This window comes from Peribacillus deserti (genome assembly GCF_002863585.1).
GTDB lineage: Bacteria > Bacillota > Bacilli > Bacillales > DSM-1321 > Paraperibacillus > Paraperibacillus deserti_A.
Map to the genome: position 1 here is coordinate 1 of NZ_PGUY01000063.1, position 57,671 is coordinate 57,671.

General features: G+C 34.6%; 61 protein-coding genes and 1 pseudogene (1 of these 62 running past the window's edge). 48 read left to right on the forward strand and 14 right to left on the reverse strand.

The genetic code is table 11. The features are described from left to right. The 9 genes from CUU66_RS24615 to CUU66_RS19625 form a co-directional block, all read left to right on the forward strand. On the forward strand, positions 1-196 hold a 196-nt coding region (locus CUU66_RS24615), incomplete at its 5' end, for a hypothetical protein (RefSeq protein ID WP_219622805.1). Between the two features lie 243 nt (positions 197-439). Then, the gene (locus tag CUU66_RS19585; protein WP_101645096.1) at positions 440-649 is read left to right on the forward strand and encodes a hypothetical protein; all 210 of its coding nucleotides are present in this window, start codon (positions 440-442) and stop codon (positions 647-649) included. Between the two features lie 767 nt (positions 650-1,416). Beyond that, positions 1,417-2,172 carry a hypothetical protein gene (locus tag CUU66_RS19590; protein ID WP_101645097.1) on the forward strand — a complete coding sequence of 252 codons (756 nt, stop codon included), beginning with the start codon at positions 1,417-1,419 and terminating at the stop codon, positions 2,170-2,172. Between the two features lie 772 nt (positions 2,173-2,944). Continuing rightward, positions 2,945-4,390, forward strand: coding sequence for a hypothetical protein (locus tag CUU66_RS19595; protein ID WP_101645098.1), 1,446 nt, complete (start codon positions 2,945-2,947; stop codon positions 4,388-4,390). Positions 4,391-4,511: 121 nt separating this feature from the next. Continuing rightward, positions 4,512-5,603, forward strand: coding sequence for a PD-(D/E)XK nuclease family protein (locus tag CUU66_RS19600; protein WP_101645099.1), 1,092 nt, complete (start codon positions 4,512-4,514; stop codon positions 5,601-5,603). A 690-nt stretch (positions 5,604-6,293) separates the two neighbouring features. After that, on the forward strand, positions 6,294-6,500 hold the full coding sequence (locus CUU66_RS19605; RefSeq protein ID WP_101645100.1) for a hypothetical protein: 207 nt from the start codon (positions 6,294-6,296) through the stop codon (positions 6,498-6,500). 177 nt (positions 6,501-6,677) lie between these two features. Further along, entirely contained in the window at positions 6,678-7,160 is a 483-nt protein-coding gene (locus tag CUU66_RS19610; protein WP_101645101.1) for a hypothetical protein, read from the forward strand. A gap of 86 nt (positions 7,161-7,246) precedes the next feature. Beyond that, positions 7,247-8,305 carry a PD-(D/E)XK nuclease family protein gene (locus CUU66_RS19615; RefSeq protein ID WP_180955364.1) on the forward strand — a complete coding sequence of 353 codons (1,059 nt, stop codon included), beginning with the start codon at positions 7,247-7,249 and terminating at the stop codon, positions 8,303-8,305. Between the two features lie 490 nt (positions 8,306-8,795). Beyond that, on the forward strand, positions 8,796-9,020 hold the full coding sequence (locus CUU66_RS19625; protein ID WP_101645103.1) for a DUF3006 domain-containing protein: 225 nt from the start codon (positions 8,796-8,798) through the stop codon (positions 9,018-9,020). Between the two features lie 674 nt (positions 9,021-9,694). Here CUU66_RS19625 and CUU66_RS25485 read toward each other — a convergent pair. Next, positions 9,695-9,973 (reverse strand): YolD-like family protein, encoded by a 279-nt coding sequence (locus CUU66_RS25485; protein ID WP_101645104.1) that lies wholly within the window; start codon positions 9,971-9,973, stop codon positions 9,695-9,697. Between CUU66_RS25485 and CUU66_RS23830 the strand changes: the two genes are divergently transcribed. The 6 genes from CUU66_RS23830 (at position 9,951) to CUU66_RS19660 (ending at position 16,660) form a co-directional block, all read left to right on the forward strand. After that, entirely contained in the window at positions 9,951-10,049 is a 99-nt protein-coding gene (locus CUU66_RS23830; RefSeq protein WP_142383755.1) for a YolD-like family protein, read from the forward strand. The two genes, CUU66_RS25485 and CUU66_RS23830, sit on opposite strands and share 23 nt — an antisense overlap. Positions 10,050-10,600: 551 nt before the next feature. Beyond that, on the forward strand, positions 10,601-12,061 hold the full coding sequence (locus CUU66_RS19635) for an aminotransferase class V-fold PLP-dependent enzyme (RefSeq protein WP_101645105.1): 1,461 nt from the start codon (positions 10,601-10,603) through the stop codon (positions 12,059-12,061). Positions 12,062-12,674: 613 nt separating this feature from the next. Further along, positions 12,675-14,597 carry a BglG family transcription antiterminator gene (locus tag CUU66_RS19645; RefSeq protein ID WP_101645107.1) on the forward strand — a complete coding sequence of 641 codons (1,923 nt, stop codon included), beginning with the start codon at positions 12,675-12,677 and terminating at the stop codon, positions 14,595-14,597. Between the two features lie 85 nt (positions 14,598-14,682). After that, the gene (locus tag CUU66_RS19650; RefSeq protein ID WP_101645108.1) at positions 14,683-15,111 is read left to right on the forward strand and encodes a PTS sugar transporter subunit IIA; all 429 of its coding nucleotides are present in this window, start codon (positions 14,683-14,685) and stop codon (positions 15,109-15,111) included. A 12-nt stretch (positions 15,112-15,123) separates the two neighbouring features. After that, positions 15,124-15,396, forward strand: a complete 273-nt coding sequence (locus tag CUU66_RS19655; protein ID WP_101645109.1) for a PTS sugar transporter subunit IIB — start codon at positions 15,124-15,126, stop codon at positions 15,394-15,396. Position 15,397: 1 nt separating this feature from the next. Further along, positions 15,398-16,660, forward strand: coding sequence for a PTS ascorbate transporter subunit IIC (locus CUU66_RS19660; RefSeq protein WP_101645110.1), 1,263 nt, complete (start codon positions 15,398-15,400; stop codon positions 16,658-16,660). 435 nt (positions 16,661-17,095) lie between these two features. Here the strand turns inward: CUU66_RS19660 and CUU66_RS19665 are convergent, their stop codons facing one another. Then, positions 17,096-18,382: an Ig-like domain-containing protein gene (locus CUU66_RS19665; protein WP_101645111.1), complete on the reverse strand. Its 1,287-nt coding sequence runs from the start codon at positions 18,380-18,382 to the stop codon at positions 17,096-17,098. Here CUU66_RS19665 and CUU66_RS25490 point away from each other — a divergent pair. Together CUU66_RS25490 and CUU66_RS24400 are read left to right on the forward strand one after the other, a co-directional pair. Then, positions 18,357-18,656 carry a nuclease-related domain-containing protein gene (locus CUU66_RS25490; RefSeq protein WP_101645112.1) on the forward strand — a complete coding sequence of 100 codons (300 nt, stop codon included), beginning with the start codon at positions 18,357-18,359 and terminating at the stop codon, positions 18,654-18,656. The genes CUU66_RS19665 and CUU66_RS25490 overlap by 26 nt on opposite strands. Before the next feature lie 582 nt (positions 18,657-19,238). Continuing rightward, complete coding sequence (locus tag CUU66_RS24400; protein ID WP_180955366.1) at positions 19,239-19,403, forward strand: hypothetical protein; 165 nt, start codon at positions 19,239-19,241, stop codon at positions 19,401-19,403. A gap of 107 nt (positions 19,404-19,510) precedes the next feature. Here the strand turns inward: CUU66_RS24400 and CUU66_RS19685 are convergent, their stop codons facing one another. The 3 genes and pseudogenes from CUU66_RS19685 to CUU66_RS19695 form a co-directional block, all read right to left on the reverse strand. Next, positions 19,511-19,912 carry a hypothetical protein gene (locus CUU66_RS19685; RefSeq protein WP_257968070.1) on the reverse strand — a complete coding sequence of 134 codons (402 nt, stop codon included), beginning with the start codon at positions 19,910-19,912 and terminating at the stop codon, positions 19,511-19,513. A 37-nt stretch (positions 19,913-19,949) separates the two neighbouring features. Next, positions 19,950-20,301, reverse strand: a pseudogene (locus tag CUU66_RS19690) (IS1595 family transposase); the annotation flags it as partial. Between the two features lie 83 nt (positions 20,302-20,384). Further along, the gene (locus CUU66_RS19695; protein ID WP_101645115.1) at positions 20,385-20,720 is read right to left on the reverse strand and encodes a YolD-like family protein; all 336 of its coding nucleotides are present in this window, start codon (positions 20,718-20,720) and stop codon (positions 20,385-20,387) included. 316 nt (positions 20,721-21,036) lie between these two features. Between CUU66_RS19695 and CUU66_RS19700 the strand changes: the two genes are divergently transcribed. From CUU66_RS19700 to CUU66_RS19755, 12 genes are all read left to right on the forward strand, one after another. Next, a complete protein-coding gene (locus CUU66_RS19700) occupies positions 21,037-21,345 on the forward strand; it encodes a hypothetical protein (RefSeq protein WP_101645116.1) in 309 nt (102 codons plus the stop codon). Between the two features lie 146 nt (positions 21,346-21,491). Beyond that, positions 21,492-21,923 (forward strand): MarR family transcriptional regulator, encoded by a 432-nt coding sequence (locus CUU66_RS19705; RefSeq protein ID WP_257968071.1) that lies wholly within the window; start codon positions 21,492-21,494, stop codon positions 21,921-21,923. 44 nt (positions 21,924-21,967) lie between these two features. Beyond that, entirely contained in the window at positions 21,968-22,390 is a 423-nt protein-coding gene (locus tag CUU66_RS19710) for a hypothetical protein (RefSeq protein WP_101645117.1), read from the forward strand. A gap of 499 nt (positions 22,391-22,889) precedes the next feature. Continuing rightward, positions 22,890-23,459, forward strand: a complete 570-nt coding sequence (locus CUU66_RS19715; protein WP_101645118.1) for a patatin-like phospholipase family protein — start codon at positions 22,890-22,892, stop codon at positions 23,457-23,459. Beyond that, positions 23,459-23,929 carry a hypothetical protein gene (locus CUU66_RS19720; protein ID WP_101645119.1) on the forward strand — a complete coding sequence of 157 codons (471 nt, stop codon included), beginning with the start codon at positions 23,459-23,461 and terminating at the stop codon, positions 23,927-23,929. Before CUU66_RS19715 ends, CUU66_RS19720 begins: the two co-directional genes overlap by 1 nt. Before the next feature lie 52 nt (positions 23,930-23,981). After that, complete coding sequence (locus tag CUU66_RS19725) at positions 23,982-24,308, forward strand: hypothetical protein (RefSeq protein ID WP_101645120.1); 327 nt, start codon at positions 23,982-23,984, stop codon at positions 24,306-24,308. A 194-nt stretch (positions 24,309-24,502) separates the two neighbouring features. Continuing rightward, complete coding sequence (locus tag CUU66_RS19730; protein ID WP_101645121.1) at positions 24,503-25,177, forward strand: hypothetical protein; 675 nt, start codon at positions 24,503-24,505, stop codon at positions 25,175-25,177. 194 nt (positions 25,178-25,371) lie between these two features. Continuing rightward, positions 25,372-25,557 (forward strand): hypothetical protein, encoded by a 186-nt coding sequence (locus CUU66_RS19735; protein WP_101645122.1) that lies wholly within the window; start codon positions 25,372-25,374, stop codon positions 25,555-25,557. 114 nt (positions 25,558-25,671) lie between these two features. Continuing rightward, positions 25,672-25,950, forward strand: a complete 279-nt coding sequence (locus CUU66_RS19740) for a hypothetical protein (RefSeq protein WP_101645123.1) — start codon at positions 25,672-25,674, stop codon at positions 25,948-25,950. A gap of 250 nt (positions 25,951-26,200) precedes the next feature. Next, a complete protein-coding gene (locus CUU66_RS19745; RefSeq protein ID WP_101645124.1) occupies positions 26,201-26,992 on the forward strand; it encodes a hypothetical protein in 792 nt (263 codons plus the stop codon). A gap of 136 nt (positions 26,993-27,128) precedes the next feature. Beyond that, complete coding sequence (locus CUU66_RS19750; RefSeq protein WP_101645125.1) at positions 27,129-27,560, forward strand: hypothetical protein; 432 nt, start codon at positions 27,129-27,131, stop codon at positions 27,558-27,560. Between the two features lie 311 nt (positions 27,561-27,871). Beyond that, positions 27,872-28,204, forward strand: a complete 333-nt coding sequence (locus tag CUU66_RS19755) for a hypothetical protein (protein ID WP_142383756.1) — start codon at positions 27,872-27,874, stop codon at positions 28,202-28,204. Positions 28,205-28,444: 240 nt separating this feature from the next. Here the strand turns inward: CUU66_RS19755 and CUU66_RS24405 are convergent, their stop codons facing one another. Next, entirely contained in the window at positions 28,445-28,606 is a 162-nt protein-coding gene (locus CUU66_RS24405) for a hypothetical protein (RefSeq protein ID WP_180955367.1), read from the reverse strand. Between the two features lie 257 nt (positions 28,607-28,863). On the opposite strand from CUU66_RS24405, the gene CUU66_RS19760 reads away from it, so the two are divergent. Beyond that, positions 28,864-29,673, forward strand: a complete 810-nt coding sequence (locus tag CUU66_RS19760) for an ATP-dependent DNA ligase (protein WP_257968075.1) — start codon at positions 28,864-28,866, stop codon at positions 29,671-29,673. A gap of 70 nt (positions 29,674-29,743) precedes the next feature. On the opposite strand, the gene CUU66_RS24410 is transcribed toward CUU66_RS19760, so the two are convergent. Both CUU66_RS24410 and CUU66_RS19765 read right to left on the reverse strand, forming a co-directional pair. Next, positions 29,744-29,902, reverse strand: coding sequence for a hypothetical protein (locus CUU66_RS24410; protein ID WP_180955368.1), 159 nt, complete (start codon positions 29,900-29,902; stop codon positions 29,744-29,746). A gap of 48 nt (positions 29,903-29,950) precedes the next feature. Further along, positions 29,951-30,277 (reverse strand): ArsR/SmtB family transcription factor, encoded by a 327-nt coding sequence (locus tag CUU66_RS19765; protein WP_101645128.1) that lies wholly within the window; start codon positions 30,275-30,277, stop codon positions 29,951-29,953. 301 nt (positions 30,278-30,578) lie between these two features. Here CUU66_RS19765 and CUU66_RS19770 point away from each other — a divergent pair, with 301 nt between their 5' ends. Both CUU66_RS19770 and CUU66_RS19775 read left to right on the forward strand, forming a co-directional pair. After that, complete coding sequence (locus tag CUU66_RS19770; protein WP_101645129.1) at positions 30,579-31,076, forward strand: arsinothricin resistance N-acetyltransferase ArsN1 family A; 498 nt, start codon at positions 30,579-30,581, stop codon at positions 31,074-31,076. Between the two features lie 12 nt (positions 31,077-31,088). Beyond that, on the forward strand, positions 31,089-32,450 hold the full coding sequence (locus CUU66_RS19775; protein WP_101645130.1) for an NAD(P)-binding domain-containing protein: 1,362 nt from the start codon (positions 31,089-31,091) through the stop codon (positions 32,448-32,450). Between the two features lie 153 nt (positions 32,451-32,603). On the opposite strand, the gene CUU66_RS19780 is transcribed toward CUU66_RS19775, so the two are convergent. Then, positions 32,604-33,638, reverse strand: coding sequence for a site-2 protease family protein (locus CUU66_RS19780; protein ID WP_101645131.1), 1,035 nt, complete (start codon positions 33,636-33,638; stop codon positions 32,604-32,606). A 275-nt stretch (positions 33,639-33,913) separates the two neighbouring features. On the opposite strand from CUU66_RS19780, the gene CUU66_RS19785 reads away from it, so the two are divergent. The 5 genes from CUU66_RS19785 (at position 33,914) to CUU66_RS19805 (ending at position 37,930) form a co-directional block, all read left to right on the forward strand. Then, positions 33,914-34,261, forward strand: a complete 348-nt coding sequence (locus tag CUU66_RS19785) for an ArsR/SmtB family transcription factor (RefSeq protein ID WP_101645132.1) — start codon at positions 33,914-33,916, stop codon at positions 34,259-34,261. Positions 34,262-34,279: 18 nt separating this feature from the next. Next, positions 34,280-35,578 carry an arsenic transporter gene (locus tag CUU66_RS19790; RefSeq protein WP_101645133.1) on the forward strand — a complete coding sequence of 433 codons (1,299 nt, stop codon included), beginning with the start codon at positions 34,280-34,282 and terminating at the stop codon, positions 35,576-35,578. A 29-nt stretch (positions 35,579-35,607) separates the two neighbouring features. Then, a complete protein-coding gene (gene arsC / locus CUU66_RS19795; protein WP_101645134.1) occupies positions 35,608-36,030 on the forward strand; it encodes an arsenate reductase (thioredoxin) in 423 nt (140 codons plus the stop codon). 233 nt (positions 36,031-36,263) lie between these two features. Then, positions 36,264-36,782 carry a hypothetical protein gene (locus CUU66_RS19800; RefSeq protein WP_101645135.1) on the forward strand — a complete coding sequence of 173 codons (519 nt, stop codon included), beginning with the start codon at positions 36,264-36,266 and terminating at the stop codon, positions 36,780-36,782. Between the two features lie 149 nt (positions 36,783-36,931). Beyond that, positions 36,932-37,930: a ParB/Srx family N-terminal domain-containing protein gene (locus CUU66_RS19805; protein ID WP_101645136.1), complete on the forward strand. Its 999-nt coding sequence runs from the start codon at positions 36,932-36,934 to the stop codon at positions 37,928-37,930. 889 nt (positions 37,931-38,819) lie between these two features. Here the strand turns inward: CUU66_RS19805 and CUU66_RS19810 are convergent. Beyond that, positions 38,820-39,158, reverse strand: coding sequence for a helix-turn-helix domain-containing protein (locus CUU66_RS19810; RefSeq protein ID WP_101645137.1), 339 nt, complete (start codon positions 39,156-39,158; stop codon positions 38,820-38,822). Between the two features lie 625 nt (positions 39,159-39,783). On the opposite strand from CUU66_RS19810, the gene CUU66_RS19815 reads away from it, so the two are divergent. The 10 genes from CUU66_RS19815 (at position 39,784) to CUU66_RS19860 (ending at position 54,176) form a co-directional block, all read left to right on the forward strand. Next, a complete protein-coding gene (locus tag CUU66_RS19815) occupies positions 39,784-42,210 on the forward strand; it encodes an ankyrin repeat domain-containing protein (RefSeq protein ID WP_101645138.1) in 2,427 nt (808 codons plus the stop codon). 500 nt (positions 42,211-42,710) lie between these two features. Then, positions 42,711-43,118, forward strand: coding sequence for a hypothetical protein (locus tag CUU66_RS19820; protein ID WP_101645139.1), 408 nt, complete (start codon positions 42,711-42,713; stop codon positions 43,116-43,118). A gap of 35 nt (positions 43,119-43,153) precedes the next feature. Further along, a complete protein-coding gene (locus CUU66_RS19825; protein WP_101645140.1) occupies positions 43,154-43,651 on the forward strand; it encodes an LAGLIDADG family homing endonuclease in 498 nt (165 codons plus the stop codon). A 617-nt stretch (positions 43,652-44,268) separates the two neighbouring features. Then, on the forward strand, positions 44,269-44,529 hold the full coding sequence (locus CUU66_RS19830; protein ID WP_101645141.1) for a helix-turn-helix domain-containing protein: 261 nt from the start codon (positions 44,269-44,271) through the stop codon (positions 44,527-44,529). 101 nt (positions 44,530-44,630) lie between these two features. Then, positions 44,631-44,891: a hypothetical protein gene (locus CUU66_RS19835; protein ID WP_142383757.1), complete on the forward strand. Its 261-nt coding sequence runs from the start codon at positions 44,631-44,633 to the stop codon at positions 44,889-44,891. 422 nt (positions 44,892-45,313) lie between these two features. Continuing rightward, positions 45,314-47,374, forward strand: a complete 2,061-nt coding sequence (locus tag CUU66_RS19840; RefSeq protein WP_101645143.1) for a hypothetical protein — start codon at positions 45,314-45,316, stop codon at positions 47,372-47,374. A 19-nt stretch (positions 47,375-47,393) separates the two neighbouring features. Beyond that, a complete protein-coding gene (locus CUU66_RS19845; RefSeq protein WP_101645144.1) occupies positions 47,394-47,693 on the forward strand; it encodes a hypothetical protein in 300 nt (99 codons plus the stop codon). Positions 47,694-47,972: 279 nt separating this feature from the next. Continuing rightward, complete coding sequence (locus tag CUU66_RS19850) at positions 47,973-49,076, forward strand: tyrosine-type recombinase/integrase (RefSeq protein ID WP_101645145.1); 1,104 nt, start codon at positions 47,973-47,975, stop codon at positions 49,074-49,076. Positions 49,077-49,242: 166 nt separating this feature from the next. Beyond that, on the forward strand, positions 49,243-52,815 hold the full coding sequence (locus CUU66_RS19855; RefSeq protein ID WP_101645146.1) for an ATP-binding protein: 3,573 nt from the start codon (positions 49,243-49,245) through the stop codon (positions 52,813-52,815). Positions 52,816-52,871: 56 nt separating this feature from the next. Continuing rightward, positions 52,872-54,176 (forward strand): hypothetical protein, encoded by a 1,305-nt coding sequence (locus CUU66_RS19860; RefSeq protein WP_101645147.1) that lies wholly within the window; start codon positions 52,872-52,874, stop codon positions 54,174-54,176. 95 nt (positions 54,177-54,271) lie between these two features. On the opposite strand, the gene CUU66_RS25055 is transcribed toward CUU66_RS19860, so the two are convergent. Both CUU66_RS25055 and CUU66_RS25060 read right to left on the reverse strand, forming a co-directional pair. Next, entirely contained in the window at positions 54,272-54,613 is a 342-nt protein-coding gene (locus tag CUU66_RS25055; protein ID WP_257968072.1) for a tyrosine-type recombinase/integrase, read from the reverse strand. Further along, a complete protein-coding gene (locus tag CUU66_RS25060) occupies positions 54,597-55,184 on the reverse strand; it encodes a site-specific integrase (protein ID WP_257968073.1) in 588 nt (195 codons plus the stop codon). Before CUU66_RS25060 ends, CUU66_RS25055 begins: the two co-directional genes overlap by 17 nt. A gap of 819 nt (positions 55,185-56,003) precedes the next feature. Here CUU66_RS25060 and CUU66_RS19870 point away from each other — a divergent pair. Further along, on the forward strand, positions 56,004-56,477 hold the full coding sequence (locus CUU66_RS19870; protein ID WP_101645148.1) for a hypothetical protein: 474 nt from the start codon (positions 56,004-56,006) through the stop codon (positions 56,475-56,477). A 61-nt stretch (positions 56,478-56,538) separates the two neighbouring features. Here CUU66_RS19870 and CUU66_RS19875 read toward each other — a convergent pair whose 3' ends face one another. Both CUU66_RS19875 and CUU66_RS19880 read right to left on the reverse strand, forming a co-directional pair. After that, the gene (locus CUU66_RS19875; RefSeq protein WP_101645149.1) at positions 56,539-56,985 is read right to left on the reverse strand and encodes a GyrI-like domain-containing protein; all 447 of its coding nucleotides are present in this window, start codon (positions 56,983-56,985) and stop codon (positions 56,539-56,541) included. A 57-nt stretch (positions 56,986-57,042) separates the two neighbouring features. Next, positions 57,043-57,671 carry the 3' portion of a phosphotransferase enzyme family protein gene (locus CUU66_RS19880; RefSeq protein WP_257968076.1) on the reverse strand. It continues 388 nt past the right edge of the window, so the window shows 629 of its 1,017 coding nt (coding positions 389-1,017); its start codon lies beyond the right edge, outside the window; its stop codon occupies positions 57,043-57,045.

The window sequence follows — 57,671 nt, forward strand, 5'->3', positions numbered from 1 at the left end:
GTTCTTATTGGATCATTTACGAAAAGCAGTTAGTCGGAGTGTAGGATTAAACAAAATACTAGACTTGCTTGGGATTCCAACTGGAATCTTGCTTGGAATATTATTTGCGGTCATTACTTTGGCGATTGTGAAACTTCTAAAAGGCTATTTCAGAATGGTCGCAAAAGGTTATCGAACAATTTTACCAGGCGAATAAAAAGATTGTGAAGGATTTTACTTAAACATACGGGTGCGTTAGTTGAAGAAGGGCTTAGCTGTTGCCGGACTCTTTTTTGTTCCGCTGATGTGGCAGATTAAGATAAAAAGCATTCCATCCATCTGTTTAATTGAGTGCCAGCTCATGTTATAATAAGGAACTTAGGATAATTACAACTTTTAATAAATAAACGGATGCCCAAGGAAAGCCTCCGCATAGCGAAAAATATGGAGGTGTAAGAGAATGAATAAACGATGGACAATTAGTAAAATTAAAGAATTTGTTGAGAATAATTCGGAAAGTAAGTTGCTAACAACGGAATATCACGGTTTTTCTCAAAAGTTACTATTTAAATGTACATGTGGCAGCAACTTTGAAAAAACATTTACTAAATTTAAAAATAATAACCAACGTAAATGTGACGTATGCCAACCGCCACAAGCGTCACGATAACATAATAGCGAAAATACAAAGTGCCGATTTCTATAAAAGAGAAGTTGGCACCATTTTTATTTATAGGAGATTTTAATAAATGGGAGGTTTATACGAATATTCTTGTACAAATACACTGAGTGTACCAGTAACATGGGAATAGCTTTTTAAAAACGAATATTCAATAATAGCTTTCAAATGGGCTTTTGTTTATTAAAATCATAAAGCAGCGGTGTTATAAGATGAATGATTTAATACATAAGTTTTCAAGTCTACGAACGGAATGCCGGACGATGGAAACCTGTCTCTGCTTAGGTATCAAATTTCTCGTCGCTGTACATATAGGAACTAGAGGGAATAAGTCCTTGTTGTTATTATGTTTTTTCTAGTCGACATAATATATATTCAAAGTCCTATTATGCTTAATTATTGGGATGTTCACATAATTATGTTTCGAAACCATCTATTATTCGGAAGGACCGCTAGAATTATAAGGAGCCTAGATTTAAAAACGGCTCATATTTAACAGTTAAATTATCATAAAAATATGCCATTAACAATGAAAATATTTGGAATTATAGAATACCAAACTGGAAAGAAAAACTTATGTAACCAGGAAATGAAGAAAATGCTGCAATTTAAAAAATTGCAGCCGACATATATTTCTGAAATTTGCTAGGGGTGACAAGGTTGTCTCATAAAGAATCCTGTTACTTATATAAAGGGAGCGTAAGGTGTTTACTCCCTTTTGTTTTATCTGAATACAAAAAAAGAAGTCATTGAACAAAATGCCAATTTCAAAAATTGCTTTTATTTTATTGGAACAAGAAACAAGAATAATACGTAATCACTTATCAAAATATAAAGAGTTATACGATAGAGAAAAAATAAACATTTCTGACAAATTAGAACCAGAATCGTACAAAATAAGGGGAATATTAGATCGAATTTTAAATGAACAAAAAGTGAATACAGAATTAGAATTAAGGAATAGTCAATTAAATGAGTTATTGATTGAACAACAGGAAATTGAATTAGGATTAGCAGCTAAGAATAAACAAAATTCTAGCGATGTTAAAACGACTGGTCTTTCCTTATACATAAAGGCATTTGTAAATATCATACAGTACCTACTTAAGGAGTGGAATTTTCCTGATTTAGGTAAGGTGCTTTTTGACGAAAAGGAATTAGATCTCAATATATCTGATAAATTCCGCAAGGATTACGGCAAGGGTTTTAGGGCAATTGGCTATACGGCATTTATTATTGGTTTAATGAGATATTGTATTCAGCAGCAATTGCCTCATCCAGGCTTTGTTGTACTTGATTCTCCCTTAACTACTTTTAGAGATAGGGATCAGAATGAAGAGGATATTAGTGAGCCAATGCAAGAAAACTTCTTTAACACTTTGAGAAAATCAAAAGAACAAATCATTATTTTAGAAAATAAAGAACCAAGTAATGAAATAAAGTATCTCATCAATTATATAGAGTTTACAAAAGACTCTAAGGGACGTTATGGTTTTTTAAAAAATAAGGGATAACTATATCCTTTACCGCATGAATAATAGTTATTAATGTTTGATTTTCTTAACTCCGACGAATCATTCGAAGCCAGGGGATTTATCCTGGCTTTTGTTGTTTAAAGAATATAACTATAAACATACATAGAATATGGCCCAAGAAAGCTTTAAAAAATGCTCACTTATCATTTATTAAGAATAGAATACAGACTGTGTTCTAACGAAACCAATGGAAACTCTTCGGCATTTAAGTACTAACTAAACCATTTTAGACACAAAATGCAACTTTGTAGCGTCCTTGGCTTGATTCCATGATTGATTACCTGATTTTACACAAAACGACGTACACTGGGTGAGGTGAGCTCATCTAAGACAATGATCGGTCGTAAGCTGTTAAAAACTCACCGTAAAGCTTTAAATCAAATGCGAAGATGTAGCAGCCCTGAATAACGAATTTTTTCATATTAAAGAAGATAAGTTTTTTCTTGTAAAACGTATTAGGATTCCTTGTGGTTTATACGCTAGCTAATCCAGTTCAGCTATAAGTGTATGAAATAATTCCTATTTACAAAATAAAACCGCGACAGTTTCTATTTATTTAATTCTAAATTTGATTTTTCAAAAATGAGACATTTTGGTAAAATTGTATAAGCTTCATTAAAAAAGGTGGTACCAGGAAAAAGAATGGAGGCATGAATTAATAGGATTAACTTACACACCAACATAGTCAACTTTATAAATTTTTAATTATAACCTTTCTGCATAAAGAGAGATATAAATTGGGGGAATTTAAGTGAAAGAAAGCCTTATAATTGAAAGAATTCAATGGAGACTACTGATGGAAACTCATGTTAATATGATTTCCGCAATGAAAAACTTCACTCTTTTAGTTTTTGCTCTATCAGTACCACTTTGGTATCTATCAGAAATTTTTATAAATACAAAGAAATTATCTATAATTTTATATTTTATACCAGCTGCACTCATACCAGCTCTAATATATGGGGTAATTAATTACTTCGATAAAACCTTGTTGAAATCTAGTAAAATAATATTATTTGTCATTTTGACTATGGTAATAGCCACTTTGTTGGTTGCATTAAAAAATTCATACTCACCGTTTAGTGAATCTGAAGAAATATCAATGATTTCAACAAATGGGTTAATTCTAATATTTCTGGCCTTAATATCCAATTACCTTTTAGCATACATAATACATTTCATTCCATTTAAATTAATATCAAGAACGACTAAAATACAAACTAATCTTCTATCTAGTTTCAATGTAAAACTAACATTATTGTTTTTCTTTAGTCCTGATTATGCCTTAGCAAAGATATACAAAAAGGTTATTAGTAGTATCGAAAAGAAATGTGAACACACATCTCCTAAGGATATGGATGGATATTGTGATCAATGCTTAGAAAATAGGCGATATCGACTAAAGTATTTTATTAAAATGTCAAATTGGATAAATGTAATATTTGCGACATACCTAATGATCTTCTTTTTATATAATGAAGTTGATAAGTTTGGCAATTATTTTATCGTATTCTTTTTAAGTTTTATTACTTTTCGCATATCATCTAGAGTCTTCGAGATTTCATATGCATTTTATAATGATGTTGTAAAGGTTAAATCTAAATACTTCATAAAATCTTTACCTGAAAAAATAACGGTTAATCGATTTGTAAATTACTGGAGATCCTCATCTATTCGAAGACCAGAAAGAATTTCATTAGCAATTCATAGCTATGTAGAAATTATTTTTATGTTTACCATTTTATATTTTTTAATTACCGTTTACTATGCGAATAATATGTGTGGACATTTCACCACCTTAGGAACTGTTTTTGATATGTGTAATAAAGATAGATTTACCTCTTATCCAGATTTATTTCATTTTTTGCTATATAGTGCTTCAGTCACTTTTTTTAATTTCTCCTTTCCAGTTGGAGGATTTCCTGCTGGTTGGCAGTTTGCACATGTTATCCAAGTTTTTATGAGTATAATTCTGATTGTTTTATCTTTAGCAATTTATATTAGCTGGCAAGACAAAATGACACCTGATGATATAAGAGAGTTTTTACTCTTTAAACAATCTGAACAGTTAGAGCCGCTCTTAAAAGATAAAAAAGCTCTTAAAGAAGCACATGAAAAAAATACAGAAACAATAGAAAAAATTGCAGAAGAGATTGAAAAAGTGAGAAATAAATATATAACAAAAGATTTCACGTAAATACGTATCTACTTAAAGTGTTTTAATGTTTTAGCTTAAAACAGTAAGGAGTTTTCTTATGTGTTAAAACATACAATGCACGTGTTAGTTAATTATTTTTTATCTTAAAGGAGGAGAATTAGTGTTTGAACTTATTAAAGAATCACCTTTATTTCAAATTTCATTAACTAACAAGGAGCTTTTTCACAGCAATTTCTTAAAATGGTTGTTTGAAAATTATCCTCAAATTGCTGAAACACTTTTTTGTAAAAATGATACAGAGTTTAAATTAAGTGAAGTAAAAAGAGAAAAAGAGTCAAGAAAAGATTTAATACTTATATTTACAAAAGGGAAACAAAAACAAAAAATTATTATTGAAAACAAATTTAAAAGTATTCCATATTTTGAACAGTTAGATCGATATAAAAAGGATATAAAAAAAAATACAACTTATGTACTTTTATCTTTATTAGAACATAATCCCGATAAAAGTTGGATTCTGCTCCCATACAAGCAACTAAGCCGTCATATTGAAAATTTTGTTCCCCAGATTGAAGAAACATCCTTGTATCACTCTACAATGGTAAAAGATTATCTAAATGTAGTAAATGAGTTAATAAAAATCCCCCTTGAAATCAATTGGAGTGAAGAACAATATTTTTATTATGCAGGTCATGTTGAATTTAAACCATACATAGATGTTAGAATGCATGACTTTTTAAGTAAGGCAAAGTTTTTACAGATGAAACATCGGCTAACTCTGATGATCAAAGAATTAGGCATTGATTATTCATATGTTAAAGAGTGGTATAATGGAAGGGCTGGAGATTTATATATAAATGAAGCATACACCACGAATGGCTTAATTGAATTTAAATATTTTTTAGACGATGCTTTAAGCATTGGGGTACAAGTTCAAGGACAAAAATTTTGTTTATTTGTTGAAGGGAAATATCAACTGAATAAAATGGAAGAGATAGCCTATTCCTTATTTGAAAAAGAATTATGGTTTAATTTCAATCTTTATGAAGAGATGGAACACGTAATATATCCGTTAAATGGTGAATGGAATACTTTTAAGCGTAAAACAGGCGGATCCATGAAATATCGGTATGTGAAAATCCATAACAAAAAAACAGAACAAATTCTATTCGGTATGGTAATTTACTTAAATAATATTATTCAGCATAAAGAAAAAATTTTAAGCACAATTAAAATAGTGGGAAATAAATAAAAGATGTAAAAGGCTGCGTTGCAGCCTTTTACATCTTTTATTTATTTTGATAAGTCAAGCAACTTCTTATCTTTAATTTAATATTTCCGTCCCAAAACCCTTCTCAATTAGTCGTAGCCAGGCTTTCGTTTCCTAATAATTCTAGCCTTATTCTAAGATTCACTTTTCTCTATTCATTAAGTAATAACGTACCAAAAGTATGCCTTAGATTATGTATGTGAATAGTGTTGAGGCGGCAAAAGACACGTTCTTATTGGTCCACGGGGGCTTAGTTTTTTATTTTTCTTCTCCTTCCTTCCGAGGATTGTACTCACTTACCTCTTTTTAACACCTCCAATACATTAGATTGGATGTCCATTTAGGACAGATAAAGGACACAGGCAGAAGGCACCGTTTACATAATTGCGTATGCATCATAGACCATCTTAAATATTGCCTTCCGATTAATGAAGAACTAATAAATGTGCAGTCACTTTCGCGCAACCTAATTTAGAAACAAATAAATTTTCTAGGGTTATGAAACTGCTAATGGAAAATAATGCTATAATTGTAGAGGAGGGTGAAGAAATTAGGATGTAATCAAGGATGGAATCAATGGTATTATCACTCAACCAGGAATTGAAGGTAGATTAGTTTAAGATTCAGGGCCTAAGCTCTTTAATAGAAGATTTACGGAAACTAAAGGACGAGGTGACCAATCCAGCCGTAAAGGAAGAATTGGCTTCCAATGTGGAGGAGTCTCAGCTTAAGTTTCCAAAGCCCAAAATGAGCATCATTAGGGAAGCTTTAAACTCTGTCATAAACATTGTAGAAGGCACGACCTGGAAGCCTTGTGGCTACTGGCATCCAGGAAAAGGTGACAATGTTACTGTCATCATTGGGATCCTGATCAGCTAAAACCATAGTTGTTATCCAATGTCCATGCCAGCATAATTTATGCTGGTTTTTTCATGCAATGAGTCGGTTAAAACAAGTTATGGTGAACTTATTCCTTTAACTGGAGAGTGTAGTCCAAGAAGGGTTTCAAGCAGAAGATTGTTAAATAATTAAAATAAAAAAAGGCGGTTAATTACAATGGTTTATCGTGAACTAATAAAAAGTAAATCGCAGGAATTTAGAAATGTATTATCAAGTTTTAAAAATTTGGGCCTAAAAGACACAGGAAGTGCAGGAAATTGCAGCTTCATTAAAACTTACAACAAAGTTACTTATAAAAAGACGGGACAGGGAAGGTTCAGGATTGGTAAAATTACTGATCGATTGGATAAAAACCATATGATTATCAGACTAGACCTCCCCAAAGATGAATTTTTCGATGAGTTTCTCATGAAATCAACTGGATTTATGGAAGTTATTCCACGAAAACAGAGAACTAATTTTACTTGCTTAAAAGTACATAGAGCCAGTTGGGATCAAACTGTTTTTGACACAATAGATATCAAATTATATGAAGAAGATATAGCAACATTTAATTTGACTTCTAGTTCATTCTTGAACTTTATGAGTTTATTGATTTTAAGAGCTACTGATGAAATAATTGAAATCCCTAAGAACTAAATATGGGCTTTTATATGAGGGATTTTTCAACTACAATTCTACTAATTTTTAAATATCAACCAGTTTGTTTTTCCAGGAGGAGAATAATGAAGACACTCTTTAAAAGAGTTTATGACTTGCTGAAAAATACTGAAACACACCGAATAGAGGATTACTTAACTGAAATTTTTAGTCCCATACTGAAATCTGAGGAGAAGCTAAAGTCTTTTCTTAATCGGTTTATTAACGATAATTATGAGGAAGTTTCTAATGTGCAAATTTTCACCCAACGTACCTATTCAAAATTGGAAGGGCACTCGGTTGATAGCCGACCCGATATGGTCATAAACTACACAGGGGGAACGAAAAAACATATATTATTTATTGAAAATAAGGTTGGCAGCCAAGAAGGTGAAAATCAGTTGTCCCGCTATGCGGACCATTTGAAAGTTCATCAGAGCAAGGGCTACAATGTCTATCTTCTTTACTTAACAAAATATTATGAGCCAAAAGAAGATGAATACATTTTAGATAATGGTAGCGGATTTACTCAAAAGCGTTGGTATGAAGTATACAACTGGTTAAGCCAGTATAAAAAGGATTTGTATTGTAGGCAAGTAATCGAGTATATGGAGGAATTGCAATTGAATAAAACGCGAAAATTCACACCTATTGACATTTATGCTATACAGAATGCACAGCGACTTCAGTCTATGCTGGATGAGTGTCTCGACGGACGAGTAATGGATAAATTTACTGAACTATTCGGTAAGCCTAAGCAGTGGTCCCATAGAACCACTCAACTAAGGGCTAATAATTTATACATACTTATAAATGATCAAACAGATTGGAAATTTGTTGGTTGTGGATTTGAGTTTACGGAAGAGGAATATCCATCACTCACCGTTTTCATAGAAGTCCACCCGAATTGCAATAAAAAAGATGCTACAATTGCGGCGTTGAATCTTTTTTGTGAGAACAAAGAAGAGTGGACATTTCAGCCACCATCGGACGATAACGAATACTTTTGGTGTTACACCGAAAAGAATTTAGTGCAGTTCTTACCAGAAGAAGATCATATCATGGGAATTCAAAATTATTTAATTGCTAGGCTACAAGAGGTCCATCAGATAAAGGTGGATAATCCGCAATTGGTATGGATATAAATGTATGCCTATTCTTCAACTGCCGAGAATTTTAAGATTAAGATAATGTAAAAATAGACCATTAAAGATAACATCATAAATAGTTATCAGAGTTTACATGATAAAACTTATAGTGCTTCCTCAAATTCATTGGCAATGATATCAGTAAGATTAACCAGCATATATTTGCTGGTTTTTTTATACTTTGGCGGTTAACACAATAATAAGGAGATTCTTCTTTAAATAACGGGCAGCATTCCTGTAATGAAGAAATATGAGGTTTGAACATAAAAAAGCCCCTTGGTAGAATATGAATGTCCAAAGCTCGGCGGCAAAAAGGACACAAACATAATCAGCGATAAGCGTAGGAAAGAATTCGTATGGCCATCCTACATCCCAAACGGTGGCACGGTTAAACGCGGTAAAAACGAAAATATACCGTACAGACAAGAGCGGGAATATCATCTTCTCTTCTACTGGCAAGTCAATTAGTGTAAAGACGGTGAAATAAATGGGTCAGGTTATTAAAGGGATCATTGATCGGTTTGAGGAAGGATTTGGAGTCGTAGAGATCAATGGAAAAACTAAAGACTATCCAAGGACCCTATTTCCAAAGGACGCGAAACCTGGTGATGCTGTGAAAAATGAAGGGACCCAAATAACAGTATTAAAAGAAGAAACAGCTAAGAGGCGAAAAGAAATCGAAAATCTAATGGAAGAACTATGGGAAGACTAAAGCTATTTCCGCTAATCTTTATCCGTAGATTTTTACAGAAATCCAAGCGACTAAAAGGAGCCAGTGTAATGGGCTCCTTTTTAGTTTCACTTAGGATAAGGGAAGGATATTCCGCCAGTTCATATGTAGGCATTTGTCAGGCGGAGGAGTATTCGTTCTAAGATAAAGATCTTTAGCTGAATAAAATAATTCTTCCTTTAGTAAAGGATTTACCTCATCCCTGGCTAAAAGTATTAGTTCACGAGCTCTTTCTAATTTAAGAAAATCGTTGCAATCATCTTTTGTTAAAGCCAATGAAAATGTAAAGACTTTTTGCATATGATTGTATGAATTGTATTTATCGTGAATGGACTTCACGATACAGGAGGACTCTCGGTACATTCCGTACTCAATTCTTTCAATAGTGCCGCCGCAGTCATAAATATCTATATCCTCAATAATTCAAACTCATCTAAATGTGATTTCTGACAATAGACTACTTTCCTAATAAAGCCAGTCTTTTTAGAAATCATTCGCCAATCATTACCCAAGTTCTGTGTCCAATCCAATTGGCAGTCCTCCAATAAACCAAGATTCAAAAAACTCTATACGATCTCAATGACTCAGAAAAAAAGGAGCTCGCACCTATTTTAGATTAGATTCTCCTTTTGGATTCATAGTTATGAACATAGTGTTCATTTAAGTAAATCGCTCGAATCTATTCTACTCTTGTTGCGTTTAATTGAGGAAAAGGATAATTTATGTATTTCTCCGTTCGCATCCAGGATACGAAGCTGCCTGTTAATATCGTCTACATAGTGCACAAACTCCTCCAAGGAATTCATACGTTTATTCTGATAATACTGAAAGTGCAAAGGATATGTGAATTCCATTGATTCGGCAATCAGGTTGTTTATACGTGACCGCGGTAACATAAAATGGACCAGTTTAATGCTCCCTGAACATGTAAGCATGTTGAGGAAGTATGCAAATGAAGAATATTATGATGAAAGGGAACCTATTATAGACGAGCAACAGCTGGAGGAATAAGGATAAGGGAACGTCCGTTCCTGTGTAAAAGGGGAACCATTTTTACACTTAAGATAAATCGCAAAGCAAACAAGAAAGCCACCTTCGTGGTAACTGGGGAATGCACTTGTTAATCACCTTCATTTTAGTGGCTATTAGTTTTTTCAATATTTGGCTTAACTTAAACGATACTAAAGTACTGTGTAATGCTAAAAAATGACAAATACCATTGCTTTGTTATGGTAAAATATTCCTATGAAGAGTGGTATCTTCACTGCAAATAGTTATTAACTACATCTAAGAGAAAGTATTACATATAAATTTAGCTGAATCATTATCATGGGCTCTCTGTCCATTTTACTAATTTGTAATTTTTTTAGTTTAGGATTAATGAAATGTAGCAGAAGAAGTCGCTTAATATAGTTGAGAACAATGAATTATGTAAGCACTTTATTCTTCTAGGATCGAAAATGAAGAAGTTTTTATGTGCATGAAGTATTGGAGTATCAATTGGAAAATTTTGATGCGTTTCTATTTAATCGCGTTGGAATAAGGTTTGCGGAGGGATAGACATGAATTTAGAAAAATATTTTTTTGAATTTAGAAAACACATTATTGGGAATGAATATACATTTGGAACGCCATACGGAATGAAGAAGATTCATTACTTTGATTGGACTGGAAGCGGTCGATTGTATGCTCCCATTGAAAAGAAAATAGCAAACGTATTTGGCCCGTTAGTGGGAAACACGCACACAGAATCAACCATAACTGGCTCAACCATGACAAGAGCCTATAAACACGCTCAATCCATCATAAAAAAACATGTAGGGGCAGACAAAAACGATGTGATCCTTACACAGGGAACGGGTGCGACAGGTGTTATCCACAAACTCCAGCGCATCCTTGGCTTGAAGGTTCCTGAAAAATTTCAAGAATTCATGACGGTTCCGATTGAAAAAAAGCCGATTGTATTCGTGACACACATGGAACACCATTCGAATCATACTTCTTGGCTTGAGGCTTTCTGCGATGTTGAAGTAATCGAACCTGATGAAAACGGAAATGTCTCTCTTGTTCATTTTCAGCATCTTCTTGAAGCGTACAAAGAAAGGGAATTCAAGATAGGGGCATTCACCGCCTGTTCGAACGTGACAGGCATACAAACTCCTTATCATTGTCTTGCAAAGATGATTCATGAGTACAACGGATTCTGTATGGTGGATTTTTCCGCTTGTGCGCCTTATGTGGAAATCAATATGCATCCTGCCGACCCTATTCAAAAGTTGGATGCCATTGTGTTTTCACCGCACAAATTTCTTGGTGGACCTGGAACAAGCGGGGTCTTGGTGTTTGATTCACGCTTTTACCAAAATGATATTCCCGAATCTCCAGGAGGAGGAACGGTTAAGTGGACAAATCCGTGGGGAGGAAGAAGGTATTACGATGACATCGAAGCAAGGGAAGACGGAGGGACTCCTGGATTTCTGCAAACAATCAGAACATCTCTTTCCATTCTTTTGAAGGAACAGATGGGAGTAAAACACATCCTCCAAAGAGAAAAAGAATTGCTTGATCTCTTATTTCAAGAATTGGACAACATTGAACATCTTCATATTTTGGGCGGGCATGTCAAAGAAAGAATGGGCATCGTTTCTTTCTATATAGAAGGTCTTCACTTTAATCTTCTTGTGAAAGCGATGAATGACAAATATGGCATTCAGCTGCGGGGCGGATGTTCTTGCGCAGGCACATACGGTCACTTCTTATTGAACATTAATCAGGAGGATTCGAAGAGAATTACCGATGAAATTGACAGCGGGAATTACGTGGTAAAACCAGGATGGGCAAGGATATCCCTTCATCCTACCATGACAAACAGTGATATACTCTATTTAACTCATGCATTAAAAGACATTGCCACGAATCGGACAGAGATTGAAAAAGAATATGAGTACTCGAAAAATACCAATGAGTTCACTCATACAGCGAGTCGTTCATCTGAAATTGAAAAATTATTCAATTTATCTTGAGCGCTTGGACGAACCAATCGCTTTTTTCTCAATAATGAAAAAAGGAACGGCTTTTCGGCCATTCTTTTATATTTAGAGTTTTATTTTATTATTGGGTGCGTCTCAATCATACTTTTTAACGTAAACTATGTAGTATAACAGTGCGGAAATACTTAAGAATATGACGCTTACTGCGTTTAGTACCTTGTCGCCTTTTATGAATGAAACAATTAATACTATGGTCATTAAAAGAGTCATAAGATCTAGATTCAGATGGCTATCATAATTTTCTTTGAATTCTTTCATGAAATTGCTCCTTCCCTTTTCATAATAATAAGTCAAATCTCCAATATATGTAATTATAATATTTTTCAGTTTTGATAGGTATATCGTCCCGAAGGAGATTAGTGATAATGATAAACTGATAGAACGAGCATCAAAAGAACTTCATGATTAGTTTGGCTTCAACATGCGACCATCCAAATCGAAAAAGGGACATTGGACTGTAAACTCGCACCCGAAGAACTGTATAGATTTTTAATGTGTTTTTTTAAAAGATTTCACTATAAAATGGAGAAAATACCCCTTGGCTTCCAAGAACCACAGGAGACAGAGAACAAAATTGAGGTGGCCGATGAATACGAGACAAAAACAGATTATGCATTTACTATCGGAAAAAAAAGATAAAGAGTTTATTACGATAAATGAAATCGCAAAAGTGCTAAATTGTTCGGAAAAAACGGTAAGAAATGATTTTAAACAAATTGATGACTGGTTAAAAAAAGACTTTCAAGCAACTATTATTAGAAAACCGAATGTCGGGGTCAGAATTGATATTCCTAAAGATGAGAAAAAGAGACTATTCTCCCTTATGCAAGATGGAAAGCGAAACAATGATGGTAATGACATAAATAGAAAGATAGAAATATTATCATGGTTATTAAAAGATGATAAAACTTTGTCTCTTCTTGATTTAAGCGAACGGTTTTTTGTCAGTAAGCACGTAATCAAACAGGATTTAGAAGAAATGGAATCCTGGCTGGAATTATTCGACCTGTCGATTGAATCCAGAAAAAAAGTAGGTATTCGGTTAATCGGTGATGAAAAGCATAAAAGAGCGGCTCTTTCGCGTATACACCACTTGGGAAAAGATGGAAAATTAACAAATTTGTATGAAAGTTGGTTTGTGAATTACGAAATAGACAACGTAAAGCAGCGAATAAAGAAGATAGAAAATGAATTAAACAAAGATTTTACTAAGGAATCTTTAAATAATTTAATTTTTCACCTTCTGATCATTGTAAAAAGAATCAAAGCAAAACAGATCATTAGCATGACAAAACATGATTTGGAAAACTTGAAAAGTAAAAAAGACTATGAGGTAGTAAAAAAACATTTAAACGAACTGGAAAGAACATTCGTTATGAGGTTTCCAGAAGAAGAAATAGGCTATTTCTTGTTGCATATATTGGGATCAAAGGAAAAAAATACTTCAATCCCGAAACATGGTGATTTACCACCAAAAATGATTTCTTTTTTAACCGCTCTCATTAAGAAAATGTCCTATCGCACAAATGTTGAGCATGAAAAAGATGAGCAGCTATTTCAAAACCTGGCCATTCACATGCAGTCGGCATTTGAGAGAATTGAACATGGACTGTATTATAGAAACCCGCTTTTAAACGACATCAAAAAAACATATCCTTATATGTTTGATACACTTTTTCATGTAACGAAGGAAATAGAAGGGCTTGTCGGATTTGGTTTTCCTGAAGACGAAATCGGTTATTTAGTTCTTCATTTTGAAGCTTCAAAAGAACGCCTGAATAAAATTGATGGGAAAAATAAAAGAGCCGTAGTTGTATGTTCGATGGGGATCGGGATGTCTCAATTGCTAACAACAAAGATGGAAAGAAAGTTCCATTCACTGGACATTATTAACTGTGTGGCAGCGGAAGATCTAGATGAATCGATAAAAGAGAATCGCCCCGATTTTATCATCAGCACCATCCCCTTGAACGGAATTGACCTGCCTGTTGTCACGGTTTCTCCCTTGCTTCCTAAAGAGGAGGAAGAAAAAATTAAAACGTTCATCTCTAATCTTGAAGCCATACAAGTATCGAAGTTCGCCGCTCTAAAAAAATATGTGGATGATGATTTGATCTTATTAAAAAATGAAGTGGAGGAACCAGGTGGAATTTTAGAATCACTATGTAAATTACTAGAAGAAAAGGGACATGTGAACAAAAAGTACATATTCGATGTGCATGAGAGAGAAGAAATAGCCCCTACAACCATTGGAGGAGAAATTGCCATTCCCCATGGCCATCCAAAAAATGTCTTAAAACAAGGGGTAGCAATGGCGGTATTGAAAAAACCTGTCCTTTGGAAACGGGAATATGTTTCCGTAGTATTCATGTTAGCCATAAAGGAAACAAAAGGTGAAGACATCAAGCATTTGTTTGAGGAAATAAGTTTTTTAGGAGAAAACAAAGAAATAGTAGAACGATGGAAAGCGTTGGATTCAAAAGACGGAATTTTCCGCAATATGCGGTAAAAATCCGTCTCTTTTTTTATGGTTTTGTGCCGTACTATATAAACATAAGAACATCATAAAATATACCAGAGAGGGGGCGGAAGAGATGCTTCGATCAAAACTGACGGACGAAATGGTCCAATTCATCCAAGGTGCAAAAGACTGGACAGAAGCCATACGTGTTGCTTCTGAACCATTGTTAAAGCAAGGGTATATCGAAGTCAGATACGTAGAGGCGATGATTTCTAATGTGAAAAGCTTTGGACCTTATATTGTATTGATGCCTAAGGTTGCCATGCCACACGCCAGACCTGAAGATGGGGTAAATCAAATGGGAATCAGTCTCATGATAACAGAAAAGAGTGTTTCCTTTGACGAGGAGAAATCGGTGAATATCTTTTTTGTATTAGCCGCCGATGATGAATCTTCACACCTGGATTTACTAAAAGAAATTTCGGAATTTCTTACAAACGAAGAAAAAGTCAGCGCGCTTTTATCAGCAAAAAAATATGAGGATGTTATCAAATTACTTTAGGAGGGTTTATTTATGAAAATTTTAGCGGTGTGTGGAAACGGATTAGGAACGAGCTTTATGCTTTCATTAAATGTAAACAAGGCATTGAAGGAACTTGGCATTGACGGTGAGTGCAAAAATATGGATCTAGCGAGTGCCAAAACAGAGGCGGCGGATTATTACATCGGGTCACCTGAAATCATGGAGCAATTAAGCTATGGGAATAAAAAAACCATCAGTGTCGTCAATATGGTGAATCTAAATGAAATCAAAGAAGTGTTAAGGAAACAGCTGGAGGTGAAATAATATGTTTGATTTGATTATGAAGGATATTCTAGGGACACCTGCCATTTTAGTTGGCCTCTTTGCCCTATTTGGTCTCCTGCTTCAGAAGAAAGGGATAGCTGACGTTATCTCTGGTACATTGAAGACCATCATGGGATTCATCATACTAGGTGCGGGTGCGGGTGTATTAATTGGTGCGCTGGATATATTCGGTTCGATGTTCGAAAAAGCGTTTAACATTGAAGGAATCATTCCTAATAATGAAGCAATCGTGGCATTGGCACAAAACAGCTTCGGAGCCGAAACGGCCATGATTATGCTGATAGGGATGCTCGTGAACATCCTTCTTGCCAGGTTCACAAAGTTCAAATACATATTTTTGACAGGCCATCACACGATGTTCATGGCATGTTTACTTGCAGCCGTTCTATCCACATCAGGATTAAATGGATTCGCATTAGTTGCTATTGGTTCATTGATTCTTGGGGCGCTTATGGTACTTCTTCCAGCCCTGTTGCAGCCAACTGTCAGAGAAATTACAGGCAGTGATGACATTGCTGTCGGTCATTTCGGTTCCATCGGCTATTTTGCGGCTGCAAAAATCGGTAAATTAACTGGAAACAAAGAAAAATCAACAGAAGAAGTGAAAGTTCCAAAATCTCTTGGTTTCCTTCGCGATTCATCTGTTGCGCTTGCATTAACAATGACGATTATGTTCTTTGTTGTGGCACTTGTTGCAGGAAAGGGATACATAGAAAAAGAATTGAGCGGTGGTACAAACTTCCTAGTGTTCTCGCTCTTGCAAGCCATCACATTCGCAGCTGGTGTATTCATTATTTTAGCTGGTGTACGGATGTTGATTGCCGAGATTGTTCCTGCATTTAAAGGGATAGCCGACAAAGTGGTTCCAAATGCTAAACCAGCACTTGACTGCCCGATCGTTTTCCCGTTTGCACCGAATGCTGTTATCATAGGTTTCTTATCCAGTTTCGTAGCGGGACTGATCAGCATGTTCCTTCTTCCTGTATTTGGCTTGGCTGTTATCGTTCCAGGGTTAGTGCCGCATTTCTTTACAGGTGCAGCGGCTGGAGTATTCGGTAATGCAACTGGAGGTCGAAGAGGAGCCGTTATCGGTGCATTCGCAAACGGTTTGCTTATCAGTTTCCTTCCAGCCCTGTTGCTTCCAGTTCTGGGGTCCCTAGGATTTAAAGGAACAACATTTGGGGACTCAGATTTCGGTGTTGTCGGAATATTGATCGGTTATATCATCAAACTGTTTTCTTAAAATGAACACTCCATCTGGAGTGTTTTTATTTTTGTTAAGTATAGAACACTAGCAACTAAATAAATCGTAGATGCTTTTTTCACTAATATTTTTAATTTTTCATAGTTTTTTAAATATAAATCTCGCTATAAATAGGCTAATAATTAAAATTTTATTGTATATGGCAGAAGAGGAAGCAATAATTACGATTTTTAATGGAGATTTTTTCAACCTAGATTATGTAAATTCTATTCTTAAGAACCCGATTTGAATAGTAAAATAGATATTATGTAGAGGCAGGAAAACTAATGTTCATTAACCTATTAAAGAGGAAGAAAGACGCAAAAGAGTCTGGAAGAATTAAATCCATGGGTAAAAGAGGAGAAAAGGAACGAGTTGCCCGTAAAGATAGCATAAAAAAAGAAGGAATTAAATCCTCCTCCTTTTTATTTCAATTTATGACACTTTTACTGTTTTAGTTTTACTTTTTAACTTTGCAGCATCTTGTAAGTATACTGATAGGGTTGTACCTTTTTTCTGGGACTTTATTGTAACCTTAAAATTACCCTTTGAATCTACTTTTGCTTGACCCAGCTTTGATCTACCTTTATAAATGTAAGCCGTCGTACCAGCTTCACCTTTTCCAGTTACAGCCTTACTTTTAGTTGTCACTTTATTCACGGTTGGAGTTGCAGGAGGTGTAACATCTTTTACTTTTGTTGTTACCGATTCACCTTTACGACCATATTCATCCATAACATAAACAGTGATAGTAGCATCAGCTTTTTGCTTAGGAATTTTAATTTCAAAATTGCTAGAATACTTTATTGTTACTTGTCCTATGTTTTTGCTTCCAACCATTGCATACATCGTTAAAGGTCTAGTATCAGGCATACCAAACATATAACCTTTAATAATCGTATCATTATCATCAATAGGGTCTACTCTGGGTTTTGAATATGCTGGTTCATTAGATTTAAGCCATGAAAGATCTATCTTTGGGGTATTTATGTCTGGTTTTGTTAAGAAAGGTTTAAAAATTGGATTGAATGGATTTGTTATTGAATTGCCATGATTAACTAATTTTTCAATCTCTTTTTCATTATTAGTTCCCCAATAATTATTTGAAGCATCACAACTTCCACAACTAAGTATATTTTTCTGATTGTGTGTAGTTAAAAATGAATTTTTTGAAATTGATGTAGCTTCATATATATTTGTGTATTGATTATAGAAAATGTTATTAGTTACTTTTGCATTACTTATAGTAGTAGGTGTTTCAATGAACAAATTTCGCTCAATACTTTCGGCTCTCGCTTCAATTCCATTTAAACTGAAAAAATTAGAGTCTTTTAAAATTAATCTACTATGTTCATCAATAGCTTTTATGTTACCAAAGATCATATTTGAATTTTGAATTTTGATTACTGGAGAATTGTTTAGGGTTGGATTATGTATTGCTTCAATCCAAGAACCAAGTGTAGCACTGTTAATGTCAAGTTCTCCATAAACCCAAAAAGTTCCTTTCTTAACTACAACTCCAGGCTCAATAGTTAATTTTACATTTGGAGCAATCTCTATAATGTTATAGACATTATATGGAGAGCCTTCTTTGGTCCAAGTGGTATCTTTGTCAATTACACCTGTTACATTAGTACCAGCACTTGCATTGACATTTGGAATACAAAACATCATTAACGCAAAAACCATCAACACTATGAAATTTTTAGATTTTACTTTCAAAACCATTCCTCCTTTTTATACTTATGATATTATTATATCATTTCATTTTCCAAAGTTTGTAAATATTGGAGAATACAAAATCGGAATACAATTAGCCCAATTACTTAAGGATTATTACCATCTTAATGACATTCTTATAAACAATACTGGTTCATCTTCGGGGTATTCCCAAATCGACCATGTGGTCTTGACCCCATACGGGATATTCGTGATTGAGACGAAGAATTACCAGGGGACAATATATGGGCAAAGGATCGCAAGACATGGATGGTGAATGGGAAATTTAAGATGAAGAATCCGCTTATGCAGAATTTTGGCCACATCCAGGCCCTTAAACCCTTGATTAACGAAATGTGTATCACCATTGTCTTATTAATGTGGTCAGTTTTAGTAAACGTTGTGCATTGAAAATAGATGGTGAGGTAAGAAAAATATCCTCCAATGAATTGGTTATTTATGATATTGAACTTACTGAATACATAGAGAGAAAAATAGCTGTTTTAAAGTTACAAACTAGGGAGCCGATCATCGGAGAATCGGAATTACTGGGAATCTATAATGCAATAAGGGGTGCGAATATCACTGGTCCCAAAGCGAGAGACATACATAAGACAAGCCTCCAAAACATACAACGTAAGAATTTGTGTGTAATGTGTAATCAGCCAGTTTCAGATAAAGTTGCGACATACTGCCTAACTAATAAGATATTTAATGGACAGATATATTGCTATGATCATCAGAAAAGGTTTAGCGATATATGAAGATGGAGGATAAAGTATGAAAGTTTTTGTAGTCGAAAATGATGGGTATCCTCGGCATGCCTTATATACCGTTAAATAAAGTGAAAGCTTACCATATGGATAGACGTTATAGGTTAGGAGCTGTTTCATTAGGAAGCGAAGGTATATGGTTTAATTATGAAAACGCTGTGGCCGACGAGGATTTCGAAAAAGCGGCAGAACATGTCCTTCAGCAGCTTAATACATCCGATACTTCTTGGATTACCTCACTAGTCAAATAATTTTTCCAAAAGGCTCTGTTAAAGGATAATGTTGATTTTTTATTTAAGCATAGGACTCCAGAATTGGAAGTCCAATTTTGCGTATAGCCCTATTTACTGTTGCCTTTTTAATAAAAACCTTGGAGAAGGAAGAACTTCTTGTTCAGCTTCAAAATAAGCGAGTTTATCTGGTATGCAAGAAATGTTGACGGCATTCCCATCCCAACTGCGTGTTCTAAGGCAGTTAATAATGGTAGTTCTTTGCCATCAATTTCTTCATCCAAGGAAATCACATAACAGGAGTTTCCAGCACCATTTTGTTTTAACAACTTTGCTATTGCTTCAGGGTCTGAATTTGGCTTTGGAATGTCAAACATATACTCTTCACGAAGAGTTGTTCTATAAGAATGACAAAGACGACTTAGAGCATCCTTGCGTTTCTTAGCTGAAGACATTTCGAACAAAACCCTGTCTTGTAGCCTTTTAGTGAAAAATGCTTTTACAATTATTTTCTCTATCTCTTTATCCAATCTAATCCCCCTTGCCCTAGGTTATTTTTCTGATTATTCAATTGGGAAAATTCGATAGTCTAAGGCTATCATAAGTCTCATCAGAGTCAAGAATAGACAGCTATCAATCACCATTTTACTTATAATTGTAGAATCATTACGAAATCTGATGACATCCAAAAAGAGAATCAACCCAAATAATGGTCAAGATATTTGGTTGCCACTCCCTTAAAACGGTCCATCCAGCTTTTTAATCGGCTGTGATAGTTATTAACATTTTGGATATGGTAAAGATCCTTGACTCGTTCCTTTCCATCCGATTTGAAGGGATAATGCTCCAATCCCTTTTCTTTTGAGTAGGTCTTAAAAGCCCTCCACGCATCAGTACAAAGGACATTCGAAGAAAAAAGGAGCTCGCACCTATTTTAGGTTAGATTCTCCTTTTAGATTCATAATAATGAACATAATGTTCATTAAAATAAATTCGAGCGATCTATTCTACCCTCGTTGCACGTTTAATTGAGGAAAAGGATAATTTATGTATTTCTCCGTTCGCATCCAGGACACGAAGCTGCCTATTAATATCGTCTACATAGTGCACAAACCCTTCCAAGGAATTCATACGTTTATTCCGATAATACTGAAAGTGCAAAGGATATGTAAATTCCATTGATTCGGCAATGAGGTTGTTTACTTCCTCCAGCTGTTGCTCGTCTATAATAGGTTCACTTTCTTCATAATATTCTTCATTTGCAAACTTCCTCAACATGTTGACATGTTCAGGAAGCATTAAACTGGTCCATTTTATATTTCCGCGGTCTCGAATCATATTATCACTCCTCACTAAAAGTATATACGAACATTTGTTCCTGTGTAAAAGAAAACATTTATTGATGCTCAATGGCGTTTTCGGAATTCTTTTCATTATTTGTAACATAGCAATTGAAATACGAGGTAAGAGGATGATCAAATAAGAGAGTAGATGTCCTTGCAGTGTGTACGCAGATTGTTTAATTGCTGCCAGCTCATATTGTTGAAAGGAGGCTTAGGCTAGAGATGGGGCTTTAACTGCTTTTTATAATGTCTTAAGTTTTACTTTTAAACACTGATTCTAAAATAAGTCTTTATAGGGAGAATGAGATTAAATGAAAAATGATACATTTATGAGAGTGATTCTAAGCGGCATATTTGTGTGTTTAGCCATCATCGTATTCAAATTGAATTCCGACGAACCAACTCATTTACCAACGCCAAACGTTGAAGTAGATAACCAGGGAGGAAGGGTTGTTCAAATTGCGCCAAACAGGGTTGGAGTGGTTGATACTGGTAGCGGAAGCGGGTGGGAGCAACTCGTCATTTTTGAATACAATGAAGCTGCAAAAAAGTTTGAGGTTGTAAGTTCCTTCCTTATGAGGATGTATTTAACCACCCTGAGGAAAATGGGATTCCAGTGAGGGATGATAAATATGGAAATTAGAAGGGTGACATTTTAAAAACCAAAGGAGAATGACCTAAATATAATCAAAGAAAACGAGATTCTATCTTGGTAAAAAAAGACAGCATAGAACTGTAAATGATATAAATGGAGGAGGAAAAAAGGATGGGAGCTTGGGGTTCTGGCTTATGGGAAGATGATTTATCTTGCGATATTCAAGATGAATGGAATGAACTGATGGATGAAGGGGTAAGTCCAAGAAAAGCTACAAAAATAATTCTAAAATCGTGGCAGGAAGAGTTTTCTGATTACGATGATGAAGAGGATAAACAGGCAGATGAATCAATTCTGTTCATTTCTCTTGCAGGTCTTCAAATGAGACATAGGGTTTTGACCGCTTCTGTTAAAAAGAAGGCGATCCAGTTAATTGAAAAAGGTGCAGATCTTGCTCTATGGGAGGAGGCCCATGATGAGAGTTATCAGGAAAGAAAAAAGGTACTGGAAGAGTTTAAAATAAAATTAAAAAACCAAAGTCCAGTCTATTTTAATTTCAGCCATAGAGTATCTTTATATAGAGAATTTAAGAGGGAAAAATAATAGAGCTTTTATAAAAACTGTCTGCCTTATCGGAGGTTTGAATAATGGGGGAACGTATTGAAATTATTTATGAGTTAAATAATTTGAAAGGAACTTGTTACGTTGAAATAAAACCAGGTGAATATTCGGGGGTAAATTGGGGTGAAGAGTCCATTTTCTTTACAGATAAAACCTTTACCTATTTTTCAAAGGCAATTGAAAAACATTACAAAGAATATTCTCTATGGGGCATAAGCGAAATAAACAGGGAGACTTGGAACTTAGTCCTTAAGGAACTAGAGGAACTTAAAATATTTTTATCAAACAGTCCAAACCCTGAAGATTTGAGGAAGCATATTGAATACTTGTATTTAGGCATCACAGAGAAATATATTTTAGAAAATCTAAATAAAAACTTAGATGATTTGGTGAAAGTAATTACTGAATTTCAATCTTGGATAAACGAAAAGAGTAAAGATAACGAGTAAATCACCATTTTAGGTGTTTGAGGATTAATGGGAACATTTAAGTTGATGTTGCCCTAGACGGGTATAAAAATTTCTTAGCGTTCTACTTCAACTAATGGGTGCGTTAGTTGAAGATCATTCGGCTGCTGATGCAGTCTTTTTTGTTGCACTAACGGGGCAGTTAGTTTAAGAAGAGTTTCCTTTTTTCCATAAATTATTAACGGAAATTGGTTTAGGAATCACCTTTCCGAAGACCCAGAAGGAAAATGTAAAGAAGATTTATATGTACCAATTAAAGAAAATATTGTAAACATAACAATTTCAAACTAGAAGTGTCACCATCAAAGGTGGCATTTTTTTTATTGATCTAACGGGGCATTTAAATTGAAGAACGGTGTTTAACTGGTGATTAACAGCACTTGGGTACTTATTCTGATAGAAAATTATATTAGTTTGAATAAGTTAAGCCTAAATTTAATAAATTAATAATCCTTACTAGACCAAATTAGGAGTGTGTTATATGTCGACAAATCGTTTTAGGAATATTGTATTTGAGGGTGGCGGAGTTAAAGGGCTTGCATATATTGGAGCATTAAAAGCTCTAGAAAAATCAACAGTCATTAATAGTATAAAACGCGTTGGTGGGACATCAGCAGGAGCAATAACAGCATTACTTCTGGGGTTAGGGATAAACTCTGAAGAGATTGAAGCATATTTAAACGGAAAAAGTCTTGAGGATTTAGAAGATAATAGCGTGGTTGACCTGATGGACACAAGAAGATTATTAAATAAATATGGATGGAATAAAGGGGAAGAATTAAGAAAATGGATTGGGGACGCAATAAAAAACGCAACTGGTAATGAGAATTCAACCTTTGAAGATATAAAAAAAGTTCAAAAAGAAAAAAATTTTAAGGATATGTACTTTATAGGTACTAATTTAGCGACACATTCATCCAAAATTTTTTGCTATGAACTTACACCAAATACTCCTTTAATTGATGCAGTTGTTATTTCTGCGTCTATACCACTCTATTTTCCAGCAATAATTGATAAGGAAGGAAATTGTTATGTTGATGGGGGGTTTTAATGAACTACCCAATTAGACTTTTTGATGAAGAAGGTTTTATTGAAAGTACTGAATTATTTAGAGTGCATACACCACCCAACTATGACGCTGCAAATAAGCTAAAGAAACAACTAGTGATCACCAATATTACAGAAACTGACTATAAACCGAATAAAGAAACTATTGGATTTCGATTAGATTCGGGAGATGTAATTAATTTTTTTAATACAAAAGAAGCGATTGTTCATCCAATTACCAACATCTATGATTTTACAAAGCACCTCATTAGAACCTTAAAAGAGTATCAAAACCATACACATTTAAATGATACTGACATATCCAGAACCATTTTTTTAGATGTTAGTCGCGTTAGATCAACTGGCTGGAATATTTCAAATGACCTGAGAAAAGAAATAAAAAGAAAAGCTTACGACAGTACGAAAGAGTACTTGGAGAAATTCAACATTTATGTACCTGAATATACAGAATAAAATTTAAAAAGTTTAGTCCGAAAAATAAATTTTATGAAATGGTGATGGTAATTTGTCTTTAATTTATAAGAATGTAGTGTTTTTAGTTCCAGAAATGAATTTGGAAAAGGAGCTAGTTTGGTGTGAATTTCGAGTAAGAATACATACCTTGTCAGAATTGCGATATCAAGTTCGTGTTTTCGAAGCATCTGAGGAATATTCGCCGAACCTTGTGTATAGAAAAGGAATAAGTATAGCTGATTCCTCTTGGGAGAAAACTCCAAAAAAAGCCAGAGAGGATGTCGAAGAAGAAGTTGGTGAATTAAAGAGAGATAATATTAAATGGCAAGAATGGATTGGTGAACCATTTAGTATTCCGATCATCAGAGAAGATTTTTAAGTACGGAAGAGTTGTATAAGGTTTTTATTATTTAATTACGGTAGCTAAGCGAAACAGGGAGTTGTTGAACTGGCTGCTCATATTGTGTTTTTATTGCATAATACGTTTGCTAAAAAATGTTTAAGCAAATATTAGAGTTTTAGACATATGAAGGTGTTCGTTTAGTGCATCTCTATTTATGGAGGATTCATCAAATGAACGAAAATGTTGTTATAGTTTGTATTAGTGGTCGTAGTGGTTCCTCTGTTGGGACTACTGGAATTGAGCGAATACGTGATATGTTACGTAAAGAGCTATATACTCTAGAAATTAACCCTGAAAATATATTTCGAAGAAGTTGGAATCGAAATGAAGATGATAACCCGTTTGGGGAGCCAGACGTTAATGACATTAACTCGGAGATAAATCATCGGACAACAAGTCCAAGTTATTTGGCGATAATTGGACATAGCTATGGTGGATGGGCAGCTTGTAGATTATCTAAAGTAACTAATAGGATACCTGATTTTGTTGGGCTCATAGATCCTGTTTTTGGATTGAAGAATAGTTTGGGGGCACAAGACGTACCTAGAGGAAATTTAATTAAGAACTGGTACCAAAATAACTGTATCGTGAACGGAGATCCATGTACAGGTTTAGGAAAAATCCCATGTTCTCAAAGAGGAGCAGGTTTTTCATGTGGGTATCAAAATGTAGAAGGAGCTATTAACGTACAAGAGGAATTTAGGAGAGATTGGAATGGAAATAGGAAACGAGTAAGTTGTTTAGGTGGAAGGCGATATATATTAACTTCTCATGTAGATATAGATGAAGACTCTTGGATACATAGACAAATTAGAGACCAAATTTATTCTGATCTAAGTAGATAGTACGACTGCAAGATAAAATTCACTTTTTATTTTTATCACAACAAATTTGTGAAAAGCTGCACTTAAACTAACGGGTGAGTTAGTAGAATAAGACTGGTTGTTCGTTTTTTCTGTAATTATAAAATAATCCTATGCACTTACTTGGTTTTATTTTATAATGTAATCTGATTAAAAGAAAATTGAGGCGGGTTACTTTGAAAGCAGAAGAAGTACGATACAATGGCAAGGTTTATACGGTTATACATAAGTATTCTTCGGGCTATTGTGAAATCAGTGAATCAGGAAGCCAATTTAATGTTGAATTAGTACATGAAACAAATTTACAGAAGATTGATTTCCCCTCTAATCAACAAGAAATAAACACCGATCCTAAAACTTAAACAAACAGGTGCGTTTGTTGAACAAGGCTGGAGCTGCTATGGCAGCTTTTTTGTTGTTCCGCTAAAGGACAATTTAGTTGGAAACACTTCGAAATTTTGGGAGCTGACTTTTTAATGCTAAAAGATCTTTGTAGTTGTAAAATTACAAATTCATTAAAAATCGAAGCTGATTTTGTGGCTGATGCAATTTGGTGCAACCAATGTGGGGAAAATCTTGATATCGAGGACTTTCCGATAACAGAAAATTTAAAGGTGGAGTTAAATCAATGGACTGGTCTATATAAGAAAATCTCTATAAAGGAACATAATTCAAGAGGGGAACATCTTACGGAAAAAGTAAAAGAAGAACTCGGTCCAGAATATAAAATAGTTTTTATACCTGACCGTAAATGAACTAACGTGGCAGGGTAGGTCAAGAGACGTAATAGGAGGTATTGTGGTTTTATGAAAAATTATTTCGATGAAGAAAACTATACAGGGAACCCACTTCACATAGATAATTATAAAGACCAAAACTAACGCTCTATCCTTGCAATTGTAAAATCAGCTTTGTGGTTTATTATCGAAATTATTATTTGGAAATACTTTTCTTTTTAGAGGATTTTAATGATAAAATAACAGGTGTTAACAGAGGGGGAACAGCATGAAAATTACACATGGTATCAGTGCATTCACCATCACTTCCGCTTTGATTTTAGCTGGGTGCGGTGCGAAAGAAACAACGGATAAAAAAGAAGAAACGGTAGTTCAGGCGAGCGATGTTATAAAAGATAAAGAGGTTGTGCATACAAAAGAAAAAGAAGTTATACATACAAAAGAAGAGAAGTTGGCGGAACTTTCTTCCACTTATAAAGAAATGGGAAAGTATTTTGCGGAATGGCAGCTTCCGAAAGATGGTATCCTCCCGAAAGATGACCCGCAGTGGAATGAAACTGAACCACTGGACGGAAGCGACCCGCATGAAGCATTTGTATACTACGATAATGGATATGGCTTCGATAAAAGGACGGGTTATAATTTTGTCATTGCGTATGACACAGATGATGAAGGCAACGGAAAACCTAAGCCCCCAACACCCGACCAGCGTGTTGGAGTAATAATGGCTATTATCGATGAAATGGCTCAAGATGGAGACCATGTTTTGGATAGTGATCCCATGTATATCAAAGATGCAAACGGAAAGAAAATTCTGAACCAAACGTTTATGGAAAACCTTAAAGCAGATATTAATAACAGTATAGACAACCTTTCCAAAGTAAGAGATTTTGCCCAAAAAGATCACGCTGAACCACTGGAAGCGTGGGCAAATGAAACCATCAGTTTCTTTTTAGGTGCAAATAAAACAGTCAACATAAAAGATGGTTGGCAGCTTTATTCAAAAGGCATGGATAATATCGAACAACTGAACAAAACTATTGAAATGGCAAGAAGCTGAATGTCCCTACTGGGGCATTCTTTTTTTGTTTTCATTCTGTTATTTTGTGTTTTTCGTTCAATCACCAGGATTTTGGCCACTAATGACTAAACTCTTGCTAATGAGAATAAAATGAAGGATTCCAAGGAGGTGTAGGATGAAAAATTATGCAACTCTGTTGGTTAGCTTTGTATGGATATTTATGTTGGCGGGATGTTCCCTTGTAAACAATGTAAACAATGAGACATTTTATGATGTCCTAACGCCTGTAAAAGGGGAGAAAGGCTCTTTCAGGACGGAACGGCATATTTCCAAAAAGGACGATGTGAAAATAGTTCAATCTATATTGCATCAAGCAAAATGGGTGAATGCAAAGGTTCAGATGAATCCGCTGCAAGCCGACTTTATGATGTATACCAACATCAACAGTACTCATGCTTCAGAGAAAGCGGACAGTTATTACTTATGGAAACAACCTGACAAAGATGTTTTAGAAATTATGTTTACAGACCAAAGTAAATATGTGCAACTGCCAAAAAAAGAATCAAAAATTTTGTATCATCTTTTATCTGGAAAAGACCTGGAATAGGTCTTTTTTCTTTTTACCTCACAATAGACACTGTATTCATCGGGACGGTATTCGTGGTGTATTTTTATTAGCATTATTGTTTCGGTCAATACACTTGGTATTATAGTGGGTTGCCATACATAGGAATTAAATAAAAAGGGCCTTAAAATCTTCTTGGTTATAAGTACTGGTCAATAGTGCATTGGCAACTGCGGTATTGTATCTCTTGTTTTTATCGTTTTGTAGTAATTACATTGTTTACTAAGGAGAGCAAAATGAAAAAGTCTATCAGTTTGGCCCTAATTGTGTTTATATCCATTGGGATAATTATTGTGTTTTGGTTATCAGACTTTGAATTTGGTAAATACGATAATCTTAGGGAAGCCATTCAAAAAGGAATACCATATCCAGCAATTAAGTTAGTCCACACTGAGGAGTACGATGGTGTAACTATTGTTATGTACACGGCTAAACCTGAAGAAGAAGAACTCCCTTTCGCTAATTATACTCCACTTGCAATAGCTTTCTTTCGAGGTAATGATGAAGAAGGCTGGAGCAACATCGGTCATAATGGATGGACACATTATGAGAACGATAATATGCATGTTTATCATGAATATCTGCAAGAACATGATGAAAAAGGGAATGATAGAGACCAAATCTGAGAAAGAAGTAACTTATGAAGAAGCTAAATTTATTAAGCATCAAGGTATGAATTATTACCTACAAATAGATCGGGAAACAATTGTTGTTAGAGGATTAAATAAGAATGGAGAAGTAATAGATATACAAGGTGGATAATATTGCATGTCAGCCATATAACATAAACCCCTGCCGATTGGAGGGGTTATTTTTATGCACTTGCCGCAAGATCCTCTTAGCCATCAGGTTATTTTTCAAGCATTTCAATGTGAAAAATTAATGATGCTGTCAAAGATATTTGCTAGGTTGTACTGGACTCCTTCCAGGTTACTATTAACCTCCTTAAGTTCGATTCCGATAAAAAGGAGAAAGGCAAGGAGCAGGACAGCGAAAACATACAAGCTGATAACATGATTCTTTTTCACGGTTATCCCCCATCTGTTTCTTTTTATCATGTTTATGTTGATCTTTATTTTAGCATTCTTAAATTACTTCAAAACAGTAAAGCTGGCCCGTCAATGCATAGCTAAAGATTAAAGGTGTATTAGTCAAAGGATCTTATTGAAACGTTGAAACGTCTAAGGATTTCTTTAAAGAATTCCAACCGTTCCCACTGGGCGAAAATGGACTACATTGTTATGATAATCTTGGTGATTATATGATTGATAAACCATTGAAACCAATGTTATTGCATAAATCAGAAACTCCGCCTGAAGGAGATTATATACATCAACTTAAATTTGACGGGTTCCGCTGCATTTTTTCATCGTCGAATCATCAAGTCAGGCTTTTCACACGCCATCAGAATGAATGCACATCACAATTCCCCGATATGCAGATTCGTTTCCCTAGAGATGTTGTCCTTGATGGAGAAATGATTGTCTTAGATCAAGGAAAGCCGTGCTGGGAGTCGGTGATGAAGAGATTTCAAGCTAGGAAGTCTGTGGAACTCGTATCAAGGGAGCTGCCAGCCCATTTCGTTGCTTTTGACATTCTCAAGATAGATGGGAAGGACATTACAAAGAAGCCGTTAGAGGAGAGACTGGCTATACTTGAACAAGTTGTAGAAGATAGTCAAGTAATCTCTAAAGCAAAGAATTTTGATGACGGGTTACAACTTTTCCATGCTGTTAAAGAGATGGGTCTAGAAGGCATAGTGTCAAAGCGGAAAGGCAGTGTTTACAACCTGAATACCAGAAGTCAGGATTGGATCAAAGTGAAAAATTATAGGCAGGAAACAGTACAGATTGCTGGGCTTCGGAAAGACAATTTCGGATGGTCCATAATTAAGGATGGAAAATATGTTGGCGTGTGTGAGTTCGTGCCTCCAAATGAACGGAAAGCATTTTGGAAAATAGCGCAGCAGATCGTGAAGGAAGAAGATTCTAGCTGGATACACTTGGAGCCCCTGATCAGATGTAAAGTAAAGTTTCAGGATTATACCAAAGCGGGGTTAATGAGGTCTCCGAGCTTTGTTGAATTTGTATTATAGTAGTAAAAAAAACAAGCAGTTAACCTGCTTGTTTTTCTTTTAAATCCTCATATGCCTCTAGAAAGCTTTTCTAGGTATCTTTTCCATATAGTTCTTTGTTATTTTTAAAGAAAATCTGCATGGTCAAATCTTTAGCTTGGGCTAGGCAACAAGAGCGTGATGCCCAAACGAGTTTTATATAGGACAAAAAATATTCCTTTTTTAGTGCTCCCCCATGATTTACTGTCATATAGAGTCCTCCTTAAATCAAAAATAATTGATTTTAAACTCAAAAAGATTAGGAACAAGATGGCTTAAACACACAACAAAGCTCATGAGAAAGCAGATGATTGATCTCATCTTGGTTTATCTGATAGTAACTCCAGGTTCCCCTGGTTTCTTTTGAGATGATATTGGCATCAAGCAATATCTTTAAGTGATATGATAATTTGGACTGTGTCATATCCATAAGCGGGGTGAGATCACAGACGCACATTTCTCCTTTTTGAGTCAGGATATTCATGATTTGAAGGCGCTTTTTATCTGCCAGAGCTTTGAATTTTGCTTCGTATTTATTAAGGAATTCATCCATGGATATGTCTTGGAGCGGGACTTCAATATTCATTTCATTTCACCTTTTCTTAATCAAATCTTCTTGATGTATTCATACTATACCGATATTTATTATTCAGTCAATCTTTTATGTATCCAGAGTTCGTTCTTGAAGATAAATCAATTTTTTTTGATATAAATGTTGCAGTTGGAAAGTACTACTAATATACTTGTGTCATAAATCAAAAAAAATTGATTTATGGAGGTGAATCATTCACTCCTTAATAATTTAAAGACAATCTTGTTGCGAAGAAGTATACATATCTCAGTAATATTGGTGGTTTAGAGTTGTTGTGACCAGGGAGGCCCTCGAAATGAACGATATTAGGATTCGAAATGCTAATCGTAGAGATCTAGATCAAATCATGACAATCTACAACGAAGGAATTGTTGACCGAATTGCAACATTAGAGACGGAAGAAAAGGATCAGCAATATATGCTGGATTGGTTTGATAAACATGGGGATCGTTACAAAGCGATAGTAGCAGAAATGGAAGATGTTGTAGTGGGATGGGCGAGTTTAAACATATACAATGCCCGTATTGCCTATAACGGCGTAGCTGACCTCTCCGTTTATATCCAGAGAGAATACCGAGGAAAAGGCATTGGCGGAAAATTGATAAGTGCGATTGAAGTACTGGCAAAAGAAAAGGCATTTCACAAAATCGTTCTTTCTACATTCCCGTTTAACGAGTTAGGGCAGAGTCTGTACAAGAAAATGGGATTTCGAATTGTAGGAGTATATAAAAATCAAGGATTGTTAGATGGATCTTTTGTTGATGTGATGGCGATGGAAAAATTATTAATATAGGAGGTATGGAACATGGATCAAATAAAAAAACAAACACTACCAGTGGCAATTATCGGGGGTGGGCCTGTCGGGCTCGCCGCAGCAGCTCAATTAATTAAGAAGGGCGAGCCATTTATCTTGTTTGAAGCAGGAAGCAGTGTCGGTTCAAGCATTCTTGAGTGGGGGCACGTCCGAATGTTTTCACCTTGGCAGTACAATATAGACAAAGCGGCAAAGGAGTTACTTGAGAAGTCAGGCTGGACTTCTCCGAAAGAACAGGAACTTCCAACAGGCCGCGAACTGGTAGAAAACTACCTTGTTCCGCTAAACAACCTGCCAGAAATAAAAGAGAACATCTTGTTAAATGCAAAAGTGGTGGGAGTTGCTAAAAAGGGACTCGATAAGCTGAAAACAGCCCAAAGGGATCATGCTCCCTTCCAATTGTATGTAGAAAAGGACGGAGACACAAAGGTATTTGAGGCAAAGGCGGTCATTGATTCTTCAGGAACATGGACAAATCCAAATCCCATCCTCTCTAACGGTATTTGGACAAAAGCAGAAAAGACATTGAAACATCGGATTTTCTATGGAATTCCGAACGTACAGGAACTTGAAGAGCGATATAAGAATAAAACCGTAATGGTGATTGGAAGCGGCCATTCTGCCATCAATGCCCTACTTGAATTAGCAGCGTTGAAAGCAAAATTCCAAGATACGGGCATTCACTGGGTTCTTCGAAAGAACAGGGTGCAGGATGTCTATGGAGGCCAGGAAAGAGACGGATTGCCAGCCCGCGGGGAACTCGGCATCAACATACAAAGATTAGTCGAATCGAAACAAATTACTGTTCATACGCCATTTTATATAAGCAGTGTAAAGGAATTGAATGGCACCATTATGGTAACAGGAGAGTCAGGAAACGAAGAAGTTTCAGTAGAGGGAATCGATGAAATCGTCGTCAGTACTGGGTTTAGGCCAGACGTAACCTTCCTGAATGAAATTAGGCTGGATATGGATTCTGCTGTTGAGAGCGTGGAGGCTCTTGCGCCGCTAATCGATCCCAATATCCATAGCTGTGGGACTGTCAGACCTCACGGGGAAGCAGAACTGCGTCAGCCTGAGAAGGATTTTTATATCGTCGGGATGAAAAGCTACGGGCGGGCGCCGACTTTCTTACTCGCAACAGGATATGAACAGGTTCGATCCGTGGTCGCTTATTTGACAGGGGACCTGGAAGCGGCAAAAGAAGTTCAATTGGAGCTTCCTGAAACAGGAGTTTGCAGCACGAATATAGTGACTAGTTGCTGTACTTCAGAAAATCCTGTACAGGAAACAAGTTCTTGTTGCAGTGTTCCAGTCAGGCTTGAGATCAAAAGTTCTTCTTGCTGCGGGTAAATACAAATTTAGACTAGTATGAAAAGAACAGACTGGTCTTTTCCATTCAAAATGTGGAATAACGAATAGAAATCAAGTGCAGCAGAGTATCAGTGTTTCTACAAACATAAAAAGCCGCTGATGCGGCTTTTTTGTCTAACGACTGTGACGGTATTATTCGGTAGGGTTTATTTTAGCTTTTCTGTTCGCTATAAATATTTGAATGTTAATCAAGGCGGTTACTGCTATACCCATCCAAAGACAATACTCCAGTAGACTCATACCAATTGATTCGCTTGCAGACCAAATGTTATTTATGATTAATGGGCCCCATATGACCAAAGCTCCCAACGCTATCAATGAAAAAAAGAATTGCTTGATGAACTTCATGGGGATACCAATTAAACCCATGAAAGATGTGAGAATTGCTAAAGCTACACGACCTCCATCCAATACGGGAATGGGGACTAAATTAAGCAGTCCTAATAGTAAACTTATTACTGCAAAGCCTAACCAGAATTCCTGAGCAATCTCAGCCATTGAAATATAGTTTCCAATGGAGTTTTCTAAATCCCTTTCTGGTGTAACGATATCTGAAAATTTTAAGTCTGTAATTATGTGATAAAAATTGGGGAATACAGCAATAAACTTGTTAAGGGTTAATTTAAGGGATTCAAAGATTGGCCGCCCTGTTTGTACAAGATAAAAGCTAAATGCTATGAAATAACAAATAAAGTTAATAAGTATTCCAGCAAGGTAAAAGATGCATTTTTTATATAGGGATAATTTTTCTTCGGCATCTCGATTCACTTTTACATACCCCATGGTTGGAAGAGCCTTAAATTGATAAAAAGTGCCACCATGTTTGAAGTTAAATAACATTGGGCCGATACCGATTGAAAAATCCGTGACGGGCACTTTAAAAGCTCTTGCGGAAAGATAGTGCCCCAGTTCGTGTAGAGTTATTACTAAAAAAAGAATTAACATAAACTTTGCTACTAACAAGACAGTTTGTAATGTAAGAGGCGGAGAATTGCTTAAATAGTTCGCGAATGCACCTATTAAAATCCCTGTTAGCGCATATTTGAAAACTTTATCCACGCCATCCTTCTTTCCTTTCCCGATGATCTGTTTAACCATTAAAACAGCACCCATTATAATAAAAATAATTGAAACTAATGAAACTGCGAGTACAAAATAGGAATACACAATGACACCCCCTTATTAACTATTACAAAATATATGTACAAGTAGTAAAAAAATCCCATCAGGTAAGAAAATAATGTACTTCACAGTTACACACATTACTGCAAATGTTATTTCCTTTGTAAAGCTAGTGTAAATTTTAAATGGACGGAGATAATAATGGTTGCATATATAAGAGTTTGCTTATACAATGGGTTTCGAACTTGGTAAAGTTCATTTTATTTCAAATAGATTATAAGTATATAACTATGTACTAATTTAGAATTTGGAGGTATTTGATGCAAACCGATCAAGTTTTAGACATAGAAACGGCTGCTAACCTTCTGAAGGTGCTCGGCGATAAGACTCGTCTAACCATGGTGAAAATCATGTCTGAGCATGAATGCTGTGTGTGTGAATTTGTGGATCTGTTTGACATGACCCAGCCAGCGATAAGCCAGCATTTACGAAAACTGAAAGACAGCGGATTGGTGAAAGAAACCAGAAGAGGACATTGGATTTTTTATTCATTGAACCCTAATTCTCCGTATTACACATTTGTACAACACGTTATCTCTGACTTACCTAGTCAACGATATAAAGTAGAAGAACTAGAAACACAGGGGAAAAGAATCTGCTGTGACTAACGGGGAGGAATACATCAAGTGAGTTCGGTTGTTTTAGCAAGTATTATTTTCTTGCTCACGCTGACATTAGTCATCTGGCAGCCCAGGAATTTATCCATCGGGTGGTCAGCCTGCGGTGGTGCCATACTTGCACTTTTAGTTGGAGTTGTAGACTTCAATGACGTAATCGACGTAACACAAATTGTGTGGAACGCAACTTTAGCGTTTATTGCTATTATTATCATTTCATTAATTCTAGATGAAATTGGTTTCTTTGAATGGGCTGCCCTTCATATGGCACGGGCCGCTAAAGGAAACGGAATCAAGATGTTCGTGTATGTAAGTATTTTGGGTGCCCTCGTTGCCGCATTCTTTGCAAATGACGGAGCTGCACTGATTTTAACACCTATCGTTTTGGCAATGGTTCGTAACTTGAAGTTGGAAGACAAGATGATCTTTCCATTCATCATTGCCAGCGGTTTTATTGCAGATACCACATCACTGCCTCTTGTGGTAAGTAATCTCGTGAACATTGTGTCTGCCGATTTCTTTGGAATTGGATTCGCGGAATTTGCATCCCGTATGATTGTTCCGAATCTTTTCTCCTTAGCGGCAAGCATCCTGGTTTTATATCTGTATTTCCGAAAAAGCATTCCGAAGAATTATGATATAGCCCAGTTGAAGAAGCCATCGGATGCGATTAAAGATCTGAAGATGTTTAAATTATCATGGCTGGTACTAGCGATACTATTAGCTGGATACTTTATCAGCGAATTCTTACACATCCCTGTATCATTCATTGCAGGAATTGTCGCCATTTTCTTCTTATTAATGGCTAGACGAAGCAAGGCCGTCAACACTGGAGCCGTAGTAAAAGGAGCTCCATGGGCTATCGTATTCTTCTCGATCGGCATGTATGTGGTGGTTTATGGATTAAGAAATGCTGGATTGACTGGAGTGCTTGCGGATGTCATTCAGGCTGCGGCTAACCAGGGATTATTTATCGGAACCATTTCGATGGGATTCATTGCGGCCATTCTTTCATCCATCATGAATAACATGCCGACCGTCATGATTGATGCTCTTGCAATTGCCGACACACATACGGCTGGTGTCATCAAAGAAGGACTGGTTTACGCAAACGTCATTGGTTCTGATTTAGGGCCGAAAATTACCCCGATTGGTTCTCTCGCTACCCTGTTGTGGCTTCATGTATTGTCACAAAAAGGAGTCAAAATTTCATGGGAAACGTATTTCAAAACAGGAATCATCCTGACCATTCCTACTCTTTTCATTACACTGGTAGGTCTCTACTTATGGCTGGTTATCATTCATTAACATAATTACACAAAAAGGAGCAATTCATCATGTCAAAAAAAACAATTTACTTCTTATGTACAGGTAACTCTTGCCGAAGCCAGATGGCGGAAGGTTGGGCAAAAAAACATTTAAATAACGATGAATGGGAAGTGAAAAGTGCTGGACTTGAAGCACACGGGCTAAACCCTAACGCTGTGAAAGCTATGAAAGAAGCGGGAATTGATATTTCTAACCAGACATCAGATGTCATTGATCCAGAGATTTTAAATAATGCTGATTTAGTTGTGACGCTTTGCGGTCATGCAGCCGATCACTGTCCTGTGACTCCGCCACATGTGAAACGCGAACACTGGGGATTTGATGACCCTGCAAAAGCAGAAGGAACAGAAGAAGAGAAATGGGCATTCTTCCAGCGTGTCCGCGATGAAATTGGTGGCCGTATCAAAAAATTTGCTGAAACTGGCGAATAAAAGTATCTAGGGTCAGGGGGAAACTAATCCCTGACTTTTTTTATAATTACACTATAATAGAGCAATCCATATGAAAAATTACCATGAATTAATTCCAGGGCGAATTTATATTGGTGTAGCCGATAACATACAGAAAGCTCTTCAAAAAGAAAAAATCGTTTATTTGGTGAAACATACCAATTTAGGAAAGTATCGTATTATGATAGATTGAAGAGTAGAGAGGGGGAATTTTTTTGGATGTTAATACAATGGAAATGCTAATAAATGGAAGTATTGGTTTGCTTGGTGCTGCTATTGGTGGTGGAGCCTCAATTTGGGCAACAAAAAAACAAATTAGTGAACAAAATAAAAGTGAAGATGAAAGAGAATCGACTGGAAGAAAGAATACTGAATCAATTATAAGGACATTTTTAATTAATGAGATTAAGCAAAATGTATCTAAAATGAAGTGGCTAGAGGAATATTTCAATAAAGGTTACGATGACCAAAGCAACCAGACAGTGGGTACTCATGTAGACCTGAAATTTAATGAGTATGAAAAGGTAAAGTATAAGCTGGTAGAAACGAATACCCTAGAAAGCTTGAAAACCATTGAAATATACCAAATGTTCTATATGATAAACAATACCGAAGGCTCGCATAGGTTAAGCCATTTTAGCAGTAATGAATATGCGTATGTAGTTCAAAGGTATAATTTAGCTAAAGAAATGGTATCAAGCCATTTTGAAGAAAAATATCAGCACTTTGGTTAAGCATCTTCTGAAGATGCTTTTTTTAACAAACCAATAGAGGTCTCTTTGGGCCAACAGACTTCCTGCTACCACCTTATGTAAAAAGTGAAAATAGTACAACTTTTATCATGCATATTCTTTATTAAAAGGTAGCGGAAGGGGAATGTAAAGTGACGGTCAGGGAAGTGTATCTAGAAAACCTAATATGGGATTTGAACGACAGAATAAATCCTGATTTATCAAGTATGGAAGCGAGCATGAACCAATTAGGTCTGTTATCTCCTTTAACCGTTGAAGGGCCAAATGACGAAGGCTTTTATTATTTGATTGATGGCTACCGCCGTTATTTAGTATTAAGGAAGAAAGGCATTCCAAACCAAACGATCCCTGTAAATATTGTTAGTATCCCCACATCAAGACTGGAAAGGCAGACGAAAAGGTTTCACATGCATAATACCGCGAAGAAAATAATTGGAGCTGAAGAACAATTCGAGATAGATGATATTCAACTGAAGGGTCTGCTAACCGATCAAGAAATGATTGATCTTCTAAAACCCAAGAAGCATCGAGTAAAAAGAATGGAAAAAAGTCTCAGTATTGACCCGCAAAAACGTGAAGAAGTAGCAAAAGTTAGGGGAAGCCAGCATGCTTTGGAAGTCCTTTACTCCTTAGACATAACCGACACCCTACGCAGCGAACTCTATCGCATGATCCTCAACAGAGGGATGACGGGAGAACACGGGGATGCTCTGAAAAAAATTGGCCGCCATCAACTTTTTGCCTCGTTGTATGAACCACAAAAAAACCGTGCCATTGACCAGACCATGAATCAGGCTAGGTTCACGAATAAGGAAGCAGAATTAATCCTACTTTCAGAAATTATGAAGGATAATCCAGGTGCTGAACCTCTATATATAAATCAGTGGTTGACCTACTTGATTAGGATGATGGAAGAATTGAGTAATAGCATACATGACGATGTAAGTATGTATGTCACTGAAATTCAAAAAAAACAATTGGCCTCTTTACTCGGCAAGATAATAAGTCAGTTGAACTGGGTATGGGAGAGACCATACGAGAGTGACATGGAAAAGGCTGCCCCTCTAGATTATGTTCCTTCCTTTTACACAGAAACGACCGAAACAGGATTCCGCATTCGAAAACATTAGTAATATGTAAGCCTTTGGAGAAATCCAGGGCTTTTTTTCTATCCTTTTGAATGTTCGGGTACCTAATGGAACATTCTTTCTAGTAGAAGACAAACATGAGGGGGATTCACATTGCCGAAACGGCATGACTCCCAGCCAGAAAGCCAGCAAACACAGAGCTGGCACCTACAAGGCTATCATGCCCGTCTCTCCAAAGAAAGTGCACGTCTCTTATGTTTACATATTTTAGTGGCTCATTTTATGGCTGAGGTGGCTCTATAATCTGTCCGAGATGGCTCTGAAATTTGGCAGAGGTGTCACTTTTCTATGGCTGTAATCATAGCATCCCATACTAACATTACTATTAATAAAATAATGGTTGTTGGGGAGAAATAAGGAGTTTCTATGTAGTCGATCATTAATAAACAAATAAAAAACAAAATGGCGATTTTACACTTATCCCAAAAACGCCAATACTTTAGTTTCCAGGTTTTTGATGCAGATATATGTAGATTCAAAAATCTCCAACCCATAACAAAAAGTGCAGTAATTGTAATTGTACGAGCAATGAAGGAATGATTAGAATCAGTAAGCATGATAGCGATACCAAACAACACTACATGGTAGTTACTGTATATTTATTGAATCTATTTTTTAATTTTCTCGCTTTTAACTTCCTTTCTTATCTTAATAATCGAAAAGTCTTTCTTTCTTATTAACCAAAAACAAAGAGGAAGCCCCAACTGTTTGTGAAATTCTACCATTATTTTTGCTGAATCGCATGAAACTATCCAGTATAGTAGAAATATATTACATCTAGGTAAAAAGCAAGGAGAGAAAACCATGTAGATTATACTATATTTAGAGAGATTATGGACATATAAAAAAGCCTTAAGAAAAGGCTCTTCGCTCATTCTTTATTAAGAAAATAATCCAGTCCATGTTCGAATGAAGCTAATAGAAACTCAGCGGCCTCTGAGTTTCTAGCCATCAGCTCATGATGCCGCTGGCGTAATCTGCTTAAGCGAAATGCTGTATCATCTTGTCCATGTATTGCGGGGTTCATGGGGAGAATGACGAGTTCTTTTTGTAGGGTTTCTAACAGCGTCAAGGGGATTTTATCAGTTTTACCCGTTTCCAAATTACTTAAGTAGCCCGAGGACACTCCCAACTTTTTAGCATACTGATTTAGGGAAATTCCTTTATTTTCCCGTATTCTCCTTACCCTTAATCCGAAATCTTCTAGCATGGTTTTTACCTCCAATCGAAATGCAATGAAGCCTGGTACTTAATGTTTCGTTGTTCCTGAATATGAATCCTTCTCAAAATGAACTAATACATAAAATTTTTCGTATATAGCAAAAATGATGGGATTATTTACGATTTTTTTAAGAGAGTTTTTCAACGTGCACTTTATTAATTGTTTTGTTATGTATCGTTATAATAGAAGTAATAACGAAGCGTTAATACAGTAAAGGTGGAGGGAACGAATGAAAGTTTGTTAATGAAAACCCAGATAAGTTAAATTACATCCATTTAAACATATCTGGTCCCTTCGATGAAGATTTAGATTTTGAATTTGGATTTAGGTAATCTCAAGTAGGTGGGCCACTAAATTTTTTAAAAGTATCGATTTATGCCTACTCATATCTATGTCAACGGGATTTATAATGCAGCAGATCCTGACGTGAAATCCTTTTCCTAAGAAATAATATAGCAGAGGCTAGGAATATGGTTTTAAATAAAGTACTATCTTTGCCTAGTTTATTGAGATTTTCCTATATTTATCTAAATAAAAAAAGGTAATATATCTAAATATTATTAAAAATGTCGATAAAATCTATATAAGAATAAGTATAAAGGTAGTGAAAAAATTGTTAACGCAGAAGCATAAGCTACAAGTAGTAGCAGTAAAAGACTCTGAAATCAGGAAAAAAATAAAAAATGAATTAAATATAAGTGAAGAAATTACAATAGGAGATCTTGTTCGTCTCACTTCGTTAAGAGTTTGGGGATGTACCAGTCTTGATGGTTTAGAATTTGCCGAAAATTTAATAGAACTTGATATTGGATATTCAGACATAAATGATATTGCTCCATTAAAAAATTTAACAAAACTTAGAAAACTATGTATTAGTTCAAAAAAAACCTTTGATATCGGCCCCTTATGTAAAATAAAGACCTTGACAACGTTAGAAATAAGCGGAAACAAAATCACGGATTTAAGTCCATTAAGGGAATTGAAACAGCTAGTAAATGTAAAACTATCCCATAATAATCTATACGATATCGCTGCTTTAGAAGGTTTAGTGAACTTAGAGAAATTAGACTTAGCAAGAAATAAGATCATCGACATAAGTCCAATCAGTAACTTAATAAATCTGAATACTCTTGACATAGAGTCGAATGAAATATCCTGCATTAATCCAATAAAGAATCTTAATAATCTTAAAACTTTAAATGCTGGTAGTAATAAAATTGGGGATATCAGCGCTCTTTTAACGTGTGAGCAAATGGATAGTCTCGAATTAGCATGGAATAAAATAGCCAACATAAGTGTTTTACAAAATCTTGTTTATATTAGGAAGCTTGATCTTTCTTATAATTTGATTAAAGAAATTGAGCCGCTGTCGCGATTAATTAGTCTAGAGGAAATTAATTTATCAGGAAATCCTATCGACAATATTAGTGTTTTTGAGAATTTAGTGAATTTAAGAGTAATAAAATTACAACGAATTTTAGTTTCTGCCCCGATAAGCAAAGCTAAGCTTTTGGTGCAGCGAGGGAAAAATTGTTTAAACGAAGCAAGGGGAGTTAAAGAGTTTTCTTCAACAAATTTTCCTCTTATATATAAGGATGATTGGTTATTCAGCTTTCCAAGGGAAAAACTGATTAAATATGTTATGGAAAATGATATACCTAACCCAGACGAATTCAATTCTTTATTTAAAAAGGAAAAGGAATTTTATAAAAGAGAAATTTTTCTATTTTCCCTATCTCTAAAAGAGAAGATTCCTGAAAAAATAATACAGGAGGATTTTGTAACGAGGGAGTTTCTTTTAAGTTTTGTTAGAAAACTCTATGATAATTATGGCATAAACGAGAGTATTGCTAGCTGGGTGGTTGAGACCTGGGCTTTAAGCTTAAATAAAAATCTACAAGACATATCTCTTTTCCACAAAAGTAGTTATAGAATTGAACATAATTCAGTAATTGCAATTGGTGCTCCAATAAATAACATAAATATATTTGAAATGATTAAACATAATGATGTTAATGGAATCGAAAAACTTAATGAAAGTAACTTCAACTTTGATTTAAAAAATAAATCAGGTAAAACACCTTTATTTTTAGCAATTGAATATAACTTGACTAAAATGACGGCATTGTTATTAAAAAAGGGTGCCGATCCGTTAATTAAAGGGATTAAGGGTAAAACACCATTATTATATTCTGTTGAAAAGGGCAATACAGAAATTGCGGAACTCTTAATTATGTATTCTGATGATCTTAATGTCCAAGATAATGAAGGTAAGAGTGCGTTGATGTATGCAATATCTTCACATAATAGAAGCATCCTAAAATTAATGCTAAATAAAGGTGTAAATGTAAATCTTAAAGATAATAGTAATGTGCATGTAGTAGATTTAATAGTAAAAGAAAGTAATATTGATACTTTAAAATTATTTTTACAAAAAGATTTCGATGTCGATTATAAATTTTATGATGAAAACTCGCTTCTTCATCTTGCTGCGAGCAATGGTAAATTTGAAATTTGCAAATTTCTTATTGAAAGGGGAGCAACTGTAAATTCAATAAATTCATATAAAAAAACTCCTTTAGAAAAGGCAATAATTAGCGGTCATCATGAAGTTGTCGAACTTTTATTAAAGAATGAAGCAAATATAAATTACAAAAATGGAGACGGTGTAACTCCACTAATGCTCGCTGCTAAATTAGGAGAGAAAAAGATTCTAAAACTCCTTATAAGTTATGGAGCAAAGTTAAATCAGGTAGATAAGTGGAATGAAACTGAATTAATTAAAGCGGCATACAATGGAGAAGAACAAATAGTTAAAGTCCTAATTTCCTTAGAAGTACTTATAGATCATAGGGATAATGATGGAAAAACTGCTTTAATGTATGCAAGCGAGTATGGGTATGAAGGTATTGTAAAATTACTGTTAAATAAAGGTGCGGATTACAAAATACAGGATTTAGAGAATAAAACAGCTATTGATTACGCAAATGAAAATAAATACCATAAAATAAAATCGTTTTTATTAGAGAAAAAACTATGAAGATTGGTAATCTCTCATATTATCCATGGTCATCAGCCTCCTTTTTAATACCTATGAAGAACAACCAGCAGTTTACAAATTGTTTTTTAAACTTGATGGTGATTTGACGATATCTTTTCTCTATTCTAACAAAACTAAGATTGTGAAGGATTGTACGAATTTAGTTTTTAGGTAGTCAGGCCGATATAAATTAAACAAAAAGCCCATTATTCTAATGGGCTTTTTGTAACTCAATTAACGTGACTAGCTACGAAGTTATGTAAAATAGCAGTGAGTAAATTGACCGAAGTAATGTGAATATATTGAATTACAAAAAAGGGTTTGCAAATTAGATAGTCAATTATGACTAAGAGTGTGGACAGCTTTTTTTAATATAAATGTTCACTAATGTAATAAATCGTTCATTTATGTGAATAAAACTACTTTAATTGGCAACATTAACTATTAATGGTAGTTAGTGTTTCTACAACAAGAATACATCCGAGGAGGAGATTACACTTTTGGAAATAAAGTTATCACAGATGCAAGTTAGTTTAGATATGGAATTGTTACAGCTAAAACGCTTGTTAATAGCTCATAAGAAAGAGGGAACCGTCTTTTTTGAGGAGGAAGCAACTCATTTAAACAGAATGCAATATTTTCACTTATACTTTTATTTAAGACCTGGAACTAAAACTTCTATAAATGCTTTTCCTATTCCTATTAAAGATTTTCAAATGTATAAAAGTAGGAAAGACCAATATTCATTTATGAGGTTTTATTTTGAAAATTATTACCAAGTTAATGAAATAGATTTAACACATTTTGAACACTACGATTTTAAACGTCCCTATGTTGGTAGAAGGTTTATTTGGTACTACAAGGTTCAACCATCAATAGAGAATGAAATGGCAATTGGTTTTGAATGAAAAGAGTGTATTAACTATGGAGGTGATATAAATTCATGCAACAAAAAAAGTACCAGAACCAATGGGAAAAAGGAGCACAAATTATTGAAAGACAACGGGACGGAATTACTCCTTTTATGGCTGGCATAGTAACAGGCTTTACAATGGGGGAGGGTTCATTTTTTTTGGCGGTAAAAAGGAGCAAAACCCATAAAACTGGTTTTAATGTGGTACCTACTTTCGGGATTAACTTAAAACTGGATGACTTTGAAATCCTCGAACAAATAAAAAATCTTTTAGGGTGTGGAACAGTTCTCAAAGGAAAAAAAGCCGTAATGTACAGGGTCACGAAGTTCAAGGATGTTCTAGAAATAGTTATTCCTTTTTTTGACCGTTACCCTCTAATTAATGTTAAAAAAGATGATTTCAACTTGTTTAAAATTGTTGTTTTTAAATTTGCTTATGGTGAAGGAAAGACACTAGAGGGTATTGAAAAAATGGTCTCTGTCCGAAAGCATATGAATAATGGCAAGTCTGCTAAAAGGGAAAATTAAAAGAGGAAATTAAAAAAGAACTAAACGTGATACGTATTTATGCGGCATTCGGACAATGAAATTCAAGGGGGACTATTCTAAATAAAGATGATATTTATGAATCATTAGTGAAACGCGGAATAAGAAATGAATGAAAAGTTTGAGTTAATGTCTCATAATATTGTTCTTTTACTTAGTATTTATAAAGAAATGGTTAAACGATGGTGCAGGAGCGGTAAACTTATGCGTACAATTTGGGTGGAATATAGGCCATTTGTGCAAGTGACTTCAAGCAATTTATGCATCGGAATTTTGAACAAAATGCAAAAACAGGTATTGCCTCAATGAATTCTAACGTCTTGTCATTCTTAAGAGTAAAGCATATAAGCCATTACTTTAATAATGGTGAAATTACATTTACATGTTTTTTCTGTTTGGATGCTTTAACCATGCAACCTAAGGGTTTGTCATAAATGTAAGGAAAAGGGTCAAATTATAAATTTTTATTCAGACTATTAATTACTTTAGTGACTATGATAGATCCACCGTTAAACGGTTATGAACGTATTCAAGCTATTTGATAACAATCTTATATTATATTCAATAATCAAAACAGGAAATGTAAGGAGAATAAAAGGATGAAAGATTTAAAGAAATTTGGATTAGAGCCTAAGTTACATGATTTATTTTGTGCAATTCCTGATGACTCGGTTTTAACCCCTTACCAAATTGCCTCAATTTTAGTAAGAAGCGAAGAAACAATTCGAAGATGGTGTCGAAAAGGTAAGTTACCAGCATATAATTGGGGTGGAAAGTACGCAATTATGGGTAGTGATTTCAAGATTTTCATGCAGACCTCTCATAATAAAAAAGATAATATAGGAAAATTTTTCAAATGAAGTTTATGATTGCCTCTTTCCTGAAAGAAAAGGGAATTTCGTATTATGTACTCGAGGAGACATTGTATTTTCAATGCTTGTTTTGTTATCAGAAGGCTGAAATGGATTATTACACTTCGGCGTGGCACTGTACAAAATGTCCAGAAAATGGAACGATGTTCAATTTAATACAAACCACAAAAGATGAATCACAACCAACAGCGGAAGGACCTAAAAAGATTTATAACCCTAAGATAGAGATTTATAAAATTAAGAAACTATTTATGCTATTAATTAAGGAAAATGAAAATACCTCTTCCGAAAAGAAACTAGCACAACTCTTTGAAAAAGTATTAGATTTAATAGAAGAAGTAAACTTATAAATAAATATAAAACACAAAAAAGAGAAGCACAAATTTCTTTTTTTTGTGTTTTTTTAAATGGGCGAAAAAATATAAATAATTATTTTACCACAACCGTTTCTGAAAATAAATAGAGTATTTATAAATTCAATTATTTACCACTTAATTTTATGCTAACTTTCATGTAAAGTAATGATTGTCAAGCTTGACAACATCAATTAAATTGTGATTTACCAATCATGATTTAGTTTAGTGGTTCTTTATTCAAATATAAAGGCCGCTCGCACAACTTGCTTTACAAATAAAGAAGTATTCCGAAAAATACTTCATAAGACACAAAACACACATTTTATCCCTATTATTCTTACTATTTCTATGGAAGTAGTATAAGAAACTAGTATATTTTGTGTGTTTCGTGCCCATCATATTAAGGAGGTGAAAGCGTGCAATTGTTATATTCATTGAATGAACTTCAATCTAATTTTGATTCCAGGTTAGGTCTATGCGGTGAGACAAAAATTAAATATGAACAACTACGGTATTTGATTCATCATCAGAAGTGGTTTCAGAAATTCTATATATATATAGAAAATAATGACCTGACATCAGAACCTGATGTTTCACTGTATTCGTATGTATTCTTTATTGATGAAATACATGAGTTTAAGTCGCGTTTTTTAAGTTTGGGTCAAATTTCAAAAAAGGTAAATGTGAAAGAAGACACTATTGGCCGTTGGATTAAAAAGGGTTACTTCGGTGAAGTGGAAGCATATCAATGGTCAAAAAATAAAAAGGTGTATGATTCTTTTACGATAAGCAATAATTTTGATATTGCAAAAATAAAAGCTAAAACCGCGCAACAATTAGCCTATAAAAATTTGTCCAAAAGCATATCATATGAGAATTATCTTAATGAAGACCTGTTAAAGGTTATTGACGATTATATAGATCACCGACAATCATTTACACCAAAGATAATACTGAATAAAAAGGTTGAGACAGCAAGTGGTTTTTCTAGTAAGAAGAGTGCTGACAAACATCGCCATATATTGTATCTAGCCTTTTTTAAGATTATCGCTGCAAGGTGCGGAATAAGGGACCTTAACTTTAGTGTTGAGAGTTATCCTGACCTATCCGACGCTAAATGGACAAATTATGATAAAAACGTATTTAATCTGGATCAGTTTTGTAGTGGGGATATAAATGCATTAAGTAAAAATTTATCTATTGAAACATTAGCGAGCAGGTATGTTCCCGCATTAATTCCTTTTATACAATACTACTTGATGCAAAAGGAAAAGGATTTAAAGGTTCTAGCCAGAAAAGAAAACTGGGACTTTCAAAAAAGGTATTTTGGTGATAAAAATTTAGAGGATCTCCAAGAGACTATGTTACAAGATTTATTGCAGGTAACAAAACCGCTTAAAACGGATAACAATGACGAGAAGTCCTTCCTTTCTCGCGAAGAATATGTAAAGACTTTCCAAAAAGTGTTTCGAAGATATGGAATAAGAGAAGCTTTAATTCTTGAATTTGCCTTTAGATTAGGACTAAGACGTTTTGAAACAGCTTCCGTAGCAGTAGAAGACTTTTGGATAGATAACAGTGGTTATTTAAAGAAAGACAGCAGCGGTTATGGTAGATGTTATTTTCCAGAAGCGAAAAGCAAAGCGACTGGTGCTGATAAATATGGCATTCTTATTCCAGAATCACTTGTCGATCTGTGTAATCTTTATTTAAAAAATCTTCTTTATTTTAATTGCCCCTTTGAAAACCATAAGAAATTTGCTGGTAAGGTTTTTGAAGGAAAGTATGGGAATAACAAGAAATATAAAGAAAGTCACGGCTTCTTTTTTCGAAGAAGCACAAATTATTCAGATCCGAATCAAGGTATAAGTGCAGAAACAGTTGGTAGATTTTTAAGGGAAATGCGGGGTGAATTATCTTTTTTAGATGCCAAAGACAGAAGCCTGCTTTCCTATCATAATGGGCGGCATACGTTAAATGAATGGGTTGAAAATTCAATCGTATCTAAACAATCGTCGAGATATGTAGATTTTGCTGCTGATCTTCAAATGCGTCATAAACCTGGGGGACGAAATTTAGGGAAGCAAAAATATCGAAAGCACAATAATGACTTGCTGTATAAGGAAGTTATAGATAATTCCATCAATTTTCCTTTTGACTTAGATCTATTAAAAATCTGGGAAATAGAGAAGGGGTATAAAGAAACGGAACAATCAATTGATAATACTTCAAAAGTACCAGGTACCCCTTTGGATGGCAGCTCTAAGAATGGTGAGCAACTTGCAGCTAGTAGCGAGCATTTGATCCCTAACGGAGAAAAGAAAACACTCATTAATCATCTATCGGATATAGAACAAAAACTGATTGAAACGAAACAATGTCCTAAAGGAATGGAGCCAACAGATTGGCTAAAACAAAGGGCGGTATGGATAAAAGAAAAAGATATCCTTACTCAAAAAATACAAAAAAATATTTAAGAAAGGTAGATGAATTTTTTTGGAATATGAAGAATTCCAAAACAGAATTAATGAATTCAAGCAATTAGAAATGACCATCCCTCGTTACTATGAATATATAGATGATGATATTGAGTTGACCCCTAATGATATTGCTTCTATTTTTCAAAAGGACGTAAAACGAGTAAGGTGCTGGTTTAATCCAGGCTTAAAACATGGTGCATTACCTTCCATTGATCCTACAAGACATAGATGCACTGGCAGGCAATTAAAAGAATGGCTCTTTAAGAGAGATTTGCGTTCATTAATGAAGGATAAAAAATTTATGGAGCTTAGGTAGTTAACGGTTTTTTCGGATATGTTTTTTTATAAAATGAATTTTTTTCCAGTATTTCATTTTTACTGCAACTCAACTAAAAAGCCCAACTTTCTTAGGAAGGGAACTTAGAATTAGAGGGTCTTCGAGCACTCTCATTCTATTCTGCTGTAAAGTATTTATAAGTCTTTTATCCATCCGAGCGCTAAATGTTTCTTGCCCATATATTATCCTTGCTTTTATGAACACGTACCGATGTAAGATTTGCTTTATGATTAATCCAAAGGAAGGGGGCAATGTGAAATGACAGTTGACATAAAAACTCCAATACACATGATTGATTCAAACTCAAGTCTTTCTCGAGCATTAATTTATTTAATTGAGCATCGGTTTTGGTCAGAGTCAACAATAGAAAGTTATCAATACGATGTTAAGTTATTTGAAAAGTATTTAATTGAAAAAGGGTATGAGCCTACGTTAGAAAGTGGACAACATTTGAGTTTGGTTACCAAATGGATCGCTGAACAGACAGAAACTCATACTGCCTATAAAACCATCCTTAGGAGAGTTGCTGTTCTTTCTTCTCTTTATGGGTTTTATAAAGAACTTGGTATAACCCATACCAATGTTTTTAAAGCAATAAGGGTTCCTGGAGAACATTCAAATTCTTTAAGCAGGACATTAGGATTTGAAGATTTAAAAAAAGTATACGGGGCGATAGAATACTTGAAAACGAGAGAAGTTCATTTAGAAATCCCAAGCAAGTTGCTATTGTTTACTGGATTGCGTAACCATGCTATTACAAGACTGACAGTTAACAATATTGTATGGGATAAAGAACTTATTGTTTATAATGAACCTGTAAAGAATTCTAAAAATAAATATCAATTGTTACCTTTGCCGCCAATCTTTTTTTGTGAACTGCGTAAATACGTTGAGAACATGGAATTAAAGGCGGAGGATCCACTGTGCTATGGGCTAAAGGGCTATCCCCTTAAGAACAAACAATTAAACGTATTGGTAAATCGTATTAATGATTACCTGAACTGGAATGGAGAGAGTAGAGTAACACCCCATGGTTTTCGTTATTCAATTGCCACTCTACTAGATGAACGTGGACTACCTCTTGACACGATAAAATATTTACTTGGCCATAGTTCAAAAGAGACTGTCCAAATTTATTTGAAAAGCAATGCAAGAAAAATAATGCAAATACGGACGGAATTAACGAAAGTGGAATATGAATTAGAACAGAGTCTCTCAAGAAATAGGGAAGAAAAAGCTCAATTCATACCAGCGGAGTCGAAGGATATGAATTTGCCTTATTCTGAGGAATTTCTTCTTCAATTATCCTTGAATAATCCAAAATTACTTGAACAAGTTATGATGAACCATTATAAACAGTAGTTTGTTCGATTTGGAATTTGTATTCATATATAACGTGCAAAACAGTTTTACTGTTTGCACGTTTTTTTGTTTTATGCTGAATACATAAATATTTTTATAGTTTAAAGGAATTTCGTAATAAATGTAGAATTTTGTAAATTAAATAAATTTTTAAGGTGGAACAGAAATGACCAAAGATCATAGTACTATTATGGATCTAAATTCTGCTTGTAGGAGTTTTCCTAGCTTAAGTAATAATGATTTAAATCGTGAAAATATATTAGATACCATTGATTTAATATTTGAGAGTGAAACTGATGTAATCTTGCTAGAAGGACAAGAAGGTATAGGAAAAACAACCGTTCTGACACAATATTCAATGAGACATCCAGATAATGCTATATCGCTGTTTATTAAACCTTCAAGCAGATATGGATATGACCCCCAACTTTTAAAGTTTGATCTATGTAATCAACTACAATGGTTAACAAAGAATAAGGAAATTAAAAATTTAGAGGACATAGCTGATGAAAGCTATCTTAAGATGCAAATATTAGATGCACACAGAATGTCTGGGAGAAAAAGGGAGAAATATTATTTTGTTATTGATGGCATTGACGATATTCCTTCTGACAGTCAATACGTGCGAAAATTAATACTTGACATGTTACCTTTTGGTTTGAAAAATTTTAAATTTGTATTTTCTTGCAATGGAAGTGAAAAAATTCAAAACGAATTAACTACTCAGAAATTATCAGTGAAGTCTTTCCCTTTAACGGGTTTAACAAAAAATGAGACTCTACTTTTTTTCAGTAAACAAGAAATCAGCCAGGAACAGATAAAAGAGATACACAAAACATACAAAGGCATTCCAGGATATTTGGCAACGGTTAATCGTATATTAGACTCAGGAGTTTCGGTCGAGTCATTTATAAATGATATGCCAAATAAACTTCAAGGCATGTTTGAATATGAGTGGAAACAAGTTGATGAGGATAATCAGGATTTAAAGAAAATACTTGCAATATTGGCACATGATCGAAAACGACATACGATTCAGATTTTTTCAGAATTAATTGGTAAGAAAAAAGAATATATTACTGCTATTGTGAGTGAATTAAGCTTTATAGAAATAGATGAAAATGAAGAGATTAGCTATGTGTCGGAAGCCTTTAGAGTGTTTGCCTCAAAAGCACTGTACGACCTAAAAGAAGAAACAGGTGAAATTCTGATACAGTATTTTTTAAAAGACCCCGAGAGTGAACAGGCATTAAAATACTTACCAGGTTATTTAGTGGAGGCAAACAAATTAAGTGAACTGGTGGAGTTTTTGAATGCAGATAATTTTCTTAAAATACTGGAGCAAACTCAATCTCTAGCTGGAATAAATCAAATTGCAAATCTAGGTGTAGAAGCATCCTATAACCGAAAATATGACGCTGAATTATTAAGACTTGGATTACAGAAATCCATTATTTATGAAAATAATAAATCTAAAATATGGAATTCAGAAATTGAAGCACGTATGTCTCAAAATGAATATGAAGGAGCAATAGCATTAGCTCAAAGAGCAACCCTCATTGAAGACCGTTTTCAAATGTTAACTATTATTTGTAAACATAAAGTTATTCAAGGTTTGTCTCCAGAAACCGAATTGCTAGATCAAATTGAAACACTGTATAAAAGAATTGATTATACCAGTTTAAGAGAACGTTCATTAAAGCTAGCTTCTGATTTAATGTACTTTAATCCTGAAATGGCCATAGATTTAGTTGAGAAATCTACTGGTTCAGAAAAAGGTGAAAATGCAATTGATTGGGCCTTAGCTAGTCTGTCTTTTTCAACTATCGATAGTATTGATACCAATTATGACCACTCTAAGGCGATTAAAGATGTTAGGTCAAGAATTAAAGATCCGACAGCAAAGTTTTTTTCTACTGAAGTATCACTTCGCTTTAAGGAAAGTACGGGTTATGAAGTAATTGAAGAAGCTCAAAAATTAGAGAATGCAAGTGACCAACTTTATTTACTATGTCGATGGGCTTCAAGAAACAAAAAACTTGATAATGCATATACAGTAATTAAATATGCGTTAAAGCAAGCCATAGGTAAGACTGAATATGCGCCTAATGCAAGGGTTTATCGGGACTTAGCAAGTCAATTACCTTATTTAGACTCAGATGAGATAAAAGAAATTTTAGGGATATTTGATAGTCAGCTAATAAATTTGGAAAGACTGGGTCCGACGGAAGAATATATCGGATTACAATTATTGTTAGCTGAAGCTCAGAAGAAATATGATCTTGATGGTTCTTGTGAAAGGATGATAAATCTATACTTTTACATATCAGAAGTAGAAGATCTTTCCGTTTTAACTACTGGACAAGCACAATTGCTTTCAACTATAACGAAAATAGATAAAGAATTGGATTACGAAGATAGTGATGGTTTACACACGATGATTTATATTGATTTAGAACAGAATATTAAAAAATTACTAGATTACACAGCAGAACACTTTGTTGAATCTAAATCAATTATAAACGCATTAGCTTCCACACACCCCGATTTTACTTTAAATGTTATTAAAAATTTTAATACTGAAAGAAAAAGGGATGAAGCTTATTTAGTTTTCTTAAAATCATACTTTGTAAAACCATTAGCAGAAATGAATCTTGAGTTAGTTCTCTCTACATTTAACAAAATAATAGACCTAGATAATAGGGACGAAGTATTGATAGATCTGCTCAATAGAATTAGTGAAGAAGAGTTATTAAGTGATGAGGTTTTGACAAATTTGATGCCTTTTATAGATCTAGTCAGCTCTATGTATGAAGTTGAAATGAAATGTCAAGCTTGTTGTATTATATACCCGATATTAATTAAAAGTGAAAAATTCAAACAGTTTGGAGAAAAAATACTGGAAGAACTACATCACACTTGGAATTTAATTGACGTAGGATGGCGAAGGGTTGATATTGGTTTTGAAATCGTAAAAAAGCTAGCAAGTGAATCGTTAGAGGAATCTAGAAACTTTTTAAAGATTACTGAGGAGTATAGGGAAGAAGCATTATTAAGTGATCCAAGTTTTTCCTGGGCATATACAGCAAGTTTAAGGTTAGTTATCAGAGGATTTAGTGGTTTGATACCGAATAATCTTTTTTTAGATGACGATATTGATCGTTTAAATACGATTATTAATATCATCCCCTCATTCGGAGAAAGAGCTTTGTTATGGAGTGAACTTGCATTAAGGTTCTATAAGCATGGACGGATAGATAAATGTAAGGAAATAGTTAGTAGTCATTTAAGGACTTGTGTAAATCAGATTTCAAATGAAGACTTAAGATATAGGCATTACATCATAGTAAACACTGCACCAGCTTTATATATGGCTCACAAACTGACAGCTTTTGATTTGTTAGAAGAATTACCTTACCAAGCCAAGGATGCTGCTCTTTTAAACATTGTTGAATTTATATTAACGAAACATATAAATGAACCATATGAAACAATAGCTGGTGTAGGATATGAATTAAATTATGAAGAAACAATCGATATTTGTGAATTAATAGGAATGACCGAAAGTGATGGATTAATGTATAAATTTATTACTGATCTTGCAGATTCAATTAATTCGAGAAAATTCAGGGCTAATTTTTCCAATTCACAAAGGCTATATATTGCTAATCGATTAGAGGATTTAATTGAAAAAAGTTACCTAATGAAAAATTTATTAGGCATGATGGCTATAAAATAATATCACTTGCACAGGTCCTCAAAATAAAAAGGGCAACAGTTGGTGAATGGCTAAAATTGAATGAAGAAGCCAAGCAAATAAATAATATATCAGACCAAGCCTTAGTTCATTCGACTATTGCCTTTTCTTTGCCAAATAGTAAAATTGAAAAAACCAAAGAAATATTAAGCGAAACAGAAGCTATTATTAAAGATATTCCTGTTACAATAGATAAAATACAGCTCTATGAATCTATTGGGGTTGATGCTTTTATAAAGGATCAAACACTAAGCAGAAAATATCTAAAACTTGGTATGGAAGAGTCTTTAAAAAAGGATACGAAGGAAATATATCCAGTTCAACGTAGAATTATAGACATTGCCCATAGAATAAACCCAGAATTTTCTGCGAGTTTAGTTTCTTTAACCGACGATGATCCTACCAAAAAAAGAACAAAGATAAAATTAAATGAAGAAATAAAAACACTTGAATTAAAGAAAGATTTAATAAATGTGAAAGATATTAATGAAGACCTAAAACCCATTCTTCCTGATGCAGCGTGGCGTATGTTAGGAGCTTTAAATGCAAATAGAGTTGAAACAGTGAACTTAGACGGGATACGAGGTCATTTACGTTCAACCGCTGATCTCCCTTTTTCAGAGTCCTATCCGATTGTTTCATGGATAATTGAGAATGTTGTTATAAGGTATTCTAAAGATAAGAATGCAATAAAATATATACGCCCGATATTTGAATCAACAATAAATGTAGTTGATACCATTTTGAAATTATCAGGCAGAAATATATCACAAATACAGAATTTAAAATATACTCTAAAAAATGACATTAGCGATAGTTTTATTGTCAAGCCTGGTAAAAGGAACGAAGTATTAGATTATTTAAGGAATTGGTTTAAAGATAATGTAAAAGGTTACTTAAAAATCTGTGATCCCTATTTTGGACCTCAAGATTTAGAGGTTCTAAAAATATTGCTTTCTGTTAATTCTGATTGTAAGGTTGAAATTTTAACTAGTAAACAACATCTTGATAAGCAAAAATTTGGAGTTAGTATAGATGAAGCCTTTAGAAATTACTGGGTAACAAACGTATCTGACCATGAACCTCCGAATACTGATATAGTAGTGGTGGGAGCAGCATCTAATGGGCAATTACCAATTCATGATAGATGGTGGATTACTGAAGGAGTTGGTTTAAGAATCGGAACCTCTTTTAATGCATTAGGAATAAGTCGTGAATCTGAAATTTCGATTTTAGGGAAAGTTGAAGCTGCCGAAAGAGAACTAGAGATAGATAAATATTTATATTTTACTGAACGAGAATATAATGGTCAAAGATTATCTTATAATATAATACCTTTATAATTATATAATTTTTTATAAAGTCCTTAGTGATAACAAAAAGGTGAAAAATATAAGGCGTTTTATTATACCTTATATTTATTCACCTTTTTCTTTTTCTATTTTTGGCCTATTAGAAAACTATTAATAGCTCGTTTCTTTTGTTCAAAATCTATATGAGTATACATACTTGTTGTAGCAAGGCTTTCATGCCCCAATAACTCTTGTAAGGTTCTCAAATCCACTTTATCCTTGTTCTCTTGAAGTAACAGGGTGGCAAACGTATGCCGTAAATGATGCAATGAAAATCTGTGTGAGGGCAATCCAGCCCGATCTAACGTTTCCTTGAATATTTTATGAAGTCCACGTGGGTTCAGTTGCTTATTATTCTTATTATAAAATATCGGTTCACTATAATGGTTTTGCTGCTCTGAAAGTTGTAGTCTATATTCTTGGAACAACGGTAAAACTATTGGGTGAAGGGGGAGGAGGCGTTCTTTTTTTTCCTTTTCCTCGAACTAAAATCGTATGGTTGTCTAAATCGAGTTGCTCCCATATTAAGTCCACTAATTCTTGTCGTCTCATGCCTGTCGTTGCTAAAAGTTTAAACATCAATTCATTTCTAAGTGCCTGCGGTCGCGGATCTTGTTCCAGATATGCAAATAATTTGTGTAACTCTTGTAAAGTCATGTATCTCGGCAATTTTTTATCGGCTTTTGGCGCCTGGATGCCTGCTGTAAAGTCTGACTTCATGTAATTTTCCTTCAAACAGTACTGGCTAAAAGATTTCAGGCACGAAATGCGGCGTTGCAAAGTCCTCGGCTTAATTCCATGATTAATGACCTGATCTTGCACAAATCGGCGGACGGTGGATGATGTGAGCCTATCTAAGACTAATGATCGGTCGTTAGCTGCTAAAAAGTCTCCATAGAGCTTTAAATCAAATGCGTAACTGATTAAGGTGTTCACGGAGTAATTTTTCTCAACTTGCAAATACATGAGATAATCATCCGCAGCTTGAATGTAATTCATAATTATCGGACCTCCTGGGAATTTTGCGGTCGATCCCTGAGAATTATGTTCGAAACCATTTATTATGAGAACTGTCCGACTTATACGAAGAATCCAGAAAGTTAGCGGAAGCAACTTTGAATATTATAGTCAACTTGAACAAAATTAGGGGACAATAATGAATCTTATAGGAACTTGAGAGTGAAAGCCCTTGATGTAATTATGTTTGTTTCTAGTCGACATAATATATATTATAGGAAGTGAACTAAAATTATCAAAAACTATCTCAAAACCCAAGATTACTTCAAATAGTGAGAAATTTTATAAAAATTGGTTAAAGATTTTATCTGGCTATTTAAACGAACTTCGCTAAGAAAATATTTTAGAGAAAATCCCTGACTAGCTGCAAAATTCCAGACAGAATTTCAGATTTAAATTACTGAACGTCTGTGTCTTATTAAAATATTTTTTATTGTTTATTGATTACCGATCCCTGAATTCTTAATTAGTAATTTTACGAATCCCCAACATATTCATCACCAGACCACTTTAAACAAATAATTATTGTAGTTTACATAATGCGTTTATTCTGATTATTCAATTCCCTCATGAATCACTCAAACCTCATTACAATCTGACCATATACTCGTAATTTCCCTGCACAGGTTTAAAGATGGCCGTATGTTGTCCATACTTTTAGCTGATAAACTCCCTTATTCCTATTTAATTTACATTTTTATGCCATTTAGCTGCTGCTGCTTCAATATACATAGAACAACAGCCCTTTCACCTTCCATTATCGCCATGACTCGGAGAAATTTGATTCAGGAGGGAAAATGTATGAATTGCTTTGGAGGCATCTTGGATCCAAGTACATACAACCTGGAAAAACCAATAGGAATCCTTGAGGATAAAAAAACGATTTTAACAGCGCATGGAGTTTCTTCCGCCGATCAATTAACACTGCTGGGAATCGACTGCAGATTATTATCTGTATTCTGCACTTCTAAGTCAGAAGATTATGGTGGTTTTATTGTGGTTTTTGATTATCTACACTTCTGTTCTGACAAAGAACTTATGGACGCCATAATTTGGCACGAAATCGGGCATCTTCACAACCCGGTGACACTCAACACTTTTAATATTGATGCAGAAATTGCCTGTGACCGTATAGCTTTTGAAAATTCAGGTCCTGCGGGTATACTGCTGCTGCTGCACAAAACAAAGGAAATGGGTAAAACACTGGGGAATCAACTGTTAGTAGAACTTACGAACCAGCGTCTCGATGCCTTATCGACTTACAAGTGTGTTTAGCAAAAAAAGGGCTTTGATAGCCCTTTTTAATTTGAACAGTATTAAATTTAATGTAACGGAGTCACGATAAGATAGGCAAATATATTTCTACATCTTCTACATCATTCTCCATTGGATGATAGGTTTCAATGATATAGGATTCTATGTTTCTTTTATGACCCTGTTCAACAGCCCACTTCATTAATTCAGTGTGCAGACTGCTGATATTAGTTATTTTCCCTCTAATTGTTATAAATTCCTGTGAAACTTCGATATATTCCATGCCAGGAGGAACTTGAATGGCAGGTTTTTGAACTAGAAGCCCTGCATAGAAGTGGCCTTCTAAGTGATTTTCTTCCCTTTTAGGTTCAAAAAGAGAAATTTCCGTTTCAGTATGATTGCTTATTTCACTGGCACGATTCAAAAATTGCTGCGCTAATAGAGGAACCTCTCTCTGAAAATCAGAAAAGGCTCCATATCCCCTCATACCTACCACTTTAAATTCCTTTCTAACCCTCTTACATTCCATCCGATTTTCCTCCTTAACTGAGGTTAAAATATTACTCTAAAACTCTTAATATTAATATCAATAACAGGAACGGTTAGAATCAACAGTACAGCTTTCGTACTTTTTAAATGAAGCTCTATATTGGTCAGCCTTAATCAGTAATTTATTTTGCAGATTTATTAGCCATTCAGGATTTTCTTGATCATCCGTTATATCCAGTGAGCGGATAATCCTCGCATACGTAAATAAATCATGAAACCGTTGATATGTCTTTATATGATGTAAAAAATCAGGCTCTAAATTGAACTCGCTTTGATATCCTTCAAGAAATTGAGTAAAGAATGGGCTGCTGGTATCCAGGGGATTGAAATCTCTTAACGCAAATACAATGTCTCCAGCGAACCAAAAGTTCATACAATCATCGAAATCCATCATCCAGATATCTGCATCAGTAAATGCCAGGTTATCAAGTTCAAAGTCAAAATGAATACAGCCGAAATTTTGTTCGGTGATCACTAGTTCCGCCAGATCCTGCTTTATTTTCTCCAGTTCACATAATCCTAACGTATCCTCGATACCCAGTGATTGTCTGATAAATGTGTAAGCCTCTTCCGGTCCTTTTCGGTCGTATACATATTCTTTAGGTAATTGTGCCATATGTTTATGTAGTTTTCCTAACGCTCTGCCCCATCTCCAAAAATCATGGC

What these genes read in the sequence shown, in the direction of transcription:
- CUU66_RS19625 (WP_101645103.1), top strand. Translation starts at nt 8,796, where the DNA reads ATGGGTCAGGTTATTAAAGGGATCATTGATCGGTTTGAGGAAGGATTT.
- CUU66_RS19645 (WP_101645107.1), top strand. Translation starts at nt 12,675, where the DNA reads ATGAATACGAGACAAAAACAGATTATGCATTTACTATCGGAAAAAAAA.
- arsC (WP_101645134.1), top strand. Translation starts at nt 35,608, where the DNA reads ATGTCAAAAAAAACAATTTACTTCTTATGTACAGGTAACTCTTGCCGA.
- CUU66_RS19705 (WP_257968071.1), top strand. Translation starts at nt 21,492, where the DNA reads ATGGGAGCTTGGGGTTCTGGCTTATGGGAAGATGATTTATCTTGCGAT.
- CUU66_RS19710 (WP_101645117.1), top strand. Translation starts at nt 21,968, where the DNA reads ATGGGGGAACGTATTGAAATTATTTATGAGTTAAATAATTTGAAAGGA.
- CUU66_RS19855 (WP_101645146.1), top strand. Translation starts at nt 49,243, where the DNA reads ATGACCAAAGATCATAGTACTATTATGGATCTAAATTCTGCTTGTAGG.
- CUU66_RS23830 (WP_142383755.1), top strand. Translation starts at nt 9,951, where the DNA reads ATGCTCCCTGAACATGTAAGCATGTTGAGGAAGTATGCAAATGAAGAA.
- CUU66_RS19745 (WP_101645124.1), top strand. Translation starts at nt 26,201, where the DNA reads ATGAAAATTACACATGGTATCAGTGCATTCACCATCACTTCCGCTTTG.
- CUU66_RS19770 (WP_101645129.1), top strand. Translation starts at nt 30,579, where the DNA reads ATGAACGATATTAGGATTCGAAATGCTAATCGTAGAGATCTAGATCAA.
- CUU66_RS19590 (WP_101645097.1), top strand. Translation starts at nt 1,417, where the DNA reads ATGCCAATTTCAAAAATTGCTTTTATTTTATTGGAACAAGAAACAAGA.
- CUU66_RS19650 (WP_101645108.1), top strand. Translation starts at nt 14,683, where the DNA reads ATGCTTCGATCAAAACTGACGGACGAAATGGTCCAATTCATCCAAGGT.
- CUU66_RS24410 (WP_180955368.1), bottom strand. Translation starts at nt 29,902, where the DNA reads ATGACAGTAAATCATGGGGGAGCACTAAAAAAGGAATATTTTTTGTCC.
- CUU66_RS25490 (WP_101645112.1), top strand. Translation starts at nt 18,357, where the DNA reads ATGAAATTTTTAGATTTTACTTTCAAAACCATTCCTCCTTTTTATACT.
- CUU66_RS19775 (WP_101645130.1), top strand. Translation starts at nt 31,089, where the DNA reads ATGGATCAAATAAAAAAACAAACACTACCAGTGGCAATTATCGGGGGT.
- CUU66_RS19835 (WP_142383757.1), top strand. Translation starts at nt 44,631, where the DNA reads ATGGATTATTACACTTCGGCGTGGCACTGTACAAAATGTCCAGAAAAT.
- CUU66_RS19615 (WP_180955364.1), top strand. Translation starts at nt 7,247, where the DNA reads ATGAAGACACTCTTTAAAAGAGTTTATGACTTGCTGAAAAATACTGAA.
- CUU66_RS19875 (WP_101645149.1), bottom strand. Translation starts at nt 56,985, where the DNA reads ATGGAATGTAAGAGGGTTAGAAAGGAATTTAAAGTGGTAGGTATGAGG.
- CUU66_RS19660 (WP_101645110.1), top strand. Translation starts at nt 15,398, where the DNA reads ATGTTTGATTTGATTATGAAGGATATTCTAGGGACACCTGCCATTTTA.
- CUU66_RS19760 (WP_257968075.1), top strand. Translation starts at nt 28,864, where the DNA reads ATGTTATTGCATAAATCAGAAACTCCGCCTGAAGGAGATTATATACAT.
- CUU66_RS19825 (WP_101645140.1), top strand. Translation starts at nt 43,154, where the DNA reads ATGCAACAAAAAAAGTACCAGAACCAATGGGAAAAAGGAGCACAAATT.
- CUU66_RS19655 (WP_101645109.1), top strand. Translation starts at nt 15,124, where the DNA reads ATGAAAATTTTAGCGGTGTGTGGAAACGGATTAGGAACGAGCTTTATG.
- CUU66_RS19750 (WP_101645125.1), top strand. Translation starts at nt 27,129, where the DNA reads ATGAAAAATTATGCAACTCTGTTGGTTAGCTTTGTATGGATATTTATG.
- CUU66_RS19715 (WP_101645118.1), top strand. Translation starts at nt 22,890, where the DNA reads ATGTCGACAAATCGTTTTAGGAATATTGTATTTGAGGGTGGCGGAGTT.
- CUU66_RS19870 (WP_101645148.1), top strand. Translation starts at nt 56,004, where the DNA reads ATGAATTGCTTTGGAGGCATCTTGGATCCAAGTACATACAACCTGGAA.
- CUU66_RS19720 (WP_101645119.1), top strand. Translation starts at nt 23,459, where the DNA reads ATGAACTACCCAATTAGACTTTTTGATGAAGAAGGTTTTATTGAAAGT.
- CUU66_RS19765 (WP_101645128.1), bottom strand. Translation starts at nt 30,277, where the DNA reads ATGAATATTGAAGTCCCGCTCCAAGACATATCCATGGATGAATTCCTT.
- CUU66_RS19695 (WP_101645115.1), bottom strand. Translation starts at nt 20,720, where the DNA reads ATGATTCGAGACCGCGGAAATATAAAATGGACCAGTTTAATGCTTCCT.
- CUU66_RS19810 (WP_101645137.1), bottom strand. Translation starts at nt 39,158, where the DNA reads ATGCTAGAAGATTTCGGATTAAGGGTAAGGAGAATACGGGAAAATAAA.
- CUU66_RS19850 (WP_101645145.1), top strand. Translation starts at nt 47,973, where the DNA reads ATGACAGTTGACATAAAAACTCCAATACACATGATTGATTCAAACTCA.
- CUU66_RS19785 (WP_101645132.1), top strand. Translation starts at nt 33,914, where the DNA reads ATGCAAACCGATCAAGTTTTAGACATAGAAACGGCTGCTAACCTTCTG.
- CUU66_RS19635 (WP_101645105.1), top strand. Translation starts at nt 10,601, where the DNA reads ATGAATTTAGAAAAATATTTTTTTGAATTTAGAAAACACATTATTGGG.
- CUU66_RS25060 (WP_257968073.1), bottom strand. Translation starts at nt 55,184, where the DNA reads ATGAATTACATTCAAGCTGCGGATGATTATCTCATGTATTTGCAAGTT.
- CUU66_RS19610 (WP_101645101.1), top strand. Translation starts at nt 6,678, where the DNA reads ATGGTTTATCGTGAACTAATAAAAAGTAAATCGCAGGAATTTAGAAAT.
- CUU66_RS19740 (WP_101645123.1), top strand. Translation starts at nt 25,672, where the DNA reads ATGCTAAAAGATCTTTGTAGTTGTAAAATTACAAATTCATTAAAAATC.
- CUU66_RS19585 (WP_101645096.1), top strand. Translation starts at nt 440, where the DNA reads ATGAATAAACGATGGACAATTAGTAAAATTAAAGAATTTGTTGAGAAT.
- CUU66_RS24400 (WP_180955366.1), top strand. Translation starts at nt 19,239, where the DNA reads ATGGATAGACGTTATAGGTTAGGAGCTGTTTCATTAGGAAGCGAAGGT.
- CUU66_RS19700 (WP_101645116.1), top strand. Translation starts at nt 21,037, where the DNA reads ATGAAAAATGATACATTTATGAGAGTGATTCTAAGCGGCATATTTGTG.
- CUU66_RS19830 (WP_101645141.1), top strand. Translation starts at nt 44,269, where the DNA reads ATGAAAGATTTAAAGAAATTTGGATTAGAGCCTAAGTTACATGATTTA.
- CUU66_RS19730 (WP_101645121.1), top strand. Translation starts at nt 24,503, where the DNA reads ATGAACGAAAATGTTGTTATAGTTTGTATTAGTGGTCGTAGTGGTTCC.
- CUU66_RS25485 (WP_101645104.1), bottom strand. Translation starts at nt 9,973, where the DNA reads ATGCTTACATGTTCAGGGAGCATTAAACTGGTCCATTTTATGTTACCG.